Here is a 49,364-nt window from a genome sequence, read left to right on the forward strand (position 1 = left end):
ACAAAGAACGATTTGGACCGAATGGGCCAACTTTATTTAATTTTTAACAACGTCCCATTTTTAATGGGACACTAGTGGCTGGATGTAGTGAAACCACCGTACATCACCCGAAGCTTTCCATACGGCTTCCATGCCCTTCAGGATGACGCCAAGGTCATAGCTCCATTTTGCGGGGGTACCCGGTTTACCCAAGCTGAACGAGTCGGGCCAAAGCTTCATCGCCGTCTCCGACATCAATTCACTGTACTTCGCAGGTTGGGCCGCTGTTACCTGTATCGATAGGCCCAGCAGTGCCATAGTCAGTATTTTCTTCATCACTACCTTTCTAAATGTCAATATATACGCACAGCGGTTGTCTCCGCACCATGATCTACCTTTAATACCCGATCAACGTTGGGTATAGCCGTATTTGTCACCACGATGCGATCGAATCAGAACAACGGACAATTATCCAGATAATACTGAAGAAGGCCGAACAACAATGATTGGTTAAGGGTGTGCAATATGCCCTGAACATTAGGGAAATCAATGCCATAGGTAAATAGAACAAAATGACATCACTCATCAAACAGGTCGCAAAACCCGACGAACGCATCAGAACCGCTTAATGACAATTTGAAATGTACCATCACACAAAATCTACGCAATCGATATCGTTGCCATCCAATCGGCAATGCTGAAAACGCCTGCACAGGAAAACTGCCTACTGTCTACTTGCTACTTCTATTTCTCTTTTTCATTTCAACAGAACATTTAATAAATGCACCTAATCCTTTGGGATCATCCCGAATCACCGGTTCGCTTATGTAGTAGTCAAAACTACCGTCTCGATAGGGTTTGCCGCCCAAGCCCGACACTTTTACGGTTCCCTCGAAATGGTAATTGCCCGCAGCATCCTGCGATAAAAAACGATCGACGATGCCGTCATATCCACGCTTAGCTGCATCAGCCATGTCTTCATCTAGATATTTCATTCGAATGCCCTTCAATAACGTGTAGACAATCATTGCACAAGCCGAAGACTCGAAATAATTTCCGTTTCTTTCCGGCATGTCAATGATGTCGTACCACAAACCAGACTCGACATCTTGGGCAGCCAGCGCTGCAGTTGCCCAACGGTTTAATATGGCCTGCAGGCTGTCCTTTCCCTGATTTCCTTCCGGAAAGAAGTCCAGTGCGTCTACCAACGCCATGCCGTACCAACCGAATGCACGCCCCCAGACATGTGGGGACCTACCCGTTGTTCCAGCTGCCCAAGCTTGCTCCCGCGACTCGTCCCAACCGTGGTAAAGCAAGCCGGTCGTACTGTCTCGGGCATATTTTTCCATCAAACCAAATTGCCTGACCACATCGTTGTAAATGGTATCTTCGCCGAAAGCCTGCGCATAGGCAGCATAAAAGGGTTGAGCCATGTAAAGACCATCCAACCACATCTGATGCGGATATATCTGCTTATGCCAAAATCCTCCTTCCGAAGTGCGGGGATGGGTCGATAACTGGCGGCGCAGCAATTGTACGGCTTTCCTATATTTTTCAGCACCGGTTTCGTTGTAAAGGAACAAGAGGACCTTACCATTATTGATGTGGTCGATATTGTATTCTTCGAGGCGATACCGGCTGATGCTGCCGTCTTCCCGAACATAGAAGTCCATCATCTTTTGGATGTAGTCGAACCACTTCTGATCATCCGTTAATCGCCATACTTCCTCCATCCCTTTCAGTATAACCCCCAAATCATAGCTCCATTTCACCGGTTTGCCTGGTGTGGAAAGCTGAAATGAATCGGGCCATAGCAGCATCGCCGTTTCAGACATGGCTTCGCTGTACGCAATCTCTCGCTGCGGCGTACAGGAAAACAGCATCATCCATGATCCGACCGCGGCTAACAACATGAACCTTAAGCCGATGTCTTTAATTAACTTCATCTTACTATGCATTAAATGGTCTTCCGTTTTGGATGCGGTACGATATCTGTTAAATCCCCTATTCGCACAGGCCGTTGCTTCTCGATGCTTTCCCGGGCCGCCACACCCACGAGTATCGACATGATCCCGTCACGCAATCCGGCAGAATGCCCGTAAGAATCAGCGGCGGAGGGATCTTTGAATATTTTGTCATGCAACCGCCGGTCGCCTCCCCCATGGCCTTCTCGTTCACTGGTCACGTGGATGGTTTCATATTCTTCGAAACTTTTGAACACAATCAATGGTTCGACCGAAACTTTATTGGCTTCAGCTTGGGTCATCTCGAGTGCATGAAGCGCTCCTTGGTCCAACTTTTCCTGCTTCATCCAAGGGATGTCCAGCCACGCCTCCAATCGGCCCAAATGGCCATTAAACGCAATACGCCACCCCTCAAACGGCGAATACGTAGTGAGCGAATAATTGGCTATCACGTTGTTGGCGTATTTGATTTGGGCGGACATCTTGTCGTATATATCAATTTCATCGCGATACACGCAACCGTCACGGTAATATCCGTCGTACATCTCATGTGCGACGTATAGGTCCATATAGTGCTGATTGGTGGTAATATCCCAATAATACCGACAAGATTTCTTATGGTCACAGGTCCGGCAGGTGACGCCTCGGAATAGCCCGGACGGGCCATAGTGCTCCAAGGCACCATAGGCAAATACCTCCAACGGATCAGCATCTAGCCACCAGTTCAATAAGTCGAAATGATGTGTAGCCTTATGCACCCAAAGCGAACCGCCGCCATCCATCGTACCATGCCATCGGCGGAAATAGGAAGCACCATGATGCACATTCAAATACCAGTTAAAATCGACCGAAGTAATTTCACCAACGATGTTACGCTGTAGAAGTTCTTTGATTTTGGTCATATACGGGCTCCACCTGTAGTTAAAACCCACAATAATGTTCTTGTTGGATTTACGTTCGGCATCCCGTATTGCTTGCGCCTTTTCCGCATCTGTCGTCAAGGGCTTTTCGGTAAGCACGTCACACCCCGATTCAAGCCCCTTGATAATGTACTTGTGGTGGACCGAGTCTTTGGTCGTCACAATGACCAAATCGGCCTTCACCTTTGACAACATGTGATCGAAGTCCGTAAATACCGGACAGTCCACGTCCATATATTGTTTGGCAAATTTCAACCGACCGGGATTAATATCGCACAACCCTACAAACTCGATTAAATCGGGATATTGTTCAATCAACCGTTTGCCCCAAAAGCTGATTCCGCGCGAACCGGTTCCTACCAAGACCAAGCGAAGTTTCCGATCCATCGGAGGGATGAAGGATTTGGGGATGGCGGCACCGGCCGCAAGCATACTCATTGCGGTCAAAAATGTCCTTCTAGTCAAGTTGTCTACGGTCTTCATGGATTGTTTAGTTAGTCGTTAGTGTTCGTCGTTAGTTATCCATCAATCTATGGTTACGGATCGTGCTTTTGCTCCTGCATTCGCGACAAATGCCTTATCAGCCTTCTTTGTATCCGTATTGGCAATCCGGATAGCGTTGCTCTTCTCACCCTGCACATGTACCAAAACGGGCGCACCCTTGTTGTAGTCTAATCCGTCAACGGTCACCCTTTCAGTATTGTATAGATATGCTATTGGCTTACCGGGGGGGATATCCAAGCGGATATTACGCAGCACAATATCAGACGATTCCTGGAGGTCGATTCCCTCATCCGCCCGAGCATCAAAATCAGCGATTGTAATATCCTTGAAGCTCATTTCGGTCAGTCCACGAATAAAGATGCCTTTCGCTGCTCCATCGCAGACAACATTACTAATCCAGAATTTCCGGAATTGCGGTGTACCATCCGTAACAGGTTCGGGCCGCATCACCGGAGGTTCGCGTGTCTCTCCGGCCAAGGCTACAGGATCCTTTGCCTGGTAATACATGTCGAACAGGATGGCCTCTCCGGGAATATCTTTCATGTAAATATCCGATATATATACATTTTCAACGACTCCTCCCCGGCCGCGTTGCGTCTTGAACCGCAAGCCAATGTCCGTACCAATGAATGTGCAATCCGACACGTATAGATTTCGTGCACCGCCGCTCATCTCGCTTCCCACCACGAATCCGCCATGCGCATGGTAAACCACGCAATTTCTCACCCAGAGATTCTCTGTTGGCATCCCTACCTTTCTTCCATACTCATTTTTGCCGCTTTTCACACAGATTGCATCATCTCCAACGTCAAAAAAACTATCTTCAACCAAGACATTTTTGCAGGATTCGATATCCAGCCCGTCACCGTTTTGAGAATACCACGGATTCCGGACGATGATGTTTCTCACCGTGATATCGTTGCTCATCAATGGATGAATATTCCACGCCCCCGAATTTTGAAAGGTTACGCCCTCCAAGAGGATACGTTCGCAACGCTCCAACACAACCAAGTCAGGACGTAAAAAATCTTTGATTTTCTCAAAAAAGGCAGCATCCTTTTCGGGAGACAAGGCACCCGCATCTGGTATATCGCGTCCGCGCATCGCACTGGCCGAAGGATACCATTCTTTCCCATCTGGAGTGACAACTCCGCCCGAAGCAACCAATCTATTCCATTGGGACTCCGTCAGTTTTGACCTCTTCGCAAAGCGGAAGGCATCGCCATTGCCGTCTATGACGCCCTGACCGGTAATCGCAATATTCTGTTGCCTCTCAGCACGGATAGGTGAATGCATGCGCATTTGCCTTAGTCCTTCCCATCCCGTTTCCACTAATGGATAGTGAGCGAAATCACGGCTGAAATACAACATAGCATTGCGCTGCAAATGCAGGTTGACATTACTTTTGAGCACCAACGGACCGCTCAACCACACTCCGGGCGGAACAAGGACCACCCCACCACCTTGCCTGTTGCACTCGTCGATAGCGTACTGGATAGCGGCGGTATTCAATACTCCGGGGCGATCTATCGCGCCACTTTTGCGAATATCAAAGGTATCGGGCTTAAACGTCGGCAGTGGTATCGCCGGCTTGGGGAGCTTATGCCCCTCCACGGAAAAAGTAACGGCGGCCAACAGAGACAATAAAATGAGTAAGGCTTTCAAATCTTTCATAGCTATTTCTACTTAAACCTTGGATTTTACGGATTGAAATATGGGACCAATTGCGGCACCTCGCGCTTCAGCTCAGCTACCGCCAAATCACACACCTTAAAAGCTCCTGTTCCAGAGAGGTGGGTATTGTCTTCCTTGTCTCCCTTCCATCCTTCGTAATCGCCGGGTTCGAAATGAAGGAAAAGTTGGCGCGAACGCTCCGCTCCCATTTGGCGCAATGTTTCGGCGGTCCGAACATGCAATTCCAGCAGCGGTACGCCCAATTGCGCTGCCACTTCACGGGTGACCTGCGGATAGGCACCGTGCGTATCCACCAAATTTCCCTTGCCGTCAAACAGCCTGCGGACTATGGGCGTGCACAGTATTGGTATCGCTTCGCGTTCACGCGCTTCAAGGACATACCGTATGAGATTTTGCCGGAAATCCGTATCGGCTTCGGCGTACCTATTCGCCTCACTTTTCGAGTCGTTGTGTCCGAATTGTATAATGACATAATTGCCTTTCTGCAATTGTGATTTCACCGTTTGCCAATGCCCCTCGTCCCTAAAGCTTTTTGTGCTACGCCCTCCCAACGCGTAATTCTTCACCTGTACCGCAGGTTTAAAATAAAGTGGGAATACCTGCCCCCAACCTTTTCGTGGATTACTACCCTGATATGTTTTGTTTTCCATGGTAGAGTCCCCAATCATAAAAATCACGATTTCATCGTCGTCTGTGTGAGTCACAGACATTCCCGGCACCATCAAGAGCATAAGAAATATAGCCTTCATCATAGCTATTCTTACGAGGTTTTTATCACATTGACCAACTTATTCGGGGACGGTGTTCTCTTTGTGCTTATACGTTTTCTGACCGATTCGGGGAGTGTATTCTCATCAATTCCAGTACCTGTGATATCAATGGTTCCTGTCATGGTTTCAAAACCCCTGCCCGCCGGGAGGCTCGTCAACTCGCTGTTTCCTATAAGCCTTAGCTGGTACCTGATTTTATTCTTGGCAAACCCGATAGGCAGTGCACTCAATCCACAATATGAAAAATCGCATATCCGGAGATTAGACAGGTTCATGATGCTTTCGGGCAACACCTTGATTGGATTATTGGCAAGATTAAGGTGTATAATGTGTCTGCTATTCCCTATTTCATTGGGAATCCTGCTCACCCGATTTTGCTTGATTTCGAATTTCCGCAGTTTCTTCACGGAGAAAATCTCGGGGGAAATCTTGTCAATCCGGTTACGGGTGAAGTACACGCCCTGCAATCCTTCTATAAGGCCGAATGCCGCAGGTATATTTTTGATTTTATTGTCGTTAAAATAAAAAAACGTCACATTGCCAAGGTCACTAATTTCGTCCGGCACTATGGATATGCGATTCTTATTCAGAAAAATCTGTAGATTAGGCACAGCAGTTATAGGTACATCCTTACCTTGGTAACGTACGACCAAAGTACTGATTCCGATGATGTCGGTAAGGTCGTTTCCCGATAGTGGCAATACATTTACCCCAACTTTGAAATTGTTGGTCTGGTCGTACGTTTTCAACGGAATCTCAGCACCTTCTTGAACGGTATACACTTCAATGGGGTGCTGGGCGACCAGATCCTTCAGGGTGATGCCCTTTTTCTGCTGCCCAGGCAATCCTGCTTGTGCCGTCGCGACGCTCAGCAACATGAATAATTTCATCCAGGCAATTGTCAGCTTCTTCATCTTAGATTCCGGTTTCTATGATAAAAATCTGTCGGTTCCCACTTTTCGGGTCGATTCCGTCCACGCAGACCATGCTGTTATCGTCACTGAAACGGGGGTGCAAGTCGCATCGGGCATCGCCCTTCAAGAAACGTTCTTCGAGCATCTGCATCGTTGCTAGTTTGCGATGCTGGCCGGTTTCCATTCCGTACAGCCATACGCTATTGGTCATCTGCTTCGTGTCCTTGCTTCCGTCCGTCAGCAACCATTTGCCATCCAAGCTGAACGAGCAATGTCCATCCCATTGAAAAGGTTCGACAGGTTGAAATTGGACACGGTCAGCAGTATCTGCAAGGAACACATGGCTCCGGCTATCGGCCGGATAGTTAAACGTCGCGATCAGTTCGTTCTGGTTTCGCCATCCGAAATGGGAAACACTCGATCCATACGGGATGAGTCTGCGCATGCCAGTTCCGTCAAGCCCTACGGTATATAATCCTGTCTCCAGTTTCGATGCATCCTTATTCCATGTTCTCGGCAAAAACAAAAACCTAGTCCCGTCGCGATTGATGTCGGCATGCTCCACCCACATGTGCCTTTCGTCAATTTCAGGGTGATACGTCAATATATCATCGGCCATTTGCTTGTAAGACACCGCTAGCCTCTTTTGCCCGGTAAGTAAATCAATGATAAACACCCCGTCGTCTTCCGGATAAGCCACATCCGGATTCGGGTCACTTGTCCCGCTGTAGCTTACCACCTTACGGAGCCGACTGATACGGCCATAATTCACATGCACTGCACTTTTCCCATCTTTGGACAATCCGCTGATCGTATCGGCGACAATTGTGCGGTTGCCTGTCCTGATATCAAAGCGTACCGATACCAAACGGCCGTCCGATACATCATTGAAGTAAAACTCAGTATTAGGATTCAATGGATTCCAATGCAGCATGCAACCTTGCTGCAGGTTCCACGCATTTGTTTCGGTTATCCTATTGAACGCGCCGGTTTTCATGTCCACCAACCCGATCGCCGCTTTTTCTCCGGGATTGGGCAGCCTGTTATTGAATGGTGCTTCCAGGCTCAGCACATAGGTTTTGTCGCGGTTCCACGGATTGATGCCATAGTAACCAAAGAAATGGTTTTGGCTGCCCGATGTCAGCATCCTGACAGCAGCGTCTTTCTGTTGGCGATGTCCAAGGCTCCTACCGCAACCCGTCGCCAACGACAGGCCAATGACGGTTGATTTCACCAAAAAATCTCTTCTATCCATTTTACTTCAAATGATATGGTATTAAATTTTGCCCGGTCGCTTGAAGCCGGCGGCGGCATCATCCAATACCAGCACCCAATCTTCTGTCGACATCTCCTCCGGAGGATTGAACGTATAAGCATCTGCCTTTTGTATTTTTCCGTCCTTATGCGCTTTCCCGGTCCGTGGGTTATACCACCAAACCTGCAGGGTATCGCCGCTCAACAGACTGGTATTTACGGTCACCGGTCTTATGCCCGGTAGATACAACATGGCATAGCTGCCGCTTTTACCACGAGTAGCACTTACGTGGAGTGGATCTTCCAAGTTTTCGCCCAATACTAACCCTTGGTCTGGTATGCGCTCAAAGAACGGTCTGGAAAGCATCAGGTTCTTCAGATGCTGCATTTGCTGCGCTCCAGGCAAATCCAATGATTCTTTCCAGGTGCGTAGCGGCCCGTGCATAGGTTCGCGTCCGGGCATGTACATCTGCCAAACAGCCGCGCAACCGTAGGTGTGCCCGAGTCCACCATAGAACACGCCCCAATACGCCTTTTTCCGGATATCCAATGCATTTGCATATCCATGTTCCTTTGCGTTGAAACAGACCGGATGCTCTTCATAGATAGGTTCAGCGTCCATCGTGGGTTTCACGGGTGTCAGCCGATAGTCGTAGGCGAGCTTCTTATAGGAGTTGCCATCCCTACAGTGTCCGGTTTGGTGCATGTTGAAGTCCAGCCAATCATCCTCATGGAACCACTTGGAGGAGCCACCCGGTTTGGTGGGCTGCGGGTGGAACGAAATCAAGGCCCGGTCGTGACCTCCGGACCCGTCGACGATACCGGCGGCCATGTTGCGCCAAACGGCTTTATGCACGTCTTCGCTCGGATTCCTGTCGCCGCCCAAAATCCAGATGATGTTCCAAGCATCCTTATAGCGATTCCCGAGGAACTTGCCGTAAATCCGGGCGTTTTCCGGATTGAAGATTTCCGGCCCCACGCCCCATCCTAGTTTCATCAGTTTGTCACCCCATGTAGGCAATAGACCGATATACATGCCGCGTTTGGCGGCTTCGTTGATGATCCAGTCGACATAGTTAAAATATGCTTCGTTGGGTTTGGTAGGATCATCGTCAATTAGTGGGACATCGCCCAAGGAATTAGGCATATGCAATCCATCGAGTTCGGCTAGCACCACGGCCTGGATGACATTGAATCCCTTTGCTTTTCTATTATCGAGGTACATCGCGGCCTCTTCTTTCGTAGTCCTATGGAAAAGTTCCCATGCGGTGTCCCCCAAGTAAAAGAACGGCTTCTCATCCTGGGTTACCAGGAAACGTCCATTTGCCGAAACACGCAACCGCCTGTTGTCGTCTTTTTGTCCCAAGCCTAGTGTGAGGGCTAGTGTTGCGGTAATCCACAGTATACCTATTTTTTTTTCCATTGATTTAACGATTAGTTCCTGTTCAATTTTCCTCCATTAATACGCGGAAACCGTATTTCACATCGCGCGAATAATCATAACGGTAAGCCGAGCGCATCAGCTCTTTGGCACTTCCATAGTTCCCCCCACGCATAATCTTACGATAGAGGCCATCGAAGCTTCTCAAACTGTTCTCCTGTGATGGCCCCCTTGGATCGGTCACCGCCCCAGTTTCATAGTTACCTTTCCAATCCAGGCACCACTCAAACTGGTTTCCCGGCATATTGATGAGTCCCCAAGGGTTAGGCTTCCCATCATCTACCGGCCGAAGCTGTATCGTTTGTTCGGGGTCTCCTGTTTTGAAGTTGGCGTATTCCAATGAAATATCGTGTCCTGTGAAATACGGCGTCGTGGTACCGGCCCTACAGGCATATTCCCATTCCGCCTCTGTTGGCAACCTGAATCGATGTCCCGTCTTACTGCTCAACACCTCGCATATCCACTCGGCATCAAACCAACTTACCGTCGCTGGCAAGCTGTTGTCGCCATAGTTTTTCATTCCTGTCAGCAACCGCAGTAAGCTATTTGACATTTCCACTGTGGCGAGGTAATATGGTTTGGAAATCGTCACCTCATGTTGCAGCTCCCATTCCTCACGTCCCGGTTCGTCCACTGGCGATCCCATGAGGAAAGTACCAGCTTCGATATGGTTGAGTTGCAATACCGGTTTGCCATCTACCATCAACTTCATATTGCCGTCAGGGATTCCTGCTACCTCGGCCTTATAATCCGGCACCTTTCGGTTCATCCGTTCCTCACGTTCCTGCTGGAGGCGTTGTTTGACGATTTTGACATCTTGCTCGTACATCGCATCTTTCTGCGCCAGTACTTTTGTCAGCTCACCATACGTCAGCTCGTGGGCATCAGCGTTGTTGGGGTTTGTGCCGTTTAACCATTCCTCCAGATTTGTATATCCGTCGCCGTCGTTGTCCGCCGCATGGTCGCTGCCGTTAGCTATATCCAAGCCATGCTCATCTTCCCACTCATCGGGCATTCCATCACGGTCGGTGTCAAGAGGCGAAATGCCGGCAGCGTATGTTGGCCATCCGCCTACATCATTTTGGGAGTTGATGATCTTACCGGTCCCGGTTCTTACGTCATTCACTATGCGCTGGTCCACGGCGTCCCGCTTTGGCAAAGTCGCACCGGCATGGTTGAGTACCGTTTCGAATAGCGTTTCGGCATCCATTTGCTGGTAAGGCAACGTGGGATAAGGGACTTCCAGCACTACTTCTTTTCGCAAGCTGTCGGACGCCATCAGTAGCCGCGTATTGTCAGTGGTATCCCCTTGGTTCGCCGCATGATAGTTGCCGGCGATATAAATATTTGTATAATGGTTTTCGGGCTCAAACGCATATTGCCTGGACCTGTCACTGGTCGATGGGCCCGGCTTGATATAGTTATTGACATAGTTTATCCGCGCTTGACCCGGATTAGACGTATAGCCCGGCAGTTCGCCCCAATCGTAGATGACGTTGTTCCGAATTTCCACGACAGCTCCCGGCTCCTCGCCTTTGTTCTGTATCAATGGATTTCTGGAATTGTTGTGTGCATAGATGTTATTTAGGAGCGAAATTGCGCCGGTTTTGCCTTCGATGATAGACCCCATGCTATGAGGGCCTTTGGGATGGAACGAGTGGAACAATCCCTCGGCGATGATACACCACTGGATCGTCACCATTTCGCTGTATGAGGATAGCACCTCATCTGTGCTCCAACTTGCTGAGCAGTGGTCCAGTATAATGTTGTTGCCAAAGTTGATCGAAACAGCATCCAACTCCTGACGCTGGTCTTCGCCCAAACGAGATCGTATATGCCGGATGATTACCTCGTCGGTCTCAATAACCAACGAAAAATCTTTCAGGCAAATACCATCCCCCGGTGCTGTCTGCCCTGCTATGGTAATAAATGGATTGGAAATAAGGAGTATCCTTTTCAAGGAAATCAATCCACCTTTTTCGAATACGATTGTCCTCGGCCCTTCTGCCTCTACGGCTTGCCGTAAGCTTCCTTCAATCACAGGTTCGTCTGCATCGTAATCTTCAAGTGTCGTCACGATGTACACTTTGCCTCCCCGACCGCCTTGGGTGAAGGCACCAAAACCTTCCGCACCGGGAAAGGCAGGAATGCGGTCGTCTTTGGCTTGTTGCCCGCAGCTTACATACATCAAGACCAACAACAAATACTTGATAAATTTGCTCATCGATTTCTATAAGTTTATATCAGTCAAACAATGATAGGCAGATAAAACAGCAATAAAGAAGAATCGGACAACAAAAAATACGCAATCGTTTCCGGCAACGATTGCGTCATTTAGCGGCTGACATCACCGATTCCCTCTTCGTGGAAACCAAGGCGATGCCAAAGGGAGGCAGCGAAAGCTTAATCCCGTCACGGGCATTTCCCAGGCTCGCCGGATCGGCCTTCCAGAACTCGGCCAACCAATCCGCTGTCAGCAAATTGGCGGCAGCCAAGTACTTCATGTATAGCGTACCATGTATCGCTTCAACGCTAACATGCTGATGCTCCCCTGTGTGATTAGCCACCAAAAGCCAACGGTGCTCGCCATGTGCGAGCGCCAAGCCCGAAAACTCCAACGGATGGCTTGACGCCACCTGTCTCACGACCGCTATTTCGGATGCTCTGCTCAAGAACTGGAACACGGCAAGCACCGGAAAATCGATTGGACCCTTCGGAAACAACGGATGCCTATCCGAATCACGCTGAAAAAACAAGCCACGTTCCCCCACCAAGCGGTAGTACGTCATGCCAAGCGCTCGGTTTTCTGCCAATACGGCGATACTGCCTGTCGTCCAACCAGCGGCGAAAAGCGTGCCTTGCCGGTCATCCACCTGCTCGGGCAATAGCGCGGAGGATACTACCACCGGGGCAGTAGCATTAGGGTTAAATCGAGGTTTCAACGATATGGGAGAAATGAATACATCATGGTTTGGATACAGTCTTTGCGCAGTTTGCAATACCTCCCGTTGTCCGGCCAATGTTTCCACCAACGACGCATGGTCAAATGCGTGTACTTGCGGATTGATGCTGAAACTGATAAAATCGAAACCGGTGGCCTTCGGCCTTTGCCTGTTCAACTCAGCGAAGTAAGCGTCGGTACCCACGCCCAGCAACGTGTCAGGCAGTTGCCTGCGTAGCCTTGCCAGCCACTGAAGCATGGCCCCCGCGGTGGTAACCTTCTCTCCCTTGGTTAGAAGAAGCAAGTACTTGATCTTGGCCCGATAAGCCGAAACCTGTTCGAGAAAATCCTCATCCACCTGTTCATTGGCCTGTAGCGCCACAAACAGGGGTGCAGACAGTCCGGTCAACACCCCGACAGCACGCAGAAGCACTTGGCGCCAATCCGGTGCATCCACGTCCATGGAAATACGAAGATGGTCGACCCTTAATGCGCCGAGTCTTTCCTTGGCATGGTGCGTAAGCATGTCGGGAAAATCGTCCAAGTCCAGCCCGATTCGCAGCGGTCCGCTATCGCCATCCAATCCGCTGCTCAGCGTCAGCGTTCTGTCGTTCCGTCCAGCGTCAGTCGGCCTATCGGCACCGGCGCACCAAAAAACAACCTCCTGATTGACTTCATCGCCCTGTACTACCCTTACCGGGAAAGGGAGATCAAGTGGGGTGCAATAGGTCTTATAAGAAGCGTCCGTCCAGTTGCGCTGATCCTCCGTCTCAAATACGTCGCCCCTCATTTCCAAGGTCAGGTCTGTGCCCATCGGGCTTTGCCACCGCATATTCCTGATATTCCTGAAAGGTTGGTCCGGCATGATGTCAACCGGAAAATCTGCGACATATTGCCTGCCAGAGGGTTCTGTAATCGCACAGGGGATTCCCTTACATCCATCGATAGGATGCAATATGCAAAACCCGATACGGTTTCTGAGAAACGGTCGCTTAGCCTTTCCAACCAAGCGGAAATTCAGCTTACCTGCAGCCGTTCCGGAGATATGATAATATGCATCAAACCAAATATCCCCTTTCTGGAATATAGCTTCCATACAGATGTCGAAGGCATTCTCCCTAATCTCCTGATTGACGATGCGCAGCCTGGGTACAATGGTATCCCAGTTTTGATCGCGCACGGCCACGTACATCATCCGCAGCAATTCCTCGTTGCCGTACCGGATGTATCGTAGGGAACCGTCGATAAGCGTCAGCCGCAATGGGCCAGCTTTCAGCACCAGCCCCTTCGGCAGTGGTTCCGCTGTCCCGTGGCTAACGAGGTTTAAGAAAGCATCGCGCTGCATATCCTGCGGTTATGTGATTGTTCTAATCTGTTCGTCCACGGAAGCCGGTTCAAATACCTTTTTCCAATCGTCTTTGAAAATCATCGGCTTGCCGATGGCAATCGCTTTGTTGCACGCGTCAGAAAACACACCGTCTATCTCATCGAACAGTACAGCGGCCATGATGTTGAGGTGACCCAGAAAGAAATCCCTTGCCGCCCCTTTTGGCACTCCCTGCCTAACGACCTCTTCAAGGGCTTCTTTCATCATCGTAAGGCAGCTTCCGGTGAATGTTTCAGACAAGGCGGGTTCCAGCAAGCCCATCTGTTCGATGGTTATACGGTGCGCTCTTGAAATCGGAGCATAGATCTCCGTGGCCAATCGTTCGCCTTTCTCATAGTCCTCTTCAGGCCCTTGTATCAGCGCGCTTACGATTGCCTGTTTTGCCGAAATCCCGCCGAAATAATCGAAGTGATCGGCACGATTTTCCTCATAGTTGAAAATAGACGGGTGTGCCGGATGCGACGCGAAGTAGCTTACATCTGCTCTCGCTGGCAGCGCGCCAGCTAGAGGTGCGGCGGGATCCAAGCATACCACCAACGCTCCGGGCTTCAGCATGGGCACCAACTGGTCAGCTACCATTTTTATCGCCACATCGGGTACCGCCAAAATCATGATGTCGGCTTCTGGCACCGCCTTGGACACTTCCGATACGTTCACACCTTTTTCGAGCAGGCGCTGCTTTCCTGCCTCGCTGACTTCCAAATAAGCGGTCCGGTAATGGGCCGAATCCTTCAACTTGTCGGTGATTCGGCATCCCATTTTGCCTCCAGCACCTACCAATACAACATGTTCCATATTCATTTTCGTTTTACATTTGACTTATTGTCCAGGTAAGAATTGACCGATGTTTGACGCATTGATCTCCAATAGCCCGGTATTCACTATATAAGGGATGGACACTATCCCCGCTTTCCGGTCATTAGCCGACAAGGCGTTCACGCCGTGCGCCATATCAAACAAAAACTGGGCTCCGTACCAAGTGAACAGCTCACGTTTCTGGCCTACTAGGTGCTGTACAACACCATCTTTCAGTAGGCGCAGGTGTTCAGGCTCCCAGTCCACCGTCGTCACTTTCACCTTTCCCTCCTGCCTTGCTTCCCGAATTGCCAGACCGATACCAGGTCCGCTCATGGCATCAAAACCACAGATACCGGCCAAATCGGGATGGGCACGCAACAGGTCGGACGTAATCCGTGCAGCTTCTTCCACACTGGCCTTATCGTCATACCTCCCTACGAACTCGATATCGGGATAACTATCAAATACAGCCTTCATGCCAAGATACCCTTCCTCCATGTTCGTCATCCCCAATATGCCCAGATACGCTACCTTTCCCTTACCCTCGATCAGTTTGGCCATCGCCTCAGCTTGCAATCTGCCTATTTCGCGCCAATCGGTTCCCAGGAATGCATGCCGCCGACTGCCAGGGATGTCAGAATCGTAGACTACCGTTGGAATGCCTGCATCGACCGCCTTGTTGATTGCCATCGCTAGGCCCGGGTCCGTCCCATTGATCAGCAGTCCTGCTGGCTTGGCAGCAATCACTTGCTCAATGACCGCAATCTGCGCGGCAACATCCCAATCCGAGGGGCCCAAGATCGTTGTCTTCACGTTACGCGCTTTACCCCAACGCAGAAACGCGGCCTGATCATGGTTCACATACATTGGAAAGTTGATGGCCGTTGATATCAATATGTACTCTTCCGTATCGAACGTGTAGTCGCTGTCTACCGTGCTGGCTTCGACGTGCCGGTTAAACTGCTTGTTGCCAATGCGGTTGGGGTCACATGCCCCACACAGCACCATGCACCAAAATAACGTCCAAACGCCTATCCGGCATCGATTTCCCGTTGTTGTCCCCATAATCTTGATTTATCTTTTGCCGACCACCTTCTTTAATGATTTCACCGACTGCTTTTTCAGTGCGAGATCCAGCCATACCGCTACGATCAGGATAATGCCCAACACAATGTCTTGCCAGTACCCAGACACGCGGGCGATGATTAACACGTTGCTGACAAGCCCCATGAATATCGTACCCAGCAATGCCCCGAATACCTTGCCGGTGCCTCCCAATAAGCTCGCACCACCCAGGATGGCTGCTGTTATCACCCGCAATTCCATGCCCCGGCCGGACGTTCCAAGCGCAGCACCCATCCGGGCTGCCAACAACACCCCTGCTATGCCCGCCAATAGCGATATCAAGACAAATGAATGCATCTTGAGCCGCTTTACGCGAATGCCGGATAGGATAGCTGCTTGCTCATTGCTCCCGATATAATAATACTGGCGGAACAACACATGTTTTGACATCAGCACGTGCAGCACCAACACGACCGCCATCATGATCCAGACCGGCGACTGAAATCCCAGAAACCTCGATTGTCCGAGCACCGTAAAATCAGCATGGAGGTTCTGAATACCAGAGCCGCTTATCATCATGGCGACTCCGCGCACGATGCCCATCATGGCCAGCGTCTGTATCATCGGATTGATGCCCACGTAAGCCACCAGATAGCCGTTTATCAATCCAATCAGCGCGGCAGCTCCCACACCCGCCAAAATAGCCGGTAGCGGATACATGCCGTGATTGTACAGCAGGTAAGCGGCAATACCACCACTGAGCGCCACCACTGACCCTACGGACAGGTCAAACGCTCCGGAAATCAATAAAATCATCATTCCGCAGGCCACGATGGTCTCGATGGAGATATTCAAAAACAACTGCGAAAGGTTGCCGAAAGTAGGAAAGACCGATGGCCAGGCGATGCTCGCAACGATGCACACCACCGCAATGGATAGGGCAATCGCTATTTCCCGCTGTTGCAATAATCTATTTATATTCATATCTAAGGTGTTCGTTACTCCCCATTACCCGCGGCGTAAGCCATAATGCGCTCTTCTGTAGCTTCTTGGCGTTCGATTTCATGCACCAGTATCCCTTCGCGCATGATCAGCACCCGATCACTCAATTCCAGCAATTCGGGCAACTCAGAAGAAATGAGCAAGATGGCACATCCTTCCTTGGCGATGGATTTCAGCAGCTCATGAATCTCCGCTTTTGCGCCGACGTCCACACCGTGCGTAGGTTCATCCACCATCAATACTTTGGGGTTAGTCAACAGCCATTTCGCCAACACGATTTTTTGCTGGTTACCGCCGCTTAGCTCCCCGACCTGCTGGTTCACGCCCATGGCTTTCACACGGAGCCGGTCCATCAACCGTTCGGTTGCCTTCGTTGCCGCCGACGTTTTGACGAACCCCCTACGGGCGAGCCGACGCAACGTAGCCGACACAATATTTTCTTCCAGCGTCATATCCATAAAAAGGCCTTGGCTCTTCCGCTCTTCCGGCAAATAAGCAATCCCTACCCGCATCGCATCAGCCGGGTGCATTATTGACAGGGGCACCCCATCTACCGCAATGGAGCCTTCGGTAGCCGGATTCGCCCCGAAAATAGCGCATGCAAGCTCGGTCCTGCCTGCCCCCACCAATCCAGCCACACCGATGATTTCTCCCTGCCTCAGTGACAAGCTGACATCCGAAAACCCCTTACCCGATAGCCGCCTTACTTCCAATACGCGCCTGCCAAAGTCGCGTTTTTCATAGTCCCTATTTGGGAGCGACCGCCCTACCATATGATGTATCAGCTTATCGGCCGTCAGTGCCGCAATTGGAAATGTACCGTTCAGCTTCCCATCTTTCAGTACGGATACCACGTCCGCGATTTCAAATATTTCTGCCATGCGGTGGGAAATATACAGTATCGCAACGCCGGACTGCTTCAATCGTTCGAGTAGCGCAAACAGGCTGCGTGTTTCCGTTTCAGTGATCGAAGCTGTAGGTTCGTCGAGTATCAATACATCAGGCTGATGGGACAGTGCCTTGGCTATTTCAACCATCTGCTGCATACCTGGCGAAAGGTCACCTACCGGTTCCTCGGGCGATATCGGCAGATTCAGGCGCGAAAGCAACGCCATGGCCTGCTCCCTGAGCACATCGGTCTGCTGAAACCCAAACCGCGTGGCGGGCTGGTTACAAACATAGATATTCTCCGCAACCGTCAGGTGGTTGGCCAAACTACGTTCTTGGTAAACTATCGATATGCCCAGTTCCTGAGCGTGCCGTGGGTTTTTGATCAGTATCAGCTTGCCGCGCAAGAGGATACGACCTCCATCAGCGCGATAGGTGCCTGACAAGATTTTCATCAACGTGCTTTTCCCGGCCCCGTTTTCTCCGCAAATCGCGTGAATGGCACCCGGGTGAAACCGCAAGCTGACATCAGAAAGTGCCTGTACCCCGGGAAACGATTTGCTAATCCCTTCAAGCGTGAGTACATCGGCACTATTTTCCTTGGCTATCATCTATACCGCCTTTGTATACATAATCAAAGTACCGCTCGTTACCGTTTTGTCCGCCCTTAAATGCGATTTCAATCCCGTCATACACTGGATTTTTGGAATGTGCCAGACACAGCGGCGACCCTGGAGCGATTGGAACCAGGAATTCAAGGGCATAAATATCCAGTTCGCTGGCTACTTGGCCTGCGGTATCGCCTCCCGATATGACAACGCGCGATTTACTGTACTTCTTAAGCAAGGATTTGAGTATCCTCCCTTGGAGCACGCCGAGCGTCACCGGCTCCGTCCCGTTTAATTGGGCAAGCACAGCCTTGGTTTCCGTAATCGAGGGATCATCAGGTCCAAGTGCAGAAAAGAGTATCAATTTCCTGGATTTCTGCAGCAATTTCATGGCCTTCGAGATGATGACTACATATTCTTCGTCACGTGTTTGGGGATTCATCAGCCGTTTGGCATCCATTCGCAAGCTGCTGAATCCGTTGGCAACCGACCACTCGATTTGCTTCTTGGTCATCGGCGAGCAACTGCCCGTCACGACGATAATACGATTGGCTTTTCCTGCAGACAGGTTATTGGCCTGTAGCTTTTTCTTACCCGCCCGTTCAAAAAATGCAGACAGCGCATGCTCCACACCGGATGAACCAACGATCAATTGCTGCTGCGGCTTGCTAAAACGTTCGATCAGGCCGCCGATCTCATGAAGATGCTTTTCGTGCAAAACATCGAAAAGCACAATAGGTGGATCCCCCTGATTGGAGGTCTTTGCGACAAGCTTTTCGCGCTCGTCAACAGGTGCTTCCAAGGCGAAAACGTCTACCAGCTTCACTTCCCTGTCGGTCTGTTGGCCCAGATGAAGCCTTAGGTCACTTTCGTTCATCGGTGTTACCGGATGCTTAGACATCGTAGGGTGTCTGTCCAATCGGTAGGTTACGCCGTCAGCACGCGCGAATAGGTTGCCGAAAAGACAAAACCGATTCAGGTCCGGCGCACCGACCAGCAAAGGGACCCATGATGCAGGAAATGCCTGCAATGCGATTTCCGTTGCGTATCCGATGCTGCCGATGCCTGGTGACGAGTCAAAAGTTGAGCATATCTTGTAATGGAAAAAGCGCGTTGGAATCCGACTTATCCTCGCAAAAATGTCCGGCAGCTTTTTTCGCATTTGCACGGGATTCATCGTCCTACTTACGCCCGCAACGCCAAATGCAGCCAATGTGCGGTCGCCGTCGAACACCTCGTTTTTCAGCCTAAACGCAGAAAGTTCCTGCGCCGTCGGCACTTTTAAAAAGAGTGCTGCAGGCACTCCATTCAACGCCAAGGCTTCCAGTACGTCGGCAGACCCCGTAAAATCATCACCATAATAAGTCAGTAACATTTCGCTATCCATCCTTTTATATTTGCAATAGTCTTTATCCGAACATTTCCATAGCCTGCTGCAGTTCGATGTGCGTTTCGGCGTAGTCGGCTAACGTCATTCCCTTCAATGCGGCCTCCCATCCCTGTCTCACGCTGCGGATTCCAGCAGCTATACCTTGGGGATGCGCCATTATTCCTCCGCCGCAGAGGTACATCATGTCCACTGATCCCACAGCGCGGTAGGTGTCAACCGCCTGACCGGCCCATTGCCCGGAAGAAACCACGGGCATCACTTCGTGCCCTCCCAGCAGCGGCGCAAGGCACGCATTTATCGAAGCCACTACGGACTCATCGGACTCACAAAACTTATTTCGCAGGCCATTGGTGTGCAGATGGTCTACACCCGCCACCCGCCATATTTTCTGGTAAGCCTTGAAGTCCACCCCCAAACATTCGTGGCGGCTCAATGCGCCCCAGAAGTTGCGATGCCCGTGGATGGGGAGCTGGCTATGCTTTCGCAGCGCTACGACCCCGGAAATACCTACGTGGTTGATGCTTACCATGAGACACGTTCCACCCATCGCCAATACGGTATCATGCCGCCTCCGCATATCATCGATATCGCCGCTGACGTTGAAGGCAAACATGGGCTTCTTCCCCGTTTTATCGGCGTATCTATTGAGTACCTCCATGACCCTTTCTACACGCTGATCAAAGGGCGAGGACGGAGCGTCTCCCATCAATTCGTCATCTTTAATGAAGTCGATTCCCGCTTCGCTCAATTCGTGTACCTGTTGCGCGGTGTCTTGCGGGCTTAACCCCACACTAGGCTTGATGATTGTGCCGATTACCGGCCGTCCATGTACGGCAGTCAGCGCCCGGGTGCCGCGTATTCCAAACTGTGGCCCACCATACCGGCTGTAGCTGATAGGGATGTCGATATCCAGCAGCTTCATGCCCGAGAATGCACCGAGTTCAAAGAGGTTGCCGGCTACGGTAGCCATTAGGTTTGGAAGATTCACGCCCACATTGGCCAATGGCCATTCCAGCTCAACGGTTGCCCGTCTTATGGGTGCCTTTGCATTTTTCACCTTTGCCCCTGCCAGCGAAGGAGCCGATACCAAGCCAAGTTCTTCAATCGCTGTCACGCGTGCGGCAGCGCGTTCGCGCAACTCATCGGTTTCGCCTGGCACGCGCACGAACGTACCGCATGACTGCTCCCCGGCCATCATCTCTGCCGCTTCATCCAACGGGTAATTGGTTTCTATGAGGTACTTCGCGCTTATCGTTTCTTTTTCCATGGTCAATATGTAATCACCTTGCCGGTCACTGCCGACTCATAAGCGTCGTATACCAGTTGCATGGTCTTGAAATTATCTTGAGCATCCGTTTCCGCAACGCCTTTCCCTTGCAAGGTATCGCGGAAGTTCCGGTTTATTTCCACTATAGAAGCATGTACCAACGCATACGCTGGGTCCGCCCATGCATAGGCAACCGGTTCGGCCTTCTCGCTGACGGTACCTCGATCCGTTGTGACTTTAACGGTATGACCGGCGCATATTTCCGCAGTACCCAAGGTGCCTTCCAAACGTACGAGCGTCTGTGGGAAAACCTCCTCTTCGAGCAAAGAAGCATAGGACAGTTCGACGGCGCAATGCGCTCCGCTCCGCATCTCCAGCAGGATGTTTGCCACGTCCTCTCCCTTGATGCGCGGGTTTACGGTGTTCGTAAGGCAATACATACTTTTTGCTTCGCCAAGCAGAAACCTGACGATGTCCAACACATGCGACCCGATGTCCATCAGGATAAACCGCTCCAAGGAAGCCAAGAAGGGTTGGTTGTCAAAAACGGGGAAATGCGAACAGAATGCAATCCGCGCTTTGAAAACCTTTCCAATCCTGCCTTCATCGAGTAGTGCTCTCAATCGCCTTATCGGCGTCTGCCAACGAAAATTCTCATGGATAAAAAAAGGGACACGTGTGTTTTTGCCTAGTCGTACCAATTCACGGGATACGTTGACGTCAGGTGCCATCGGCTTCTGGCAGATTACCGGTATCGACCACTTTATCGCTTCTTTTACAAAGAAAGCATGAGTATCCACATCGGTAATGATATCTACAAAATCAAGATGTTCCTTTTCAAAAAGTGCCCTGATGTCATCGTAAACCGCAGGGATACCGAAGCGCCGGGCCAGGTCGTTTGCTTTGCTACGCGTTCGGTTATACACGGCGACCAGTTCCACGTGGTCCAGTTCAAGCCACGCCGCGATCTGGTATTGCGCCCAGAATCCGCAACCGATGATAGCCCCTCTTAAAATACGCTCATTGTTTCCCATAGCTGCTTATGCCTAGTGTATCCGTTCAAAATAGTGCACCCCCTTTTTGTTGGCCGCCACGATATCCAGCAACCCGTCGCCGTTTACGTCTTTCGCCAACACCTGAAGCCCTACACCCGAATTGTTGTCTATCTCATGTGGTATCCATGACGGGCCGCTCCCCTCGACTACAGATTCAAACCAGTACAATACTGCTGGCTCTTTCGCGCCCGGATCATGCCCATTGTGCGCGTAATACCGCTTGCCGGTTATCAAATCCGGGATACCGTCACCATCTATGTCGGCCAATTCCAATGCGTGGGCTTGCGAAAACATACGGTTGATTCCATGCAGCCTCCAGGCGGCATCTCCATCGGCGTCCATGGCCTGTTCATGCCACCACATCCCGTAGTTGTGCGGAGACGAGCCGATAACGTCTGCCAACCTGTCGGTAATCAGCATCCGCTCTTTCAGGTTATTCCGTTTCAAGCCTTGCAAAAGTTCCTTGATACTGGCGCTGGACCAGTCCGTCCGGCTTTCCTTACCTTGTGCGGCGACACCCGGCCCTTTGTAGGTGATCTTCCATATACGACCACGTTCACGATCCCGGCCCGGATGATCAAGCGGCACCTCGTAGTGCCCGATGATGCGATTGTAGAAGTCTGCTACGTACAGCGCACCATCAGGTCCCATTTGAACGTCTACAGGTCGGAACCACGGATCGTCGGTGGTCAGGAAGTCATCCTCCTGCCGCCCCACGGGCGATGATCCACACCAATCAACGGCGTAGCGGTAAATGCGCGACTTCACCACATCGCCAACATAGAAGTTGTTGCAGTAGGCTTCGGGGAACCTATCGTCCGCATAATATGCAATACCGGCCAAGGCTGTCGCTTCTTGGTCGTGAGGCTTCATTTCCGGAGCATAGCCTATTCCGCCCTCCATTTTTCCGAAATGTGGATATTCGCCTCCTGTAATCAATTGGTATAGCGGAGAGGAGTGGCAATCGACCGAATACAGGTATCCCCGTTCGTCGAAAGCTAGTCCAAAGGGATTGACACGCCCGGATGTGGTCTGCTGCAACCTGCTGCCATCCACCTGAAAACGGAAGGTATTGCCGGAAGACAGCACCAGCCGACTGCCATCGGTACCTTTCGCATCCGATTCATTGCTGAATCCATGGCAGGCATAAATCCATCCATCGAAGCCGCGCGTCAGGCCGTTGATCATACCATGCGTATCCTTGTAGCCAAAAGCACCCACCAACACCTTGGTACTGTCCGTCCCCTGTGTTCGCAACTCCGGGAAGTAATAAATATTCGGTATGCTGAACGATATCACCCCATCGCGGTATGGCAATATGCCGATGGGGATATTCAACGTATCGGCGACGTCGGTGAACACATCCGCACGTCCATCGCCGTCTGTGTCTTCCAAAATGGTTATCCGGTCTTTACCTTTTCCCGGACCGGCCGGAAACGGGTAGGCCGTGGTCTGGCTGACCCACAGCCTACCTCGCGCGTCGAACGCCATATTCATCGGCTTCCCGATTTGGGGCTCGGAGGCAAACAGTTCAATCTCGAATCCATCGGGCAGCCGAAAGCGCTTTTTGGCCTCCATGGCCTCCACCGCTTCCGTGCTACGTACGTGGTCCGCAAAAACGTCGACTTCGGACTCGTTTTGTCCGCCGCCGGAGTTTTGACAGGCAACGAACACCGTCGCAACAGCCATGCCGACGATCAACAGGTAAACGGTATTATTCCAGGTCATCGATTTCAATCTTTGTGTCCTTTCTTTTAAGGCAAAACATGCACTATGATACGCTGAAAAGCCGTCAACGTCGGGGTACCATCGTCCTGCACTTCCAGAATGAGGTGCAGGGTTGCCCGCCGGTCTACCTGAGGCGCCACCAGTTGCACACGCCCGTCAGGCAACTCGTTCAACGCCACCGTTTCGTCCAAGGTACCGGCTTCCCGGTATTGCCACCATCTCAAGCGGACTCGATCGCCGTCCGGATCTTTCGTCTTTCTTGCATCCAGCGTCAGTGTTTTCCCGGCACGCACCGTGCGGTCACCCACACCTCCGCGGATATGGATGACGGGCTTATGATTCGCGTCTTCAAAACGCTCGACTACGCACCAGTCCAATTTGGCTATAAAATCATGGTTCACTTGCACCATCCATCGGCGTATCGCTTGCCCATGATCTCCATCGTGGATGTCAACATACACATTGGGCAGGTCGGGATGGGCGACAAACCGGCCGCCCCAACCGCCGAATGTCGGATCTTCGTGGTTGCGCAAGCCGTTATCCAACGCCCACAATTGGGCGGGCGTGTCCCCTTCTCCGCATCCCAACGGCATTTTTGCACCCAATGGACCGTGGCCATTGGTCACATTCCGCTCAAAGAAGGCCCTATCGTGGGCACCAACGGTCCAAGTCGTGCTAAAGCCATCGCACCAAATCAACATTAGCCCCGGATGATGGCGCTCGATATAGTTCCCCGCGTCATCCTGATACCATATCGTATAGAACCTTGCTTTGGCAATGGCCCGTTCATAGTCCTGTGGATGACGGTTTTTCAGCACGAAGAGCGCTCGGGAAAGCGTATTTGCCCCTCCCCATGCCTGGATATGTACCGGCCTTGGGTCATCGCTGAGCAATACATCCACGATACGGTCTGACCCCGGCGTGTCTGGCCAGTCGTCCGGAAAATATTCAACCTTGTGCCCGGGTTTCTGGTCCCACGTCTTTATCGTCCGCATGTGTTCATAATCCTCATCGCCCACCACAATCCTTGCCCTTACCGTATCCGGATGCGGATAAAGCCCATCGTGCTTTATCAAGTTCGGATATACTTTTTCATACGCATCAATCTGATCCTCAATCCATCGTTCGGCACTGTGGCCGTTTTTCTGGAAGCGCGAGTTGGTTTGGACGATAGCCTCCAAGTCGACATGGCATGTATTCAAAAGGAAGCGAACCATGGACGCCCGGTCATCGCATTCACCGTCTGTCATGACGATTACCCGAGGCCGTTTATCCTGTACCGCCCTCCCTGCCTCCGCTACGTCGACGGACTGAACCAGCAAGCAAGCAGCCACACCTATGACAACAGAACGGCGGCACGCTTTCATGGCACTACCTCTACAACTACCCGTTGGTAACCAACCAATGATGGCACCCCGTCGTCTTTCGCCTCCACGATGAAGTGTATCGTCTTCGGCTCTTCCACATCGGGGGCGGTAAACGTAATTGCCTGTTGATCACTGCCGGAAAAGTCCACAAGCCGATCATAGGTACCCACCTCCCTATACTGCCACCAATTGAACGTCAACTTGTCTCCATCCGGATCTTCGCTCCCCGAAGCGTCCAGCGTTACGGTTTCTCCGCTTTTGACGGTGATATCCGTTCCCACGTCCACCCGCACTTTCGGCGGATGGTTTGCATCTTCATACCGCTCGGCAACGCACCAGTCCATCCGTGCCTGGAAATCCGCGTTCGAGGCCGATACCCAGCGGCGCATGGCATGGCGCTTGTCTCCATTGTCATCGTCGTCGACGGCGTTCCGATAGGTATTGGGCGCCTTTTTTGTCTTCGTGAAGCGTCCGCCCCACCCGCCCCAAGTGGGGTGGGCATAGTTTCTCAGGCCATTTGCGATGACGTACATAAACGCCGGGGAATCGCCCTCGCTGACATAGTCTTGCGGATACAGCGCCCCCAACGGGCCGTGGTTGTTTTTGACCTCGTCTCGGATAAAATCATAGGTATCCGTTTGGACCCTGTAATTCCAAGTTCCGGAAAACGACGTACAATGAATCATCGTCACCCCGGGATGATACTGTTCGATGTAGTTTCCCGCGTCGTCCTGATAGGATACGTTGTAGACTACGGTTTTAGCCACCGCCTCGTCGTATCGGTCGGGGAATTCCGCTTTCAGTTTGTACAACGCTCGTGATAACGTGTTTCCCCCTCCCCAAGCCTGAATATGCACGGGGCGTGGATCGTCTTTCAGCAGTATTTCAATGATCCGCTCCGAGCCGGGGGTGTCTTCCCAACCGTCTGGAAGGATTTCAACGGGGGCTCCGGGAACCTGCTCCTTGCTGTTCCTTATACCCGCGAGGTGCGTGCTGTCTTCGTCACCTACGTAGCACAGCGCACGCAGCGCATCAGCTGTCGGATATCCTTCGTGATGCTTGATCAAGTTGGGATATACGCTTTCGTAGGCGCCAAGCTGGTCTTCCAGCCAGGTCTCCCGGCTATGGCCTTCCCGCTGCCACACGGAGTTCGTCTCGATAATCGCCTCCACGTCAAAGTCACTTGTATACAACAGGAAGCGGATCATCGAACTCCAATCATCGATTTCGCCGTCGGTCATCGCAATCACCCGTTGCTTTCCCTCGGGCTTCTGCGTTTCAGCATGGGTACAACTTGCTGTAGCGAAGCCAATCATAGCCCCGTACACCATCATCAATTTTGTTTTACGTATCATCGCGTCACTGTTTTTGTCAACTTAATTTTTACCTGTATGGAAATTACAAGCCTCCCAAATTCCTTTTATTGGAACCCGAAGCCGTCAATTTCTGGTTACGCTTGTAGAACGGGTGACTATACCGCCACTTCGCCACCTCCGTATCATCTGCATTACGGTCGACCCATATGCGTATCATGCCTTCACGATCTATGGTCAGCAGGTGTTCGCCAGGATGGTCCGTCAGCTTAGATGCCAGTATCAAGCCTCCCCTATGTGGCAATTCGGTAACACTACCGTCGTAGCTATACAGCTTCCCTCCCGAGAACAGTTCATGTACCCCATCACCGTTGACGTCTACGGGTATGGATGCCACAAAGCCTTCAAACGGCGGGTCAAGGCGTTCGCCCGTAAACACGTCATAGAAATACTCACGGCCATTTGTCCGCACCCACTCAAATCCATCTGCAAATTTTCGGTCTATCTCATAGGCTGCTGCCACAACTTTGCCTTTCGGGCTGAACGTGGCTACCCAACCGATATCTACATGGCCGGTCAGGTCGGTCCATATGCGTTCGCCTTTATCATTGAAAAACACCAGGCGGGGCTGCTCACCGTTTTCCCTGCAGGTATACAGGTACCATCGCTTTTCCTTGCGGTTCATCACCGGCTGCACCACGTCGGAGTGCCCAGTATACCGGTCGTAGTCGGCAACGAACAGGTAGCTGCCATCGGATATCCGTATACATCGTTCGCCCCACAGCAATTCATCATCGCCATCGTTGTCCATGTCTACCATCGGAGACATGTGGCTGCCGCGCGCACCCTTGGCCCCTACCGGTATTTCCAGGCGCCACCGCTCGGAGAGATCCGGATTATATGCATGCACTGCCATGGGCCCGTACGCATAGGTGCCCTGACCGGTCAGCAAAACAGGTTTGCCGCTAGCATATCCGCCCATCAAAAACAATCGGAAAAGATTGCCCATGGGTTGTTTATCAGAAATCATCGGAAAAGGGAACGAGCCAAGTGAGTTACCGGTCGCCGGATCCAGTTTTTCTACCACGTACTTCTTTGAAGCGAGTGGTCGGTATTTATCGGTATTATTCACAAACCAGATTTCCTCTGCGCCGTCACCATCGAGGTCAAAAGGGAATACCGGGCAGAAATTGCCATCGGGGATGACGTGTTTTCCGAGGTCCTTGCGCCACAGTTCCCTGCCCTTACTGTCAAATAGGACAAAATTATAGGTACCATCAGGGAAGACAAAAAATTGAGGGTTGGGGCTACCTACACCCCGGCCGCTATTGTAGACGACCAGTATCCCGGCTTCTTCAGGGCTTAGTTGCACAGGCACGGCTTTAACGTCGCCGGCATCCGCACCCAAGGGAAACTCCAATACCGGGTACAAGTCAATGATCGGCTGGCTGAATTTCTTTTTCCAAGCCGGATAATCTTTGTCAAAAATGACCTGGGGGCCTGTCGAATACCAGGAATAACCAACACGCCTCTCGGGTTCGACATCCTGCAGGTGGTATACCTTCTTTCCATCGCGGTTTGCCATGAAAGGCCTGTTGTCACTGATTTCGTGAAAGCGAGCCCACAATGCAGGGGCGTTCGGATCGCTCACTTCCACCCTGTCATAGCCCACCCTGAACTCTCCCTTACGGGATTCGTCAACGGGTACGTTGTCTATGCGCAGTCCAGTTATTTTGGCCTCATCCAGCCATATGACCGCTGCCTCTATAGCTTCCTTTATACGGTTATCCGGATGTTCCAATTTCATCAGAAAGCGGATAATGCTGGTGGTTTCCATCGGGCAGATGGCAGGAAGCTCATAGGTGCGTGCTTTGGTAGGCATTAGTGTCTGGTGGTCATGCTGTTGGCACCACCCGGTTTTCTTTCCGTTGACTACAATCTGAGCCCTCAAGGTCACATCGATAGCCCGATCGAGCGCCTTCTTTATTTGTTCCCTTTTCTTTTCGCTTACCCAGTAATAGTCAGGCTTGTCGTCTACGATGTCGCGCAACAGCTGCATGGTCCCGATCATGACATCGTCGTTATACGTAATGGCATCTACATCCCATCCGCGCCAGCCGCCGCTTCTGTTTTGGGCTGCCAAGATATAGTCAATCCCCCTATCGGCAGATTCGCGAAATTTATCCACACCGGTTTCGGTATATAAATGAGCAAGATATGCTACCTGCGAATACGTATTACGGTTATCCAATGTGCTTCTTTTGTGCCTTTCCTGCGGAAGCGCGCCTATCACCTCCTTTGGGTCAAGCTTGGCCAGCCAATCAATGTTCTTGGGCCATCCGCCATCCTGGTTTTGGTAAAGCACCAAATTATCGGCGATATATATCGACTCATCCGGGCTGAACCGATCATAACCGGCTCCGGCCATATCGCTCATGTAGTTCCAATGGCTGATTCCGTCTGAAAACTGCTTGATACTTGCCTTGGGGTGCCACTCGCGCTCGCCGCTGTTCATGTCTCCGGTCACTCTACTTACCAACAATCTCCTCTTTTTGACAATGTCCATAGCGGCAGTCGAGGGTACATGCAATCGGTGCTTTCCTTTGGGATTGACGACAAACGTCGTAATACCGTTCGAATCGCATACGACGCGCCCATGCTTTGAGAGGTCGAAATACCCTTTTTCAGGCTCCGCCGCTTGGAGAACAGATAGCAAGTCCCACGTCGCGTTTTCATAAGGCATACGCCTATAGAACTGATACGACACGGGCACAGGATGGTTGTTCCGATCATCGAAATCGTTCAATATGCTGCTTACCGGATAGGTGATACGGCGCCCGGTTTCATATCCACTCACGATAATTTCGCCGGGCCATTCATCAAAAACCTGCCGGGCAGCAGCAATGTCCATCTTGACATTGTACTCTGCCCTTTGTTGCTCAAAGTCACCCGCCATCACGGACAGCAACCTGACCTTGCGCCGCACCAACGCAACCCCATCCAACCGACTGAATTCGTCGGGCTTCGACTGCAACAGGCGCGCAATATTGGTATGAAAACCGACAACGACCAAGATCACGCTTCCATCTGGTTCGGATGCCAACAGCTTTCTCAGCAGTTTGTACCCCTCGGGAATACCTTGCTTCGTCAAATCCGAGGTTTTCAGCTTGCGTCCGTAGCCTCCGATAGCTTCCAATGTTTGCCTGATGTAATTACCCGGCCCGGGCGTAGCCCCCTCATACACATATCCTATCGGTACGTCAGGGCGTCCGTAGTAGGAATTTACAAACTGGGTATAGGGCACCGCATAAGGGTTTGCCTTTGATATAGTAATCCCCAACAGGTCGATGGTTCCCGCTTTATGATAGTTATGCAGCATGGCCAACGCCAACACATCGTCTACATCATTGCCCATATCCGTATCGTAAATAACGCTTGTCTTACGCGGAGAAACATCCTGTGCATGCAGATGCGTCAATCCCAGGCTCCCCAAAAACATCGGTATGAAAACGAGTATGTTACGCATTATCGTTATTTATTTGAGGTATGAAGCCAGCAATAACTTGACGGCCCGATTGAATTTTCCATCCGATTTGCCCACGCCCTTTTCCAGGCTTCCCCAATCGCCTTTGGCACTAGCGAGAATAAGATTGTGTTCGGGTATAACAACCAAGACATTGCCGCCCGCTCCGACAGCCATAAAGGTTTTGGGGGTAGCATCAGGCCAGGTAAGCTTATCCGGGTGCAAACGGCCCGTCCCGTTAAACCACCAATTAAACCCGTAGATGCCGGCTCCGATGTCTACAAAGTGGTCAGATCCTCCGCCAAATGTGCCTATTCCGAGGTAATCATTATGGGTCTTCGGTCCGCTTTTAGTGTGAGGCAGATTTCGCCGTACGTGTGGTTTCATATACCGGTCAAAATACTTCCGTGGCAAGATTTGATTGCCGGCCCAATTTCCTTTGCTGAGCCAAAACAAGCCGATGCGAGCAAAATCACGTACCGACGCGCGTATGCGCGGTTTGTCTTCCCTGAAATCCAATTTATGTTCAAATTGCATCACTCCCAATCGCTGCATGAAAGCTTCCGTGGCTGGCTGCTTAAATACCCGGTCAAACAAGCTCAGGTGATACAATTGTATGGCATAGTCGTTATATGCCCAGGCTTTTCCGGGCTTTTCCGGCCGCGCGTATCCGCTGATCATGTTGGCCAAGTGAGCGAAGGTCATGCTACGGTCTTTTGGCAGCAACGGCCACCCCAATTTTCTTATTTTGGCATCCACGCTGGTCAGTTTGCCTTCTTCCACTGCGAAGAACAGCATCGTGCTGAACACCGGCTTCACCGCAGACATCCAGTCGCTCCGCTCAGACTGGTCACCCCATGAACGAACGATATATCCGTCGGCCACGACACATCCCCTGCCACCGAGCATATCCACCAAGGAGTCGAGTAGCTGGGCGTCCATGCCAGCTTCGGCAGGGCTGCGCTCTTGCCAATGTTCACCGGGGAACACAGGTATCGATTGGGCCATGGCTTGGCAGACCAGCAATACGGTGCAGCTGATGGTCCACCAGCTACGCTGAAAATCCATCCATCCGATCCTCATCATTTCTTAAGCAAGAGTACCCAATCGTTTTCCGGCTTGCTGGGCACCTCGCCCAAAGCCACCCAATCGCCACCCGTTATGCGCTTCTCCGGACCTTCGAAGCTGCCTTCCCTCGGGTTGTACCATTTTGCCGTGAAGCTTCCTGAGATTCCCCTGAGGTCCAATTCGCCGGTTTGCCGGGCCCGGGGGAAATAAACAGCATATACTTCGCCCGGTTTTGCAAACACCGTACTGAAGCAGACACCGTTTATACCCTCGTAGTAATCCTCACCGCGCATCATGCCGCGCATGTGATGCATTTCCCAAAAAGGGAGGTTGCCCTCAAAAAAACTACGGGCGTGTCTAAGGTTCGCCCAATGCCCTTCGTACTTCCTGAAATCCTCGGTTTTCAAAAGCTCCGCCAATATCAACTCGGTCTGTCCTCCCGCCATATAGATTGGCCAGATGTACTCACGGCGGTACCGAGAAACATTTTTCTCGTCGGCCACATCGGGAAAGAGCTCGTCAAGCCCAATGACCTGCGGATTGCCCGCCTCTGCCGATTTCTTCCGCCATATCCACACGTTATCGGGTTTCCGCGTTTGGAATGACGCGACCTGGATGAGCCTTTCATCGTAGAAGTGCGGCCAGATGTTATCTACTTTTGATGCATGGTGCACGGCCACGGGATGTTTGTAGGGGTCCAACTGTTGAATATAAGCCGCAAACTGCTTCACCCTATCAGGGGTCAGGTCATATTCCAGGTTATACTCTTCGCAGATATTCCACTGCAAGGCCAGGTGATACCCAAACCGGGCAATCATCTCCCGGTAGTACAGTTTACGTTCCACACCCAGTTCGGCATTGTCCAGTTCTCGCTTGTTGCGTTCTTCCGCCTCACTGAGTACAAAATGCAAGAAAAGTCCTTTACGCTGTGCATGGGTAAAAACGGTATCCCACTGGGAGAGCTTTGTTACATCATAGTGCAGGTTATCGTTTTCCGGCTTGCCGGAGCGATGCAACTTACCCAGGAAAGGCCACACGTTCTTACCATCGCCGCCGATGTTCATGGGTAAGAAGTAAATGGAGTTCACGTTTTGCGAGGCCAGGTAATTCAAGGCTCCGATTATCGCCTTCCCCTTGCCATTCCCCCAATCCGGATCGCCGGGCTTCCAATCGCGGATATGCGCTTCATACTTATGGGTCGCTTCGGGCGTGTTGTCGAAGCCCACATAGCCAAGCAGGTCTTCAGGGCTATCAGCTCCGCCTTTCAGCCAGTATCCGCCATCAGCAAACTTGAAATAGTGTTTGCCAACGTATTGCAGCCGTCCAAGTGGATAAAAGCCGGGCGCACTTTTCCGTACCCCGTCCACCTGAAATTTCCCGCGTTTCCCGTCGAAAGCCACGGAGGAGCCCTTTTGGTTGGCCTCAACGGCTATCTTGTCGCCCTTTTTAAACAACACCTGAAATGACCATTTCCCTACCTCATCAGGGGCAAAACGCACCGTCCAAATGTTACCCGCATTATTGCCCTTGCCGTCGCCGTTGTAGAATCCCGGCACCTTATACGTTTTACCCGACGGACCGGTAAATACGACGTCGAGCCTGTAATCCAGAAACGGATTGGGCGCATTGCCGGCAGAAGACGCTTGGGGACCCTTGAAATTGATAATCACCGGCTCCCATTTGGCCAAATTCTTTGCGTTCAATACTTCTTGTCCCTTGAGAAGCGTGAAGAAGCCCCCAAAAAGCATACAGCTGATGCCGATACGAATTAATTGTTTCATATGCTGGATTTTTAAAATTGCTATTTACTATTCATTGTCGATAGTCATTCGTTCCAACCGGGCATGGACACCGTAGCTTGGTAGTTGGAATAGTTATAAAGTGGATTTCTCTTCGGCTTATATAATTTACCTGTTTTTGGATTATCTTCCTGCGTATATACCCACAATTCCTCGGGATTCCATACCACTACCTCATCGCGGCAGTCGCCCGTGATGTCCAAAACCGCGTTGGCCATGTCGGGATGGCCATCGTCGGGAAATAGCACCACCCGCCTGCCCCAACCATCGTACATACCGCCTTGTTTCACGTTGGCGTTGTGCACAAAAAACTCTTCCGATTTACCTGTCCAGTTTATCGGCAGGCACATGCTACCAAACTGGTTGGGTTCAAAGGTCTTATACAAGTTCATGTCGGCATCGAAGAAATTAATGATGCCCTGGTTGCCCCAGAAATTGATGGTCACAATCTCCATTCCGGGCAGGTCGTCCCTGAAATTGGCCGCTGCCGGGTTCTGCACGTGCCCCACATTGTATTTCCTCAACGTCTTTCCATTTTTGTCGAGGAAAGCGAAACCCTCATCGCTCGCCGCAATAAATACCGTCGGATCGGCACCGTCCTTCAACGGCAGCATGGCGATGCCATCCATGTGGTCCGTCCATTCCTTTTCCCACAGCTTTGTACCATCGTCATCAAATAGCGCATATCCAATCAGTAACTCGTCCTTGCCGTCGCCGTCCGCATCAAAGGGGTATGGATAGTGGCCGGTTTTCACTTCCGCATGCCAGTTGAGTTTAAGGTCGTTGTCATATACCCATACGTTCCAGTACCGGTCTTTGATTAGCAGATCACCTGCATATCCACGTCCGCTAACATCGCAGAAAAACAGGCAGTCGCCCAGTATACGGTCAAATTTGGCGTCATCGCGGGGGTCCTTCGGCGTCGGTATCCGCTTGATCAACTGACCGGTCTGCCCGTTGAGTATCTTGATTTCGAATCCGGAGGCATAGATTACCTCGTTCTTTCCATCGTTATTGAAGTCGTGTATCTGCACTGCTACGTCATTGAAGAGTACCCAGTTGTCCGGGTCGGGCTTTCCTACCTGCCACAGTATATCGCCGTCAAAAGTCATGGCGGTCAGGCAGCCTGCCTCATCGTATTGGTTCCGCGGCCCGTGGGATATCACCTGCGTCACGAGTACATCTTTCACCCCATCGCCGTCGAGGTCACCGAACCGCAGGTTTCGGCCCACGCCGAAACCAGGCGTTTTCAACTTCTTCCACACCACGGGTTTGGGGTTTTGGGCCCGCAACGCCCGCTCTTCATCGTCGCGCGCAGCCGCTTTCTTCAGGTATACGTCGTAGTCATGTTGGGGCATGGTTATCCGCACGTCGTAAAACCGCGCCGGCACATCGGCAAACAAAGCCAGCTTGCCATGGCCATACAACGTATCGACCACCTCCAAAGTCGGCCCGTCCTGTATCCGCGCCCGGATATTCGGGCCATCTACCGTTATGGAAGCGGTCACTCGGCCACCCACCTCGTAAGCGAAATCAGCTTCGGCAATGACTTCCTCTTCGGGGTCGATACCTGAGCCGTTATACACTTTTTTGATTTGCACCTTATTTCCGCCGTTCAGCGCCAGCAGGTAGGTATTCCGGTCGTGCACATACCGAAAGGCAATACCCACTTCGTCATGCAGGGCTTCCGGCGCAAAGCGCACGGTGGCCGTATAGTTTTCCCACAAGACATCGTTGGTCAATGCGACCATCGGATGAAACCGGCTTGCGCTTTTGCTCTCAGCGGTATTGTAGCTTTGGTACAGGTAGCGCGTGGTATCCTCTTGGACGCGCCAAGCCACCCTAAATCCCGGCACCGACCGGAAGACACTCACCTCCCAATTCCCTCGGGGCGCGGCTTCTTCGAGGTAGTGGTATTCAATGTGCGCACCTACATCCACAGACACTTGCCCGGTATCCAATGCCGCAAAGTCGTCATACAGCACCGTTACCTCGCCGGTGCGCTGGCATCCAGCAAACAACGCGGCGCACAGCGCTGTTACCACCAACATCATTTGATTATTCATATACCATACTAATTAGTCACCCAATACGCACTTCCGCTATCCGATAGCGATTGCTTCCATCATTGCCGTCCAGCGGCAATTGGAACACCGGCGTTCCGTCCAATTGCCCGATCGACAGGAAAGCCGCACCCATCCCCGCAGGTATGCGTGTAGGCGCAGCAAGCCCATTAATCTCCCATTTGACGACAAAATCTGCCGTAAGCTCCTGATATGCCAGTGCGTCTTTTCCGGCTGGCTTCAGATCCCGTACGCAAAACCGGTCGAAAACAAAAACGCCTACAATGGCATCGGTAAAATCTTTCAGCGTAATGCAGACATACCCACCGGGATAGCATGGTGCAACACCGTCATTGCCCAGCCTCACCCGGCACTCGAACGGCACATTCGGAGCGATTTCCGCTGGAAGTTGCACTTCAGACGCGACCAGCCGGTACCCCAATTTCCGGTTTATGCGCTCTACGTGCTCGCGATTGTCATGCAAAAACTCCCGGGGCGGTGCCTGGATCGACAGGTAGCTGGCGTGGTAGTCCATCACCGAATTATACAGGTGGTGTCCGGTCCACACTCCGCGTGATTTCCATCCGGCATAGTGGTCGTGTTCGATGATCACGGGCAGCTTAGGCCAGCATACACCCATCAGCTCGGTATGGAAATACGGTGTTTTCCTGCTCACCAGTATGCTGTCATCGCGCAGCGTAATACCGTGCTCGATTGCATAATTGGTTACCGGAAAGTCCGCCCCTTTTGCCGTGGCCCCGATAATGTCGTCACTTACCGCCAGCAACGTCTTTTTAAAATGTTTCAAATGCAGGTCTATATGCTTGATTTTGACCTCATCGGGATACTCGATTTTCGTACCGAGCGTATGCCCTTCGCCCCACAGGCCAAACGATCCGATATCGATGTATGCCACGTTGGGGTTGCCGTCATACCGCCGGGCCATCGCTTCAAGGAAGCGGTCTAGCTTATCCAGAAAGACATGATCGTTAAAATCGGGTTCCCACAGTTCGCCATCGTCATGAATCTGCCCGCCATCGTCATAGAAGTAGCCTTTTGCCCCGGCATCATGTACCCATTTGGGGGTAGCCCACCGGTGCCAGCTTTCGCTGCACGTAATACGTATGGCGATCTGTTTTCCCCGATCGATCCAACGCTGGGCAGGCGTATCCAGCACTGTCCAGTTAAAAACGCCTTCTTCCGGTTCGAGGAGGTCCCACGTGAGCCGCATATATACGCTTGATATACCCGGAAAGTCCAGTAGCTGGTCATTTGGCTCGAGTACGGCATCAGCATAGCTGTTTGGAAAATGGGAGTAATAATACAGCGTCCATCCCATCATGGGGTTCATCAACGTCGCTCCGTTGTCCGCCAATCGTACCACACGACCGGACTTTTCATGACTGCCCCTGCCTGCGGCAGACGCAGCGTAAGCAGGCAATAACGCACCGCCGGCCACCATCGCCGTATGCTTAATGAACTGTCGCCTTCTCATTCCCCATTGATTTTCTCGGATCCATAAATAACCATATCGTCGCGGCCAGCAACGCCAACACCATTCCCGTATAAAAAAAGGGCACATCGCTCCCCGTCCAGTTTTTCAGGTAGGGGAATGCCAGGGCGGTGACAAACGAACCGAAGTTTCCCGCCATGTTCATCACACCCGATACAGCGCCGGCGCTTTCGCGCCCGATGTCCGTACAAAACGACCATGACGGGCTTAGGGTCATATCCGCGCCAAATACAGCTATCGCCATAGCCGTCACAGCCCACCCAACGGTGTCTGCCTTGAGCAACAGGGCCAACCCCACAGCTGTCAGCACAAACCCAAGCACAGCCGGCAACTGGCGTGAACTCTTCCACCAGCCATGCTGATAGAGGATATCTACCATCAAGCCGGACACCCAATTTCCGACGGCCCCCAAGATAAGCGGGGTCATCGCATACAAACCGGTAGCCGCGGCACCAAGCGCATATTTTTCCTTCAGGTACGGGTAAAGCCAGGTCAGGCAAAAAAAGAACACAAAATTGGAAGCAAAATACTGCCCCATGTTCAGCCATACATTCCGGTGGGATAGTATTTTCACCAAGCCCAACGCCGGCGCATTGCCAACTGTGCGGTTTTGGCGATTCCCAAGTATATACGCTCGTTCCTCAGCACCGAGATACGGGTGGTCTTCGGGTTCGTCGCGAAACCACCGATACCACACCACGGCCCACACCACGCCAACCAATCCGAGGATGAAAAAAGTCATTCGCCAACCGAATGCCGCCACCATCCACGCCATAAGAGGCAGTGAAAACGCAGCGCCGATGCGCGAGCCGGAGAAATTAATCCCGTTCACGATGCCACGCTCACGGAGGGGGAACCACGAGAAAACCGTACGCGCTACACATGGGAATGCCCCGGCCTCTCCCAACCCAAACAAGAACCGCGCTGACAGGAGCGATGCAAAATTCCATACCGCACCGGTAAGGGCGGTGAATAGCGACCATGCCGATACAATAGCGGCCAGTGCTTTACGCGCACCTAAGCGGTCGCCCAGCATGCCGCCCGGTACCTGAAACAGGGCGTACCCCAATGCAAAAACCGACAATACCCACCCCATCTGGGTATCCGACAGCCCAAGTTCGTCTGCTACAGGTTCTTTTGCTGTCGAGATCGCAATGCGATCGATGTACATCAACAGCGACAGCAAAAACGTGGCCAGCAGAACGCCGAATCGGAAAGGTACACGCATACGGGTTGCCATCTGTTACTCCCTCATTGAAGCGGCCAAAGACACGCAGTTTTCCCAAGCTGTGACGAACATGTGCCTGAAATACTCCACCGGTTCGTACTCGGCAAACTCCGAAACCGCCAGCCCATGTTCGAAATAGGCCTTTCTAAATTGCGGCAACCTGTCGAGCAGCGTTTCCAGCACTTCCGGTTGCACCGGATTGAACAGCCGGGCCACCACGGGCAAGTCCAGTTGCAGCAATCCGTCTACCTGACCCTGCCAATTCATGGTAATGCAAACGTCTCCTCCCACCATTTCGGTAAAGTGGTGGATGCCGCGCACGCCGCCGCCTATGAAGCCATTTTTGTAACCCCTATCGTGCATCAACTGATACACCTTTTTGGCAATGACCATCCCTGCCTGTTTCGCGACATCCGGATTAATGGCAATCCCTTTTTCCTGGATATCCTTTTGGAGCCACTCGTCGTAGATACCTGTGATCAGCGACACATACATCATCGGCCGCTTCCCGGTTTCCGCGACCACTTCTCGATACATTTCGCACAGCGCCACCATCTGGCTCACCCCCATCACTTCGGTTGCATTCAAGGGCGTATCTTCCGCTATCAGTACGCGCATGGCTTCCAGTCCGGCCTTTGTTGCCGGTATCTTGATCATCATATTGGGGTTCAGTTGGCGGTTATTGCGCGCCTCTTGGATGATTACCTGGGCATCGTCCTCATGGATGGGGTCGCCTTGGATACTCACGTAACCGTGTTGCCCGTGTGTTTGCTCCCAAAGGGGCATGAATTTCTGGGACACCCCGTATATCAGTTTGCGTTGCAAACGGCATATAACGTCATTGTCGTCGTCGGTTTCCGTCAGCGTTTCGCGCAACAGTTGCTTGGCATAATCGCCCTCCCGTTCGTGGGTTAGCATCTTCCAGGTATACGAAGGGTTCTGCGTACAACCCTTGGCTCCCGCCATCAATGCCCATTCAGCCTCCTCGCGCGTTACGTTGTTTATCCACATCTTCGTTGGCGTGAGCCGCGCCACCCGTTTGAAATAGTCGCGCTGTGCTAGTTTGCTGTCTCTTGTCTCTTGCATAATATTCTTCTGTCTGTTCATTTCACCGCTTTGAGCAATGCTCCCGCATACGCAAAGCCGGAGTCGCCTACCTGCAATACGGGTACATTGGCCTTGAAGAGTACCTGCGCTAAGCTGATCTGCCCCAGCGCAATCACATCGACCTCTCGCTGCAACTTGTCCAGTTCAGCGTGGATGAGCTTATCATGCTGCTTGATATTGCCGGCCAACCGGTACTGGAAAGCGGCTTCATTGATGACTGTTTTGATGGTGATTTCCTTTCCGGCGGCAGCGGCTGCCTGCCTCAGTACCCGCTGTGTTGCCGGCGCGGACGTGGGTACGGTGGCTATGATGCCTATCCGGCTTCCCGCAGCTACGGCTTCTTCCGCCATCGGCTCATCGATATTGAATACCGGTATGCCCACGAATTGCTTGGCAATTTCCGTAGCCGGCCCCATGGTCGTGCAGGTGCTCATGATTACATCAGCCCCCATAGCCTCGGCCGCCTGGAAGTAGTACAGCATCCGGCGGATGACCTGCTTTGTAGGCCCGCCGTTGGCCAACGCCTCTACGAGCAGCGAATCGTCCATCAGGTTGAATATCTCCACGTCAGGGTGCTGCTGCAACCATGGTTCGCCGAACGGCTTGTTGATGACGGTGTTGTACCAGTTTACCGTATGTATCAGTGCTAATTTCTTCTTTCTCACGTTTCAGTCAATTAACTGTTTCCAATTGCCCGAGACAGTTTCAGTCCCAGGTGTTTACGGGCTTCCGAGGGGGTCATCGGCGACCTATCTATTGACGCCAGCGCCTCCACAAGCCGGCGCACCAACTCCGCATTGGTGTTGGCTACTTGGCCTGCATGGTGGCAGAAGCTGTATTCATAGCCCACGCTCAGCGTCGAGGCTCCCATGGCGGCGGCGGCAACGAGCAATGCGAAGTCGCTCATCCCCCGGTGAATGACACCCCAATGGCTCCCGACCGGCAAGCTACTTTTCAAATAAAATAGGTAATCGATGTGGTCTGCCAACGAGTTTTCAAAGCCCAGGCAGAAGTTATAAGACAACGGTTCATCAACCAGCCCCTCGCGGCGCAATTTCGACACGCTGCCAATCATGCTCAGGTCAAAGATTTCCAGTTCGGGCTTGATACCGCCAGCCTTCATTTTTGCCGCCCAGAAACGGATATCGGGCAATGTATTGATGTATACGCCCTCGCCGTTGTTGGATGACCCCATATTGAGCGAGGCCACCTCTACGCGAGGTTCATTGAGCGATACGCAACGGTCTTCCAAGGAGAGGTCGGCTACGCCTCCCGTAGATCCCTGTAACACGATGTCGGATGATTGGCGTATGCGGTCAATCGTACGCGAAAAATGACCTAAGTCGGCCGTCTGTTCTCCGTTTTCGTCACGGACATGCAGGTGTACCATGCCAGCACCCGCTTCGGCACATGCGAGCACCTCTTCGGCAATCGCGTCGGGATGGACGGGGACATTCACCCCGTCCGGCACGACGCTTCCGGTATGCGGTACCGGAGCCACACAAATAAGCACTTTCTTCTCGTTCATCACCCAAATACTATGGAGCCGTAAGCGAAAAAGGTTCGGAAATCGTCCAGTTAGATGCTTCCTTTCCATTTGCGGCATTCACCTTAATGCGCGCTACGTAGCTCACCTCTGGAACCAATTCGGTATTGGCAAACACCACTGTATTCACCTCTGTCTCCAAAGACTTCTCTATTTGCTGAAACGAGGCGTCACGGGCTACCTCTACCGTATATGCCAAGGCGTCTTCAGGCGAGGCATACAGCGGCCTGTTCCACATCAGCGTAACCGTTACATTGGGAGCGCTAACGGACACCCCCCCGGGTGCGAAATAGCGGGATGGCACAAATGGCTCACTTACCGCTTCTTTTTTGCATGCGTTGAAACTTACGCAAATCATCATTACGAGCAGCGACCAACCGGCCAACAGCCCAACCAATTTTATTCTAGTTGTCATAACAATCCATTGAAGTTAGTAACCGTAATCTTGTGTCAATTTCGGATTCGCGTTCAATGCGTTTTGCGGTATCGGCAAAAGTTCGCTATGGTTTTCCTTGAATCCTTCGGCATAATTAGGCCAGTCGTGATGGGTAAGAATGCGTTCGGACACCCAGCGGACGCTTGAAGTTCCCTCGGGCGCCGATGAGGGCCTGGGTTCGTAAAAAGACGTGGCCCAGTTGATCCCATTACCACCGGCGGCAGACGGGTAGTAGTACATGTTTGTCGGCAGCACGTCGTACGGCGCCTCCTGCGCGGCCATTTTTGCCATTTCGGCCTTAGCCTCGGCTAGTTTAGCGGCCAGAAGGTTCCATCGGATCAGATCGTACTTGCGGATGGCTTCTCCAGCGAGTTCGAGCGCTCGTTCGTCGACGATGGCTTCGAAAAAGGCTTCCTTGGTTGTCGGTGTGGTACCGATAAGATGCTCATTGCCGGCAAACCCCCTTTTCCGCACCTGCTCAAAAGCGCTTATCGCCGCCGCCGTGGGGCCATTGTTCACTTCGTTCTCCGCTTCGGCAAACATCAAGAGCACATCCGAATACCGGATGAGGGGCCAATTTATACCCATGTACTGGATATTCGCGGTATAGGGGAAAGATGGGTTCACAAACCAGTCCAAACGCCATTTACCGTGATTCAACTTGGTGATTTCCGTTGCCGTCAGTACGCCATCGGCATCCATGGTATATGGGGCTATGGTCACATCACGGCGGGTATCAGCAGGATGGAAGTCGTAAAAAAACGTGGGTAGCGCACGTATCTGATCGCGCAGGCCACTAAAATAGCCGATCTTGCTATCCGTGCCCGGCCCCCCACCGCCTTGGGCTACATCGAAAATCACTTCTCCCCAAGGGTCGAGCAAATGTGCGTTGAGATGGTCTTTAAACAGCGCCAGGAACGTAGGTGCCAACGCATGCTCGTTTGAAGCGATCACTTCGCGGCATTCGTCTGCAGCGATTTGATAATAGTGCAAGTGGTTGCTTCCGCGTTCCATCTGGTTGCTTCCGCGCCGCAGGGAATAACCGCCACGGAAAAGAGCAATCCTGGCACGCAACGCTTTCACCGCGCCTTTGGTGATACGCTCATCCATGGCCTCTCCCAAAGCCGTCACTTCGCTCCTCCACGGCACCAAGTCCTTTGCCACCGCCAAATCCTCAAGCAATTTGTCGTATATCGAGTCCCTATCCATTTTCGGCAGAAACAAGTCGGTCAGTTCGGCGGAAGGCAGCCACTGGATGGGCAGATCGCCCCACAGTTTGATCAAATCGAAAACAAACTGGGCACGTAAGGTTAGGGCTTCTCCGTGCAACCGACGCAATTTCTTTTTCTCCAGTTCGCTTCCACTGGTGTAAAGACTCATCTCCGGAATGTACTTTATACAGATATTGGCGCGTTCGACCCCCCCGTACAACCGTTCAAACGGAGCATTAAGTTGGGTATTCGCAGCGGTCACGTTATACCGGTTAATGTCTTTACGGCCGTTATCGCCCGTTCCTTTGTTGCCCATCATATTATCCTCGTCATAGGGGTAGTAAAGGTTGATACGGCTACCATAAGTCTGGTCACCACCCAACATCTGGTAAGCGGCCAGCACGGCCTTTCTGGCATTTTCGGTTGTACCAAAAATAGTCTCTGGCCCGAAACTAGACTTAGGGGTCAGCTCAAGGTATTCTGAACATGACAGCATCAGTGAGACAGCTAGCGCAACCACGCCGCCGACTCCCCTGTTAAATTTAATCTTTTTCATGTCGATAACTATTATTACACTTATCAAAAAGTAACATTTATACCAAAAACATACATGCTCGCACGCGGGTAACCCGAGAAGTCCACGCCCGGTGTTAGCGTCGTATTCCTGCGGTTGTCGGCCTCGGGATCGAAGCCGCTGTAGCGGGTAATCGTCCCTAGGTTGTTGCCTGTCACATAAAGCCTCAACGTCTTCATCCCTATTTTTCGGGAAGTATTTTGGGGCAGCGTATAACCCAGCGTCACATTGTTTATTCTTACAAAGGAGCCGTCTTCAACAGCCCACGATTGCGACATAAAGGCAGCTCCCGAAGTGATGGGACGCCAGAATTTAGCATTGGCATTCAAAGCCGTAAGCTCAGCTGGGTCTGTAACGACTTCTCCGGCATCATTTATCGTACGCCAGCGATCGTTTACCGTTGCCAGTAGGTTGGCATAAGGCGTGTAGCCATTGGTGAACTCCAATTTATTGTAGTTCAAGATATCGTTTCCGTATTGAAAGTTCAGGAAAATGCTCAAATCAAAATTCCGGTAACTGAATTGCTGATTCAAGCCTCCGAAAAACTTGGGTTGTGCAACACCGATTACCGTGCGGTCATTGTCCAAATCAACCAAACCATCACTATTCAGATCTTTGAATTTGGCTACACCAGGCTGCGGATCGTAGCCCAATACCCCTGCGTTGTTCACTACGCCGTCTTTAAGGGTGTACACGTTATTTACGGCATCGTAGTCAAAGTCGCTTACGGTATAGAAACCATCGTTCACATAGCCGTACATGACACCCACGGGCCTCCCCACCTCTACCAGGAAATCGTCTGGTGTATTGCTCAGGTAACCCGAATTCTGTAGGAACCGCTCCTGCCCGCCCATACTTTTAATGGTATTCCTATTGGCTGAGATGTTGAAGTCTGCCGTCCAGGAGAAATTCTTGTTGCGGACGATGTCGGCACCAAGCTGCAACTCCCATCCTTTATTCGAGGTAGCACCTACATTCTGCACTTGTGCGCTGTATCCTGATGTTGAAGGAATACGCATGACCATAAGCAGGTCATGGCTGTCATTTTCGTAGTAGTCGGCCGTCAACCGGAACCTGTTATTCAGAAAAGCGATATCAACACCCGCATTCTTGGACAAGTTTGCCTCCCATCTGAGGTTTGCGTTGGCGAGACCAGAAGGCACGTAGATACTGTTGAGTTGCTCAAGGAGCGCATAGCCGTCGCCTATGGCTACAAATTGGGTTAGGTACTGAAACGCACCGATGCGGTTATTTCCCGCTGCGCCGTAGCTCACCCTGACCTTGAAATTGGATAGGACCGGGCTGAGGTTTTTCACGAATGCTTCTTCAGACAAGTTCCAGGCCAATGCACCTGACGGAAAGTAGCCCCATTGCTTACCCGGCGCAAATACAGATGAGCCGTCTGCACGGACGCTTAACGTCAATAGGTAACGGTCGCGGTGGTTCCAGTTAAGCCTGCTGAAAAATGACGATATGTTTTCGAGGCCTTCGGAACTGGATGGCGCTGGCTGCGTCAATCCAGTCGGAGGGCTGGCAAGCCCTAGGTTGGCAAATGCCTTTTCAGGTGCGGTACCCGCAGGAAAATACCGCTGGGTGACACTCATGCTTTTGCCTCTTGACTCAAAAATTTCCTGGCCCACCAAGAAGTCGATGCGGTTCTTTTCGTGGAAGTCACCGTCAAACGAGGCATTGGAAAAATTAAGCACATTCGAATTGTTCCACGTATAGTTACTGCCCGTGCCGACGATTGCGATGGGTAAACCACCGCCGTTCTGACGCGAATTCGTAGTCAGGTAATCGTCGTATTGGTTACTCAACGACGAATTGTAGTTATAGCCGAACGTACTCCGGATGTTCAGGTATTTGGTGAAAGCAAACTCGGCAAATCCCCCGATATTGAATCGACGTCCATAATTCTTCCTATACTGCGATTCAATCATTTTAAGTGGATTCACCAAATAAAGCTGGTTGGCGTTTGTTTCCTCTATCAGGTCGTCATTCACCTCATAAAATTCGGTCGCCGAGCTCAGAAAGGGCGTATACCGTATCGCTTGCCGAAGGAAGTTGTGCCCACTCGTTCCCGAAGTGGACGTACCTCTTCCCGTCAAAGTCGTGCTATTGTACCGTGCATCGAAGCTCAGCTTAAAGCGATCGCTTACCTTCTGGCTCAGCCTAAAATTCATCAGCTTCCGGTCGTATGCAGAACCGACCATGATAGCATCGGATGCATTGCTGGTGAGGCTTAGGTTATACTGTGTTTTCTCGCTTCCTCCCACGACACTGGCGTTGTGGGTTTGGGTAAGCCCATCATCTCCAAATACATGGTCCTGCCAATCGACAAACGGCGCGTCCTGGTATTGGGCCAGGTCTTCGAAAGCACCGAAACGGTCATAGAATGTCTGTTCGTTTGTTGTGCTATTGCGCGATCTCTCGTACTGGTACGTCACGAATTCATAAGGATCCATGACATCCAGTTTTTTCTGTATACGCTGCATCGAAAGAAATCCGTTGTAATTGATGGCGGTAACACCGGGCTTCCCCGATTTTGTGGTAATAATGACCACGCCGTTAGCACCACGGGCACCGTAGATCGCTGTCGAAGAAGCGTCTTTCAAGACGTCGATGGATTCGATATCTTGGGGCGACAACATGGATAACGCGTTGGCCACGATTACGCCGTCGACCACATACAAGGGAGAATTGTCGCCTGTTATGGAAATCCCCCCACGTACCCGTATTTTAACATTTGCATCAGGGGAACCCTCCGCGGTGGTCACCTGTACGCCGGCCAGCCGACCAGCCAGCGCCTGCTCGGCCGAATTGATGGGGATGTCTTTCAGGTCTTTCGCTCCGACAGAAGACACCGAGGCTGTCAAGTCCCTGCGCCGCGTGGTACCGTAGCCGATGACTACCACTTCGTCCATCACGTTTTCCTGCACAAGCAGTACCGTGATGGACGTTCCTGGCCGTACGGTCATCCGCTGCGTCTCATAGCCCACGCTGCTTACCACCAATGTGAACGTGCCGCTCCCGGAAACCGGGATGCTGAACGCGCCGTTTTCATCCGCCTGATGGTCGCCCGACACGCCATCCACACGCAGGGTGGCGCCCTGTAGGGCTTCTCCGGATGCTTGGTCCTTTACTGTTCCCCTCAGTCGGTTGCCCTGAGCGAACATCACCTGTGTCACGGCACATAACACAAATGCAAAAAGTAACATTTTTCTCATAATTTGTAACTTGTTAGATTAAAACTTGGTCAACAACCGGGCAGCAAACCTGTACCAAACGCGGCCGCCTCCATTGCCTTTCGAATACAATCTTAGAAAGTTTGGCTGACAAAACCGCGCAAAACCAACCGCAAAAATTACGCAATCGATACCGGCAACGATTGCAACGATTAAAATCCAGATTATTGGGCGCGTTCTTTCCTTTTACTATCTTTGGGTCAACCAATTAGCAATGATGTGTTCAAAGCGGTTACGATCAAAGACATCGCCAAGGCGTTAAAGCTTTCCCCGTCCACGGTATCCCGGGCATTGAGCGACAGCTATGAAATCAACGAAGAGACGAAGAAAAGAATCATTGAATATGCGGAACACATCAACTACCGCCGCAACCCGATGGCCTCCAGCCTCCGCCACGGCCGCAGCTATTCCATTGGCGTGATTGTATGTGAGGTGGCCAACAGCTTTTTTTCTCAGGCCATCGACGGCATCGAGTCAGTAGCTTATAGCAAGGGATATCATGTCATCATTTCGCAAAGCCATGACTCGTATGAACGGGAGGTGATGAATATCCAACACCTAGCCAACCGTGCGATAGACGGGTTGCTGATTTCGATGTCTGCCGAAACCAAGGATTTTTCACATATCGTCGGCCTTCACGAACGGGGGTTGCCTATTGTCTTTTTCGACCGCATCATCGATACCTTCGAAACGCATACGGTCTCATCAGATAATCGCCAGGGGGCCAAACAGGCCACGCTATCACTGATTGACCGAGGAGCTAAGAAAATCGCCCATCTGGCCAATGCTCCCCACTTGTCCATCACGGCCGAGCGGTTGGAGGGTTACGCCGAGGCCTTGGAACTTCATGGCATCCCGTTGGATGAGTCGCTCATCCGTTACTGCCACCATGGTGGGCGTGTGCAGGAGGAGGTAGAACATGCCGTACAGTACTTTATCGGTCTCCCTGAAAAGCCGGATGCCGTCTTCGTGGCAAGTGACCGGCTGAGTATGGGCTGCCTGAACGCATACAATAAGCTGGTTTCCAAAGAGCAGTACCCCGGAGTGGCCGGCTTTTCAAACTCCGACGTACTCGACCTACTGCAGCCGGGCTTCACTTGCATCCGCCAGCCAGCTTTCGAAATGGGGCGCGTAGCCATGGAATTACTCATCCAACTGATCGAAAGCCGGTATCCGGTGTATGAATTTGAAAACGAGGTGCTCAATACCGAATTAATTATTTATGCGAATCAAGAGTTAAATTGCTAGAGATAAAAAAGCGGCGGTCAATCTTCCGAAGGCATGTATCATCAACCCTTTGGTTGATCTGACCTTGCTGGCTTTCTGGATGTCGACTTTCTCTATAAGCCAGTTGAACATGGCCTCGATGGGCTGCCTTATCCTTGAAACGGCCGTTGAGAACAGGTCATCGGCGGCCTTGATCCGTTGTTTGATTACCTGCTCCATCCCCTTGACCGCTTTCACCGGGGCCAGCGTCCGTGAATTGCATTGTGCCGCCATCTGTTCGTCCAGTTCCTTCACGAAATAGATTTTGTCCCCGAAGAACGTCCTGTCTCGGATGCCGAACCATGCCGACCGGAACACGGTCACATCATTGACCGATGCGGGTGTGAACAGGATCTGCTCGGGATGGGGCAGCCTGCCGATCCGCCTGAATCCCAGCATGTGCAGTTTCAGGCCGTGGTAGTACATCCCTTTGGTCGAGCAGTACCCTTTGTCGGTTATCTCCGGGGCCACCCTGCCCGAACGTTTGCCCGAACAGGTGATGATGGGCATGGAATCCAGCAGGCTCTGCCCAAGGCAGCAGTCCTGGGGGCGGTGTTCCTCCAATAATGTCCCGCAAAGCCGGGTGAACGCACCTGCGAGCCTGTTCAGCCTGCTATTGAAGGACTGGTAGCTGCCCAGCATGGGAAACCACGACCTGAGGTAATCAGTGGCAAACCGGTGGATATCCTTCACTTTCCGGTAGCCCTCGTGGTGCATCGCATATAGGTAAATCGTCATAATCTCCTGGTCGGTGAATGCCGGTGCGCTGTTGTTGCTGAACCGTTGGCAATGAACGCCGCATAATGTAAGAACGGTAATACAGTCAAGAACTGCAATACCATAACCAAGATCTGCCGCGGGCTGGTTCGGCTAATTGGGTTGGTCGAAAAATACGACGACCGACTAATCGCTAAAAAAACAAGCCATCCAAGAAAAGAAAAATAATCAGTTCTACTATTGACCGTCTCTGCCAAAGACCAGATGTTAGGATTTTATAAATGCGGTGACCCTTACCATTTTGGCAGTGCAACCGCATTTAAAACTTTTTGATTTTCTGTGATTTGGGTTAGGTGCTGGGTACAGGTAGCCCTCGCGGGCCGGTCTCATGCCCTTATAGTTTATGGTTTCCCTTTACGCAAGCCTTACGGGGCTTGGTTGTTTGTTGTCACGAATATAGTTATATTGTATTGTATATCAAAGAATTGACGTCAACTAGTTTGTTTTTTTAGGCACGAGTGCATCAAAAGAACAGCAGTCCGGCGGAGAACACCCGGTAACCTCAAGATTTATCGCCATCTTTGGACAGATGACCGATCCCAGACGTACAAACAAAGGCAACCTCCGGCACCCGCTGTGTGACATCCTCTTTCTGATGGTCAGCGCCGCGATCTGCGGGATGGACAACTGGCAGGCGGTGGTACTGTTCGGCCAGCACCGCCTGGATTGGCTGCGCAGGTTCTTTCCCTACCGTTACGGCATCCCTTCCCCGGACACCCTGGAGCGGTTTTTCGGGGCGCTTGAACCGGCCGTGTTCTCGCGGTTCTTCATGGAATGGGCCTCGGGCTGCTTCAAGCCGCTGGAAGGCGAAGTGGTCAGCATAGACGGCAAGCGCATCCGCGGTTCGGGCGGGAAAAACGGGCAGGGAGATGCCATCCACATGGTATCGGCCTTCGCCACGGCCAACCGGCTGAGCCTTGGCCAGCTGGATGTTTTTGACAAGAGCAACGAGATCACGGCCATCCCTGTACTGCTGGAGCTGATCGATACCAAGGGATGCATTGTATCCATCGATGCCATGGGCTGCCAGCGGGACATCGCAGCGAAGATACGCTCGAAGAAGTCGGATTACCTGCTGGCCGTCAAGGACAACCAAGGCGAACTGCTGGAGCAGGTGGAGAAAATGTTTTCCATGCGCACGCCCTGCGGTAGCGACCGTTCGGTGGACGGCGGTCACGGCAGGGTGGAGACCAGGGAATGCGATGTCATCGGGGAACTGGGGTTCCTGGACCTTGATGAGCCCTGGCCCGACCTTAAAACCATCGTCCGTATCCGCTCGCAGCGCTACTTCAAGAAAACTGGGGAAACCCAGCACCGGACACGCTATTACATCAGCAGCGCAACGCATTCCGCTGAAGCCTTCAATGCACAGGTCAGAAGCCACTGGGGCATAGAAAATAACCTCCACTGGGAACTGGACGTGAATTTCGGTGAAGACGCCGCCAAAAGGAAAAACAGGAATGCCGTCAGGAACTTCAACGCCATCCTCAAAATATACCTCAGGATGGTCGAAGGGCATCCCGAAAAGCTATCCAAGAAAGGAAAAATGATCAGTGCTTCGCTAAACGACACATTCAGGGAACAAATCCTCGGATATTTTTAAATGCGGTTGCCCTGCCATTTTGGTCAGGGAAATCGCTTTTAAGATTTTGGGATTAGGAATAGTATCCGTATATTTATGGAAATGGTTAGGGTGAAAAAAAATGCCCTTTTCAAATCCGACTAATAAGCCATACCAAGTTTTTTCTCATTATTTTT

General features: G+C 51.7%; 35 protein-coding genes. 2 read left to right on the forward strand and 33 right to left on the reverse strand.

The features are described from left to right. Nucleotides 1-60 precede the first annotated feature (60 nt). The 32 genes from ACEVG1_RS18640 to ACEVG1_RS18795 all read right to left on the reverse strand — a co-directional run bounded on the left by ACEVG1_RS18640 (nucleotide 61) and on the right by ACEVG1_RS18795 (nucleotide 45,545). A complete protein-coding gene (locus ACEVG1_RS18640) occupies nucleotides 61-315 on the reverse strand; it encodes a hypothetical protein (RefSeq protein WP_374745240.1) in 255 nt (84 codons plus the stop codon). Nucleotides 316-710: 395 nt separating this feature from the next. After that, nucleotides 711-1,925 carry a glycoside hydrolase family 105 protein gene (locus ACEVG1_RS18645; protein WP_374745241.1) on the reverse strand — a complete coding sequence of 405 codons (1,215 nt, stop codon included), beginning with the start codon at nucleotides 1,923-1,925 and terminating at the stop codon, nucleotides 711-713. A gap of 11 nt (nucleotides 1,926-1,936) precedes the next feature. Further along, complete coding sequence (locus tag ACEVG1_RS18650) at nucleotides 1,937-3,346, reverse strand: Gfo/Idh/MocA family oxidoreductase (RefSeq protein ID WP_374745242.1); 1,410 nt, start codon at nucleotides 3,344-3,346, stop codon at nucleotides 1,937-1,939. Between the two features lie 42 nt (nucleotides 3,347-3,388). Further along, nucleotides 3,389-5,041, reverse strand: coding sequence for a glycoside hydrolase family 28 protein (locus ACEVG1_RS18655; protein ID WP_374745243.1), 1,653 nt, complete (start codon nucleotides 5,039-5,041; stop codon nucleotides 3,389-3,391). Between the two features lie 26 nt (nucleotides 5,042-5,067). Next, complete coding sequence (locus tag ACEVG1_RS18660) at nucleotides 5,068-5,814, reverse strand: rhamnogalacturonan acetylesterase (RefSeq protein WP_374745244.1); 747 nt, start codon at nucleotides 5,812-5,814, stop codon at nucleotides 5,068-5,070. Nucleotides 5,815-5,822: 8 nt separating this feature from the next. Further along, a complete protein-coding gene (locus ACEVG1_RS18665; protein WP_374745245.1) occupies nucleotides 5,823-6,746 on the reverse strand; it encodes a leucine-rich repeat domain-containing protein in 924 nt (307 codons plus the stop codon). A 1-nt stretch (nucleotide 6,747) separates the two neighbouring features. Continuing rightward, nucleotides 6,748-8,001, reverse strand: a complete 1,254-nt coding sequence (locus tag ACEVG1_RS18670; protein ID WP_374745246.1) for a hypothetical protein — start codon at nucleotides 7,999-8,001, stop codon at nucleotides 6,748-6,750. A 21-nt stretch (nucleotides 8,002-8,022) separates the two neighbouring features. Beyond that, nucleotides 8,023-9,423 (reverse strand): glycoside hydrolase family 140 protein, encoded by a 1,401-nt coding sequence (locus ACEVG1_RS18675; RefSeq protein ID WP_374745247.1) that lies wholly within the window; start codon nucleotides 9,421-9,423, stop codon nucleotides 8,023-8,025. A gap of 22 nt (nucleotides 9,424-9,445) precedes the next feature. Continuing rightward, nucleotides 9,446-11,665 carry an SUMF1/EgtB/PvdO family nonheme iron enzyme gene (locus ACEVG1_RS18680; RefSeq protein WP_374745248.1) on the reverse strand — a complete coding sequence of 740 codons (2,220 nt, stop codon included), beginning with the start codon at nucleotides 11,663-11,665 and terminating at the stop codon, nucleotides 9,446-9,448. Between the two features lie 106 nt (nucleotides 11,666-11,771). Then, nucleotides 11,772-13,727 carry a hypothetical protein gene (locus ACEVG1_RS18685; RefSeq protein WP_374745249.1) on the reverse strand — a complete coding sequence of 652 codons (1,956 nt, stop codon included), beginning with the start codon at nucleotides 13,725-13,727 and terminating at the stop codon, nucleotides 11,772-11,774. A gap of 9 nt (nucleotides 13,728-13,736) precedes the next feature. Further along, nucleotides 13,737-14,564, reverse strand: coding sequence for a phosphogluconate dehydrogenase C-terminal domain-containing protein (locus ACEVG1_RS18690; protein ID WP_374745250.1), 828 nt, complete (start codon nucleotides 14,562-14,564; stop codon nucleotides 13,737-13,739). 24 nt (nucleotides 14,565-14,588) lie between these two features. Next, nucleotides 14,589-15,632, reverse strand: coding sequence for a substrate-binding domain-containing protein (locus tag ACEVG1_RS18695; protein WP_374745251.1), 1,044 nt, complete (start codon nucleotides 15,630-15,632; stop codon nucleotides 14,589-14,591). Between the two features lie 9 nt (nucleotides 15,633-15,641). After that, entirely contained in the window at nucleotides 15,642-16,616 is a 975-nt protein-coding gene (locus ACEVG1_RS18700; RefSeq protein ID WP_374745252.1) for an ABC transporter permease, read from the reverse strand. Between the two features lie 14 nt (nucleotides 16,617-16,630). Then, on the reverse strand, nucleotides 16,631-18,133 hold the full coding sequence (locus ACEVG1_RS18705) for a sugar ABC transporter ATP-binding protein (RefSeq protein WP_374745253.1): 1,503 nt from the start codon (nucleotides 18,131-18,133) through the stop codon (nucleotides 16,631-16,633). After that, complete coding sequence (locus tag ACEVG1_RS18710; RefSeq protein ID WP_374745254.1) at nucleotides 18,114-19,517, reverse strand: four-carbon acid sugar kinase family protein; 1,404 nt, start codon at nucleotides 19,515-19,517, stop codon at nucleotides 18,114-18,116. The genes ACEVG1_RS18705 and ACEVG1_RS18710 overlap by 20 nt, the downstream gene beginning before the upstream one ends. A gap of 22 nt (nucleotides 19,518-19,539) precedes the next feature. Beyond that, the gene (locus ACEVG1_RS18715) at nucleotides 19,540-20,787 is read right to left on the reverse strand and encodes a ribulose-bisphosphate carboxylase large subunit family protein (RefSeq protein WP_374745255.1); all 1,248 of its coding nucleotides are present in this window, start codon (nucleotides 20,785-20,787) and stop codon (nucleotides 19,540-19,542) included. A gap of 2 nt (nucleotides 20,788-20,789) precedes the next feature. Then, nucleotides 20,790-21,821, reverse strand: a complete 1,032-nt coding sequence (locus tag ACEVG1_RS18720; RefSeq protein WP_374745256.1) for a Gfo/Idh/MocA family protein — start codon at nucleotides 21,819-21,821, stop codon at nucleotides 20,790-20,792. A 12-nt stretch (nucleotides 21,822-21,833) separates the two neighbouring features. Further along, entirely contained in the window at nucleotides 21,834-23,570 is a 1,737-nt protein-coding gene (locus ACEVG1_RS18725) for a PVC-type heme-binding CxxCH protein (RefSeq protein ID WP_374745257.1), read from the reverse strand. Nucleotides 23,571-23,596: 26 nt separating this feature from the next. After that, nucleotides 23,597-24,937 carry a nucleoside hydrolase-like domain-containing protein gene (locus tag ACEVG1_RS18730; protein WP_374745258.1) on the reverse strand — a complete coding sequence of 447 codons (1,341 nt, stop codon included), beginning with the start codon at nucleotides 24,935-24,937 and terminating at the stop codon, nucleotides 23,597-23,599. Further along, on the reverse strand, nucleotides 24,934-26,292 hold the full coding sequence (locus ACEVG1_RS18735; RefSeq protein ID WP_374745259.1) for a nucleoside hydrolase-like domain-containing protein: 1,359 nt from the start codon (nucleotides 26,290-26,292) through the stop codon (nucleotides 24,934-24,936). Before ACEVG1_RS18735 ends, ACEVG1_RS18730 begins: the two co-directional genes overlap by 4 nt. A gap of 43 nt (nucleotides 26,293-26,335) precedes the next feature. Continuing rightward, nucleotides 26,336-29,776 carry a pectate lyase gene (pelA, locus tag ACEVG1_RS18740; RefSeq protein ID WP_374745260.1) on the reverse strand — a complete coding sequence of 1,147 codons (3,441 nt, stop codon included), beginning with the start codon at nucleotides 29,774-29,776 and terminating at the stop codon, nucleotides 26,336-26,338. A 9-nt stretch (nucleotides 29,777-29,785) separates the two neighbouring features. Then, nucleotides 29,786-30,859 (reverse strand): serine hydrolase, encoded by a 1,074-nt coding sequence (locus tag ACEVG1_RS18745; protein ID WP_374745261.1) that lies wholly within the window; start codon nucleotides 30,857-30,859, stop codon nucleotides 29,786-29,788. Then, complete coding sequence (locus ACEVG1_RS18750) at nucleotides 30,856-32,622, reverse strand: DUF5060 domain-containing protein (RefSeq protein WP_374745262.1); 1,767 nt, start codon at nucleotides 32,620-32,622, stop codon at nucleotides 30,856-30,858. Before ACEVG1_RS18750 ends, ACEVG1_RS18745 begins: the two co-directional genes overlap by 4 nt. A gap of 44 nt (nucleotides 32,623-32,666) precedes the next feature. Then, a complete protein-coding gene (locus ACEVG1_RS18755; protein ID WP_374745263.1) occupies nucleotides 32,667-34,706 on the reverse strand; it encodes a hypothetical protein in 2,040 nt (679 codons plus the stop codon). A 16-nt stretch (nucleotides 34,707-34,722) separates the two neighbouring features. Beyond that, the gene (locus tag ACEVG1_RS18760; protein ID WP_374745264.1) at nucleotides 34,723-36,198 is read right to left on the reverse strand and encodes a beta-galactosidase; all 1,476 of its coding nucleotides are present in this window, start codon (nucleotides 36,196-36,198) and stop codon (nucleotides 34,723-34,725) included. Then, entirely contained in the window at nucleotides 36,176-37,456 is a 1,281-nt protein-coding gene (locus ACEVG1_RS18765) for an MFS transporter (protein ID WP_374745265.1), read from the reverse strand. Before ACEVG1_RS18765 ends, ACEVG1_RS18760 begins: the two co-directional genes overlap by 23 nt. 3 nt (nucleotides 37,457-37,459) lie before the next feature. Then, nucleotides 37,460-38,530, reverse strand: a complete 1,071-nt coding sequence (locus ACEVG1_RS18770; RefSeq protein WP_374745266.1) for a transaldolase family protein — start codon at nucleotides 38,528-38,530, stop codon at nucleotides 37,460-37,462. A gap of 17 nt (nucleotides 38,531-38,547) precedes the next feature. Further along, the gene (locus ACEVG1_RS18775; protein WP_374745267.1) at nucleotides 38,548-39,216 is read right to left on the reverse strand and encodes an aspartate/glutamate racemase family protein; all 669 of its coding nucleotides are present in this window, start codon (nucleotides 39,214-39,216) and stop codon (nucleotides 38,548-38,550) included. A gap of 11 nt (nucleotides 39,217-39,227) precedes the next feature. Next, entirely contained in the window at nucleotides 39,228-40,079 is an 852-nt protein-coding gene (locus tag ACEVG1_RS18780; RefSeq protein WP_374745268.1) for a 3-keto-5-aminohexanoate cleavage protein, read from the reverse strand. A gap of 10 nt (nucleotides 40,080-40,089) precedes the next feature. Next, nucleotides 40,090-40,512, reverse strand: a complete 423-nt coding sequence (locus ACEVG1_RS18785; RefSeq protein WP_374745269.1) for a hypothetical protein — start codon at nucleotides 40,510-40,512, stop codon at nucleotides 40,090-40,092. A 15-nt stretch (nucleotides 40,513-40,527) separates the two neighbouring features. Beyond that, complete coding sequence (locus tag ACEVG1_RS18790; protein ID WP_374745270.1) at nucleotides 40,528-42,300, reverse strand: RagB/SusD family nutrient uptake outer membrane protein; 1,773 nt, start codon at nucleotides 42,298-42,300, stop codon at nucleotides 40,528-40,530. Nucleotides 42,301-42,323: 23 nt separating this feature from the next. Further along, entirely contained in the window at nucleotides 42,324-45,545 is a 3,222-nt protein-coding gene (locus tag ACEVG1_RS18795; protein WP_374745271.1) for a SusC/RagA family TonB-linked outer membrane protein, read from the reverse strand. 237 nt (nucleotides 45,546-45,782) lie between these two features. Between ACEVG1_RS18795 and ACEVG1_RS18800 the strand changes: the two genes are divergently transcribed. Beyond that, nucleotides 45,783-46,811 (forward strand): LacI family DNA-binding transcriptional regulator, encoded by a 1,029-nt coding sequence (locus ACEVG1_RS18800; RefSeq protein ID WP_374745272.1) that lies wholly within the window; start codon nucleotides 45,783-45,785, stop codon nucleotides 46,809-46,811. On the opposite strand, the gene ACEVG1_RS18805 is transcribed toward ACEVG1_RS18800, so the two are convergent. Then, nucleotides 46,800-47,567 (reverse strand): transposase, encoded by a 768-nt coding sequence (locus tag ACEVG1_RS18805; RefSeq protein ID WP_374745273.1) that lies wholly within the window; start codon nucleotides 47,565-47,567, stop codon nucleotides 46,800-46,802. The two genes, ACEVG1_RS18800 and ACEVG1_RS18805, sit on opposite strands and share 12 nt — an antisense overlap. Nucleotides 47,568-48,123: 556 nt before the next feature. Between ACEVG1_RS18805 and ACEVG1_RS18810 the strand changes: the two genes are divergently transcribed. Further along, on the forward strand, nucleotides 48,124-49,209 hold the full coding sequence (locus tag ACEVG1_RS18810) for an ISAs1 family transposase (RefSeq protein WP_374745274.1): 1,086 nt from the start codon (nucleotides 48,124-48,126) through the stop codon (nucleotides 49,207-49,209). Nucleotides 49,210-49,364: the final 155 nt, after the last annotated feature.

Source organism: Parapedobacter sp. 2B3 (assembly GCF_041925275.1).
GTDB lineage: Bacteria > Bacteroidota > Bacteroidia > Sphingobacteriales > Sphingobacteriaceae > Parapedobacter > Parapedobacter pyrenivorans_A.

What these genes read in the sequence shown, in the direction of transcription:
- ACEVG1_RS18705 (WP_374745253.1), bottom strand. Translation starts at nt 18,133, where the DNA reads ATGATAGCCAAGGAAAATAGTGCCGATGTACTCACGCTTGAAGGGATT.
- ACEVG1_RS18735 (WP_374745259.1), bottom strand. Translation starts at nt 26,292, where the DNA reads ATGATACGTAAAACAAAATTGATGATGGTGTACGGGGCTATGATTGGC.
- ACEVG1_RS18665 (WP_374745245.1), bottom strand. Translation starts at nt 6,746, where the DNA reads ATGAAGAAGCTGACAATTGCCTGGATGAAATTATTCATGTTGCTGAGC.
- ACEVG1_RS18695 (WP_374745251.1), bottom strand. Translation starts at nt 15,632, where the DNA reads ATGGGGACAACAACGGGAAATCGATGCCGGATAGGCGTTTGGACGTTA.
- ACEVG1_RS18700 (WP_374745252.1), bottom strand. Translation starts at nt 16,616, where the DNA reads ATGAATATAAATAGATTATTGCAACAGCGGGAAATAGCGATTGCCCTA.
- ACEVG1_RS18640 (WP_374745240.1), bottom strand. Translation starts at nt 315, where the DNA reads ATGAAGAAAATACTGACTATGGCACTGCTGGGCCTATCGATACAGGTA.
- ACEVG1_RS18660 (WP_374745244.1), bottom strand. Translation starts at nt 5,814, where the DNA reads ATGATGAAGGCTATATTTCTTATGCTCTTGATGGTGCCGGGAATGTCT.
- ACEVG1_RS18645 (WP_374745241.1), bottom strand. Translation starts at nt 1,925, where the DNA reads ATGAAGTTAATTAAAGACATCGGCTTAAGGTTCATGTTGTTAGCCGCG.
- ACEVG1_RS18725 (WP_374745257.1), bottom strand. Translation starts at nt 23,570, where the DNA reads ATGACCTGGAATAATACCGTTTACCTGTTGATCGTCGGCATGGCTGTT.
- ACEVG1_RS18765 (WP_374745265.1), bottom strand. Translation starts at nt 37,456, where the DNA reads ATGGCAACCCGTATGCGTGTACCTTTCCGATTCGGCGTTCTGCTGGCC.
- ACEVG1_RS18715 (WP_374745255.1), bottom strand. Translation starts at nt 20,787, where the DNA reads ATGGAAAAAGAAACGATAAGCGCGAAGTACCTCATAGAAACCAATTAC.
- ACEVG1_RS18755 (WP_374745263.1), bottom strand. Translation starts at nt 34,706, where the DNA reads ATGAATAATCAAATGATGTTGGTGGTAACAGCGCTGTGCGCCGCGTTG.
- ACEVG1_RS18685 (WP_374745249.1), bottom strand. Translation starts at nt 13,727, where the DNA reads ATGCAGCGCGATGCTTTCTTAAACCTCGTTAGCCACGGGACAGCGGAA.
- ACEVG1_RS18805 (WP_374745273.1), bottom strand. Translation starts at nt 47,567, where the DNA reads ATGACGATTTACCTATATGCGATGCACCACGAGGGCTACCGGAAAGTG.
- ACEVG1_RS18790 (WP_374745270.1), bottom strand. Translation starts at nt 42,300, where the DNA reads ATGAAAAAGATTAAATTTAACAGGGGAGTCGGCGGCGTGGTTGCGCTA.
- ACEVG1_RS18680 (WP_374745248.1), bottom strand. Translation starts at nt 11,665, where the DNA reads ATGAGCAAATTTATCAAGTATTTGTTGTTGGTCTTGATGTATGTAAGC.
- ACEVG1_RS18655 (WP_374745243.1), bottom strand. Translation starts at nt 5,041, where the DNA reads ATGAAAGATTTGAAAGCCTTACTCATTTTATTGTCTCTGTTGGCCGCC.
- ACEVG1_RS18760 (WP_374745264.1), bottom strand. Translation starts at nt 36,198, where the DNA reads ATGAGAAGGCGACAGTTCATTAAGCATACGGCGATGGTGGCCGGCGGT.
- ACEVG1_RS18780 (WP_374745268.1), bottom strand. Translation starts at nt 40,079, where the DNA reads ATGAACGAGAAGAAAGTGCTTATTTGTGTGGCTCCGGTACCGCATACC.
- ACEVG1_RS18750 (WP_374745262.1), bottom strand. Translation starts at nt 32,622, where the DNA reads ATGAAACAATTAATTCGTATCGGCATCAGCTGTATGCTTTTTGGGGGC.
- ACEVG1_RS18720 (WP_374745256.1), bottom strand. Translation starts at nt 21,821, where the DNA reads ATGGGAAACAATGAGCGTATTTTAAGAGGGGCTATCATCGGTTGCGGA.
- ACEVG1_RS18675 (WP_374745247.1), bottom strand. Translation starts at nt 9,423, where the DNA reads ATGGAAAAAAAAATAGGTATACTGTGGATTACCGCAACACTAGCCCTC.
- ACEVG1_RS18710 (WP_374745254.1), bottom strand. Translation starts at nt 19,517, where the DNA reads ATGGATAGCGAAATGTTACTGACTTATTATGGTGATGATTTTACGGGG.
- ACEVG1_RS18745 (WP_374745261.1), bottom strand. Translation starts at nt 30,859, where the DNA reads ATGATGAGGATCGGATGGATGGATTTTCAGCGTAGCTGGTGGACCATC.
- pelA (WP_374745260.1), bottom strand. Translation starts at nt 29,776, where the DNA reads ATGCGTAACATACTCGTTTTCATACCGATGTTTTTGGGGAGCCTGGGA.
- ACEVG1_RS18670 (WP_374745246.1), bottom strand. Translation starts at nt 8,001, where the DNA reads ATGGATAGAAGAGATTTTTTGGTGAAATCAACCGTCATTGGCCTGTCG.
- ACEVG1_RS18770 (WP_374745266.1), bottom strand. Translation starts at nt 38,530, where the DNA reads ATGCAAGAGACAAGAGACAGCAAACTAGCACAGCGCGACTATTTCAAA.
- ACEVG1_RS18690 (WP_374745250.1), bottom strand. Translation starts at nt 14,564, where the DNA reads ATGGAACATGTTGTATTGGTAGGTGCTGGAGGCAAAATGGGATGCCGA.
- ACEVG1_RS18795 (WP_374745271.1), bottom strand. Translation starts at nt 45,545, where the DNA reads ATGAGAAAAATGTTACTTTTTGCATTTGTGTTATGTGCCGTGACACAG.
- ACEVG1_RS18730 (WP_374745258.1), bottom strand. Translation starts at nt 24,937, where the DNA reads ATGAAAGCGTGCCGCCGTTCTGTTGTCATAGGTGTGGCTGCTTGCTTG.
- ACEVG1_RS18650 (WP_374745242.1), bottom strand. Translation starts at nt 3,346, where the DNA reads ATGAAGACCGTAGACAACTTGACTAGAAGGACATTTTTGACCGCAATG.
- ACEVG1_RS18785 (WP_374745269.1), bottom strand. Translation starts at nt 40,512, where the DNA reads ATGACAACTAGAATAAAATTGGTTGGGCTGTTGGCCGGTTGGTCGCTG.